56 protein-coding genes and 1 tRNA gene are annotated in these 57,671 nt (G+C 51.4%); 32 read left to right on the forward strand and 25 right to left on the reverse strand.

Annotation, left to right across the window (positions count from 1 at the left end; translation table 11 throughout):
- Nucleotides 1-19 precede the first annotated feature (19 nt).
- On the forward strand, nucleotides 20-1,036 hold the full coding sequence (galE, locus tag JSN25_RS00135) for a UDP-glucose 4-epimerase GalE (RefSeq protein ID WP_038632871.1): 1,017 nt from the start codon (nucleotides 20-22) through the stop codon (nucleotides 1,034-1,036).
- Between the two features lie 46 nt (nucleotides 1,037-1,082).
- On the opposite strand, the gene JSN25_RS00140 is transcribed toward galE, so the two are convergent.
- From JSN25_RS00140 to tctD, 13 genes are all read right to left on the reverse strand, one after another.
- Nucleotides 1,083-2,474, reverse strand: a complete 1,392-nt coding sequence (locus tag JSN25_RS00140; RefSeq protein WP_159121352.1) for a DUF4832 domain-containing protein — start codon at nucleotides 2,472-2,474, stop codon at nucleotides 1,083-1,085.
- Between the two features lie 31 nt (nucleotides 2,475-2,505).
- Nucleotides 2,506-2,913, reverse strand: coding sequence for a hypothetical protein (locus tag JSN25_RS00145; protein WP_204525360.1), 408 nt, complete (start codon nucleotides 2,911-2,913; stop codon nucleotides 2,506-2,508).
- A gap of 2 nt (nucleotides 2,914-2,915) precedes the next feature.
- Nucleotides 2,916-4,025 carry a glycosyltransferase family 4 protein gene (locus tag JSN25_RS00150; RefSeq protein ID WP_159121353.1) on the reverse strand — a complete coding sequence of 370 codons (1,110 nt, stop codon included), beginning with the start codon at nucleotides 4,023-4,025 and terminating at the stop codon, nucleotides 2,916-2,918.
- A 1-nt stretch (nucleotide 4,026) separates the two neighbouring features.
- Nucleotides 4,027-5,238, reverse strand: a complete 1,212-nt coding sequence (locus JSN25_RS00155; protein WP_069324606.1) for a glycosyltransferase family 4 protein — start codon at nucleotides 5,236-5,238, stop codon at nucleotides 4,027-4,029.
- A 14-nt stretch (nucleotides 5,239-5,252) separates the two neighbouring features.
- On the reverse strand, nucleotides 5,253-6,242 hold the full coding sequence (locus tag JSN25_RS00160) for a glycosyltransferase family 2 protein (protein ID WP_087856204.1): 990 nt from the start codon (nucleotides 6,240-6,242) through the stop codon (nucleotides 5,253-5,255).
- 4 nt (nucleotides 6,243-6,246) lie between these two features.
- The gene (locus JSN25_RS00165) at nucleotides 6,247-7,617 is read right to left on the reverse strand and encodes a capsular biosynthesis protein (RefSeq protein ID WP_204525361.1); all 1,371 of its coding nucleotides are present in this window, start codon (nucleotides 7,615-7,617) and stop codon (nucleotides 6,247-6,249) included.
- The gene (locus tag JSN25_RS00170) at nucleotides 7,614-8,825 is read right to left on the reverse strand and encodes a lipopolysaccharide biosynthesis protein (RefSeq protein WP_038632887.1); all 1,212 of its coding nucleotides are present in this window, start codon (nucleotides 8,823-8,825) and stop codon (nucleotides 7,614-7,616) included. The genes JSN25_RS00165 and JSN25_RS00170 overlap by 4 nt, the downstream gene beginning before the upstream one ends.
- Entirely contained in the window at nucleotides 8,822-10,951 is a 2,130-nt protein-coding gene (locus tag JSN25_RS00175) for a GumC family protein (protein WP_204525362.1), read from the reverse strand. Before JSN25_RS00175 ends, JSN25_RS00170 begins: the two co-directional genes overlap by 4 nt.
- A gap of 2 nt (nucleotides 10,952-10,953) precedes the next feature.
- Nucleotides 10,954-11,511 carry a polysaccharide biosynthesis/export family protein gene (locus JSN25_RS00180; RefSeq protein ID WP_204525363.1) on the reverse strand — a complete coding sequence of 186 codons (558 nt, stop codon included), beginning with the start codon at nucleotides 11,509-11,511 and terminating at the stop codon, nucleotides 10,954-10,956.
- A gap of 1 nt (nucleotide 11,512) precedes the next feature.
- A complete protein-coding gene (locus tag JSN25_RS00185) occupies nucleotides 11,513-12,799 on the reverse strand; it encodes an outer membrane beta-barrel protein (protein ID WP_137351665.1) in 1,287 nt (428 codons plus the stop codon).
- A complete protein-coding gene (locus JSN25_RS00190; protein WP_038632899.1) occupies nucleotides 12,789-14,204 on the reverse strand; it encodes an undecaprenyl-phosphate glucose phosphotransferase in 1,416 nt (471 codons plus the stop codon). The genes JSN25_RS00185 and JSN25_RS00190 overlap by 11 nt, the downstream gene beginning before the upstream one ends.
- Nucleotides 14,205-14,655: 451 nt before the next feature.
- Nucleotides 14,656-16,068, reverse strand: coding sequence for a sensor histidine kinase (locus JSN25_RS00195; RefSeq protein ID WP_085048893.1), 1,413 nt, complete (start codon nucleotides 16,066-16,068; stop codon nucleotides 14,656-14,658).
- Entirely contained in the window at nucleotides 16,055-16,729 is a 675-nt protein-coding gene (gene tctD, locus JSN25_RS00200; RefSeq protein ID WP_069324600.1) for a transcriptional regulator TctD, read from the reverse strand. Before tctD ends, JSN25_RS00195 begins: the two co-directional genes overlap by 14 nt.
- Nucleotides 16,730-16,882: 153 nt before the next feature.
- Here tctD and JSN25_RS00205 point away from each other — a divergent pair, with 153 nt between their 5' ends.
- From JSN25_RS00205 to JSN25_RS00215, 3 genes are read left to right on the forward strand one after another with little or no spacing between them, the layout of a single operon-like run.
- Complete coding sequence (locus JSN25_RS00205; protein ID WP_038632908.1) at nucleotides 16,883-17,860, forward strand: Bug family tripartite tricarboxylate transporter substrate binding protein; 978 nt, start codon at nucleotides 16,883-16,885, stop codon at nucleotides 17,858-17,860.
- A 14-nt stretch (nucleotides 17,861-17,874) separates the two neighbouring features.
- Complete coding sequence (locus tag JSN25_RS00210; RefSeq protein WP_087856208.1) at nucleotides 17,875-18,309, forward strand: tripartite tricarboxylate transporter TctB family protein; 435 nt, start codon at nucleotides 17,875-17,877, stop codon at nucleotides 18,307-18,309.
- Nucleotides 18,310-18,319: 10 nt separating this feature from the next.
- On the forward strand, nucleotides 18,320-19,834 hold the full coding sequence (locus JSN25_RS00215) for a tripartite tricarboxylate transporter permease (protein ID WP_069324599.1): 1,515 nt from the start codon (nucleotides 18,320-18,322) through the stop codon (nucleotides 19,832-19,834).
- A 34-nt stretch (nucleotides 19,835-19,868) separates the two neighbouring features.
- On the opposite strand, the gene JSN25_RS00220 is transcribed toward JSN25_RS00215, so the two are convergent.
- Entirely contained in the window at nucleotides 19,869-20,759 is an 891-nt protein-coding gene (locus tag JSN25_RS00220) for a LysR family transcriptional regulator (protein ID WP_085048892.1), read from the reverse strand.
- 83 nt (nucleotides 20,760-20,842) lie between these two features.
- Between JSN25_RS00220 and JSN25_RS00225 the strand changes: the two genes are divergently transcribed.
- Nucleotides 20,843-21,460: a short chain dehydrogenase gene (locus JSN25_RS00225; protein ID WP_267911820.1), complete on the forward strand. Its 618-nt coding sequence runs from the start codon at nucleotides 20,843-20,845 to the stop codon at nucleotides 21,458-21,460.
- Nucleotides 21,461-21,516: 56 nt separating this feature from the next.
- Here the strand turns inward: JSN25_RS00225 and JSN25_RS00230 are convergent, their stop codons facing one another.
- On the reverse strand, nucleotides 21,517-23,691 hold the full coding sequence (locus tag JSN25_RS00230; RefSeq protein WP_038632920.1) for an extracellular solute-binding protein: 2,175 nt from the start codon (nucleotides 23,689-23,691) through the stop codon (nucleotides 21,517-21,519).
- A 337-nt stretch (nucleotides 23,692-24,028) separates the two neighbouring features.
- On the opposite strand from JSN25_RS00230, the gene JSN25_RS00235 reads away from it, so the two are divergent.
- The 9 genes from JSN25_RS00235 (at nucleotide 24,029) to csiR (ending at nucleotide 34,405) form a co-directional block, all read left to right on the forward strand.
- Nucleotides 24,029-24,853: an MBL fold metallo-hydrolase gene (locus JSN25_RS00235; protein ID WP_069324595.1), complete on the forward strand. Its 825-nt coding sequence runs from the start codon at nucleotides 24,029-24,031 to the stop codon at nucleotides 24,851-24,853.
- 11 nt (nucleotides 24,854-24,864) lie between these two features.
- Nucleotides 24,865-26,100 carry an MFS transporter gene (locus JSN25_RS00240; RefSeq protein WP_038632926.1) on the forward strand — a complete coding sequence of 412 codons (1,236 nt, stop codon included), beginning with the start codon at nucleotides 24,865-24,867 and terminating at the stop codon, nucleotides 26,098-26,100.
- Between the two features lie 31 nt (nucleotides 26,101-26,131).
- Nucleotides 26,132-26,845 (forward strand): MgtC/SapB family protein, encoded by a 714-nt coding sequence (locus tag JSN25_RS00245; RefSeq protein WP_038632928.1) that lies wholly within the window; start codon nucleotides 26,132-26,134, stop codon nucleotides 26,843-26,845.
- A 240-nt stretch (nucleotides 26,846-27,085) separates the two neighbouring features.
- On the forward strand, nucleotides 27,086-28,063 hold the full coding sequence (glaH, locus tag JSN25_RS00250) for a glutarate dioxygenase GlaH (protein WP_038632931.1): 978 nt from the start codon (nucleotides 27,086-27,088) through the stop codon (nucleotides 28,061-28,063).
- A 19-nt stretch (nucleotides 28,064-28,082) separates the two neighbouring features.
- Entirely contained in the window at nucleotides 28,083-29,351 is a 1,269-nt protein-coding gene (lhgO, locus tag JSN25_RS00255; protein WP_087856212.1) for an L-2-hydroxyglutarate oxidase, read from the forward strand.
- Between the two features lie 23 nt (nucleotides 29,352-29,374).
- A complete protein-coding gene (gabD, locus tag JSN25_RS00260) occupies nucleotides 29,375-30,823 on the forward strand; it encodes an NADP-dependent succinate-semialdehyde dehydrogenase (RefSeq protein WP_204525365.1) in 1,449 nt (482 codons plus the stop codon).
- Nucleotides 30,824-30,848: 25 nt separating this feature from the next.
- Nucleotides 30,849-32,132 carry a 4-aminobutyrate--2-oxoglutarate transaminase gene (gene gabT, locus JSN25_RS00265; RefSeq protein WP_199966425.1) on the forward strand — a complete coding sequence of 428 codons (1,284 nt, stop codon included), beginning with the start codon at nucleotides 30,849-30,851 and terminating at the stop codon, nucleotides 32,130-32,132.
- 140 nt (nucleotides 32,133-32,272) lie between these two features.
- The gene (gabP, locus tag JSN25_RS00270) at nucleotides 32,273-33,673 is read left to right on the forward strand and encodes a GABA permease (protein WP_069324592.1); all 1,401 of its coding nucleotides are present in this window, start codon (nucleotides 32,273-32,275) and stop codon (nucleotides 33,671-33,673) included.
- 45 nt (nucleotides 33,674-33,718) lie between these two features.
- Entirely contained in the window at nucleotides 33,719-34,405 is a 687-nt protein-coding gene (csiR, locus tag JSN25_RS00275; RefSeq protein ID WP_038632944.1) for a DNA-binding transcriptional regulator CsiR, read from the forward strand.
- Nucleotides 34,406-34,417: 12 nt separating this feature from the next.
- On the opposite strand, the gene lysM is transcribed toward csiR, so the two are convergent.
- The gene (gene lysM, locus JSN25_RS00280) at nucleotides 34,418-34,867 is read right to left on the reverse strand and encodes a peptidoglycan-binding protein LysM (RefSeq protein ID WP_204525366.1); all 450 of its coding nucleotides are present in this window, start codon (nucleotides 34,865-34,867) and stop codon (nucleotides 34,418-34,420) included.
- Between the two features lie 98 nt (nucleotides 34,868-34,965).
- Nucleotides 34,966-35,124, reverse strand: coding sequence for a YqaE/Pmp3 family membrane protein (locus JSN25_RS00285; protein WP_038632951.1), 159 nt, complete (start codon nucleotides 35,122-35,124; stop codon nucleotides 34,966-34,968).
- A 184-nt stretch (nucleotides 35,125-35,308) separates the two neighbouring features.
- Here JSN25_RS00285 and JSN25_RS00290 point away from each other — a divergent pair, with 184 nt between their 5' ends.
- The 3 genes from JSN25_RS00290 (at nucleotide 35,309) to JSN25_RS00300 (ending at nucleotide 36,405) form a co-directional block, all read left to right on the forward strand.
- A complete protein-coding gene (locus JSN25_RS00290) occupies nucleotides 35,309-35,608 on the forward strand; it encodes an ArsR/SmtB family transcription factor (protein ID WP_006687216.1) in 300 nt (99 codons plus the stop codon).
- A gap of 9 nt (nucleotides 35,609-35,617) precedes the next feature.
- Nucleotides 35,618-36,145: a rhodanese family protein gene (locus JSN25_RS00295; protein WP_038632958.1), complete on the forward strand. Its 528-nt coding sequence runs from the start codon at nucleotides 35,618-35,620 to the stop codon at nucleotides 36,143-36,145.
- Between the two features lie 80 nt (nucleotides 36,146-36,225).
- Nucleotides 36,226-36,405 (forward strand): hypothetical protein, encoded by a 180-nt coding sequence (locus JSN25_RS00300; RefSeq protein WP_038632960.1) that lies wholly within the window; start codon nucleotides 36,226-36,228, stop codon nucleotides 36,403-36,405.
- 36 nt (nucleotides 36,406-36,441) lie between these two features.
- Here JSN25_RS00300 and stpA read toward each other — a convergent pair whose 3' ends face one another.
- Entirely contained in the window at nucleotides 36,442-36,843 is a 402-nt protein-coding gene (gene stpA, locus JSN25_RS00305; protein WP_038632963.1) for a DNA-binding protein StpA, read from the reverse strand.
- Between the two features lie 549 nt (nucleotides 36,844-37,392).
- On the opposite strand from stpA, the gene alaE reads away from it, so the two are divergent.
- Nucleotides 37,393-37,842, forward strand: a complete 450-nt coding sequence (gene alaE / locus JSN25_RS00310; protein ID WP_003037259.1) for an L-alanine exporter AlaE — start codon at nucleotides 37,393-37,395, stop codon at nucleotides 37,840-37,842.
- Nucleotides 37,843-37,878: 36 nt separating this feature from the next.
- Here alaE and JSN25_RS00315 read toward each other — a convergent pair whose 3' ends face one another.
- Complete coding sequence (locus JSN25_RS00315; protein ID WP_038632969.1) at nucleotides 37,879-38,229, reverse strand: DUF2002 family protein; 351 nt, start codon at nucleotides 38,227-38,229, stop codon at nucleotides 37,879-37,881.
- A gap of 123 nt (nucleotides 38,230-38,352) precedes the next feature.
- Nucleotides 38,353-39,687, reverse strand: a complete 1,335-nt coding sequence (gene pdxR / locus JSN25_RS00320; RefSeq protein WP_085048885.1) for a MocR-like pyridoxine biosynthesis transcription factor PdxR — start codon at nucleotides 39,685-39,687, stop codon at nucleotides 38,353-38,355.
- A gap of 90 nt (nucleotides 39,688-39,777) precedes the next feature.
- Here pdxR and JSN25_RS00325 point away from each other — a divergent pair, with 90 nt between their 5' ends.
- The 14 genes from JSN25_RS00325 to emrB all read left to right on the forward strand — a co-directional run bounded on the left by JSN25_RS00325 (nucleotide 39,778) and on the right by emrB (nucleotide 53,939).
- Nucleotides 39,778-40,209: a carboxymuconolactone decarboxylase family protein gene (locus JSN25_RS00325; protein WP_199979101.1), complete on the forward strand. Its 432-nt coding sequence runs from the start codon at nucleotides 39,778-39,780 to the stop codon at nucleotides 40,207-40,209.
- Nucleotides 40,210-40,484: 275 nt separating this feature from the next.
- Nucleotides 40,485-40,730, forward strand: coding sequence for a glutaredoxin-like protein NrdH (gene nrdH, locus JSN25_RS00330; protein WP_204525367.1), 246 nt, complete (start codon nucleotides 40,485-40,487; stop codon nucleotides 40,728-40,730).
- Nucleotides 40,727-41,137: a class Ib ribonucleoside-diphosphate reductase assembly flavoprotein NrdI gene (gene nrdI, locus JSN25_RS00335; RefSeq protein WP_038632982.1), complete on the forward strand. Its 411-nt coding sequence runs from the start codon at nucleotides 40,727-40,729 to the stop codon at nucleotides 41,135-41,137. Before nrdH ends, nrdI begins: the two co-directional genes overlap by 4 nt.
- Nucleotides 41,110-43,254, forward strand: a complete 2,145-nt coding sequence (nrdE, locus tag JSN25_RS00340; RefSeq protein ID WP_087856216.1) for a class 1b ribonucleoside-diphosphate reductase subunit alpha — start codon at nucleotides 41,110-41,112, stop codon at nucleotides 43,252-43,254. The genes nrdI and nrdE overlap by 28 nt, the downstream gene beginning before the upstream one ends.
- A gap of 10 nt (nucleotides 43,255-43,264) precedes the next feature.
- Nucleotides 43,265-44,224, forward strand: a complete 960-nt coding sequence (gene nrdF, locus JSN25_RS00345; protein ID WP_085048881.1) for a class 1b ribonucleoside-diphosphate reductase subunit beta — start codon at nucleotides 43,265-43,267, stop codon at nucleotides 44,222-44,224.
- 354 nt (nucleotides 44,225-44,578) lie between these two features.
- The gene (gene proV / locus JSN25_RS00350; protein ID WP_038632990.1) at nucleotides 44,579-45,781 is read left to right on the forward strand and encodes a glycine betaine/L-proline ABC transporter ATP-binding protein ProV; all 1,203 of its coding nucleotides are present in this window, start codon (nucleotides 44,579-44,581) and stop codon (nucleotides 45,779-45,781) included.
- Nucleotides 45,774-46,838 (forward strand): glycine betaine/L-proline ABC transporter permease ProW, encoded by a 1,065-nt coding sequence (gene proW / locus JSN25_RS00355; protein WP_038632993.1) that lies wholly within the window; start codon nucleotides 45,774-45,776, stop codon nucleotides 46,836-46,838. The genes proV and proW overlap by 8 nt, the downstream gene beginning before the upstream one ends.
- 68 nt (nucleotides 46,839-46,906) lie before the next feature.
- A complete protein-coding gene (gene proX, locus JSN25_RS00360; RefSeq protein WP_038632997.1) occupies nucleotides 46,907-47,902 on the forward strand; it encodes a glycine betaine/L-proline ABC transporter substrate-binding protein ProX in 996 nt (331 codons plus the stop codon).
- A gap of 191 nt (nucleotides 47,903-48,093) precedes the next feature.
- Nucleotides 48,094-49,278 (forward strand): MFS transporter, encoded by a 1,185-nt coding sequence (locus JSN25_RS00365; RefSeq protein WP_137347530.1) that lies wholly within the window; start codon nucleotides 48,094-48,096, stop codon nucleotides 49,276-49,278.
- A gap of 122 nt (nucleotides 49,279-49,400) precedes the next feature.
- Nucleotides 49,401-50,138 carry an AzlC family ABC transporter permease gene (locus JSN25_RS00370; RefSeq protein WP_069324583.1) on the forward strand — a complete coding sequence of 246 codons (738 nt, stop codon included), beginning with the start codon at nucleotides 49,401-49,403 and terminating at the stop codon, nucleotides 50,136-50,138.
- Complete coding sequence (gene ygaH / locus JSN25_RS00375; protein WP_042313111.1) at nucleotides 50,128-50,463, forward strand: L-valine transporter subunit YgaH; 336 nt, start codon at nucleotides 50,128-50,130, stop codon at nucleotides 50,461-50,463. The genes JSN25_RS00370 and ygaH overlap by 11 nt, the downstream gene beginning before the upstream one ends.
- Before the next feature lie 90 nt (nucleotides 50,464-50,553).
- On the forward strand, nucleotides 50,554-51,084 hold the full coding sequence (gene emrR, locus JSN25_RS00380; protein WP_042313109.1) for a multidrug efflux transporter EmrAB transcriptional repressor EmrR: 531 nt from the start codon (nucleotides 50,554-50,556) through the stop codon (nucleotides 51,082-51,084).
- A gap of 127 nt (nucleotides 51,085-51,211) precedes the next feature.
- Entirely contained in the window at nucleotides 51,212-52,384 is a 1,173-nt protein-coding gene (gene emrA, locus JSN25_RS00385; protein WP_085048879.1) for a multidrug efflux MFS transporter periplasmic adaptor subunit EmrA, read from the forward strand.
- A 16-nt stretch (nucleotides 52,385-52,400) separates the two neighbouring features.
- The gene (gene emrB / locus JSN25_RS00390; protein ID WP_069324580.1) at nucleotides 52,401-53,939 is read left to right on the forward strand and encodes a multidrug efflux MFS transporter permease subunit EmrB; all 1,539 of its coding nucleotides are present in this window, start codon (nucleotides 52,401-52,403) and stop codon (nucleotides 53,937-53,939) included.
- Between the two features lie 101 nt (nucleotides 53,940-54,040).
- Here emrB and luxS read toward each other — a convergent pair whose 3' ends face one another.
- The 5 genes from luxS to JSN25_RS00415 form a co-directional block, all read right to left on the reverse strand.
- Nucleotides 54,041-54,556, reverse strand: a complete 516-nt coding sequence (luxS, locus tag JSN25_RS00395; protein WP_006687194.1) for an S-ribosylhomocysteine lyase — start codon at nucleotides 54,554-54,556, stop codon at nucleotides 54,041-54,043.
- Nucleotides 54,557-54,705: 149 nt separating this feature from the next.
- Nucleotides 54,706-56,262 (reverse strand): glutamate--cysteine ligase, encoded by a 1,557-nt coding sequence (gene gshA / locus JSN25_RS00400; RefSeq protein WP_038633015.1) that lies wholly within the window; start codon nucleotides 56,260-56,262, stop codon nucleotides 54,706-54,708.
- A 77-nt stretch (nucleotides 56,263-56,339) separates the two neighbouring features.
- The gene (locus tag JSN25_RS00405) at nucleotides 56,340-56,768 is read right to left on the reverse strand and encodes a YqaA family protein (protein ID WP_038633018.1); all 429 of its coding nucleotides are present in this window, start codon (nucleotides 56,766-56,768) and stop codon (nucleotides 56,340-56,342) included.
- A complete protein-coding gene (gene yqaB / locus JSN25_RS00410) occupies nucleotides 56,765-57,331 on the reverse strand; it encodes a fructose-1-phosphate/6-phosphogluconate phosphatase (RefSeq protein WP_137347527.1) in 567 nt (188 codons plus the stop codon). Before yqaB ends, JSN25_RS00405 begins: the two co-directional genes overlap by 4 nt.
- A gap of 176 nt (nucleotides 57,332-57,507) precedes the next feature.
- A tRNA-Arg gene (locus tag JSN25_RS00415) sits at nucleotides 57,508-57,584 on the reverse strand.
- Between the last annotated feature and the right edge of the window lie 87 nt (nucleotides 57,585-57,671).

Consider the following 57,671-nt stretch of genomic DNA (forward strand, 5'->3'; position numbering starts at 1 on the left):
GCATAAATCTGGAGTCTGTATGGCAATTCTTGTCACTGGTGGCGCAGGTTATATTGGTTCACATACGGTTTTAACACTACTGGAAAGAGGCGATGATGTCGTTGTCATTGATAATCTGTCGAACTCTTGTCAAGTCTCGCTGGACAGAGTCGCGGAACTCGCCGGAAGGAAACCGACTGTCTATATCGCCGATATTTTGGATCGGCAGGCGTTAAAGAACATTTTCACCCGCCATAACATCACTGATGTCATTCATTTTGCGGGACTCAAATCGGTTTCGGAGTCGATAAAAGAACCCCTCGCCTACTATGAAAACAACGTCACGGGTACGCTGGTATTACTTGATGAGATGCGGGCCGCAGGCGTGAATCGTTTTATTTTTAGCTCATCGGCCACGGTATACGGTAATCCGGAAAGCGTGCCGCTAAGCGAGCAGTCGCGCACGGGCGGTACGACCAATCCGTACGGCACGTCTAAATTAATGGTCGAACAGATTCTGGCCGATTTTTCACGCGCACAGCCCGATTTTCGCATCACCTGCCTGCGCTATTTTAACCCGGCCGGTGCCCATCCATCGGGTCGAATTGGCGAAGATCCTAACGGTATTCCCAATAATCTGGTCCCGTATATCTCCCAGGTCGCGATTGGTAAACTTGAGACCGTGTCGGTATACGGTAATGACTACCCAACCTCCGACGGTACTGGCGTTCGTGATTATATACACGTCATGGATCTGGCGACCGGCCACTTAGCCGCGTTGGATTCCCAGAACAAAGGCGCCGCTTACAAGGTGATTAATCTTGGTACCGGAGTCGGGTACTCCGTACTTGACCTCATTGAGGCGTTTGAAAAAGCGGCGCAGACAAAAATTAATTATCAGTTTGTCGCCAGAAGACCCGGAGACATCGCCGAGTGTTGGTCAGACCCTTCTCTGGCGCGAAAAGAGTTAGGCTGGCAGGCTATCTATAGCCTTGATGAAATGATGCGCGACACGTGGAACTGGCAAAAAAATAACCCGAATGGTTATAACCTGTGATGTTCTCAGCCACGAGCCTGGTCGCCAGGCTCGTGGCTTTACCAGGCTAGCGTGACGTTATTGTTGATACACGATACCAGCCGTTGCTCTGCTTCCCTTCATTGGCCAGGTTGATTCTCGCGGTACCAGATTTATCCAGCATCGCAACCTCAATCGCATATTGCCCTTTCGCCAACTGCTCCGGCATAGGCAGCGCATAACTAACCTGATGAATTCCAGGGAGCCAATGTCGTATATCATCCGCCGCATTGCCCTGCGCCACCACCTTATTCGCACTGTCTACTACACGAAATGCCAGCGTATAGGACAGGTAGATCGGTGCCACTCCATCGTTATACCAGGTACTGTTCAACGTCAGAGTTTGTCCACTGTTCCACACTGACTCATGGCTCAGGGACGCTAAGCGAAATCGGTAGCCCAGTTTGGTCAGCGCATCGTCGACAATCGGTCGATAATCGCTGGGTATCGCTCTCGATTTCAGGTTGATGGTACTGGCATGCTGCTTGAGCGCCCAGTCAAAAATCCCCTGCACTTCGGCGCGCGTATAATGAAAAGAATTCTTCCAGTCCTGCATATACGAACAGATTTCCAGACTCACCGGCGCGCGTTTCCAGACATCGTTAAAGCCTGCATAACTTTGCTGCGCTGCCAGTAATCGCTGAGGATAGTCATCTTGCATATGATTCCACGAGTCTGAAAACACGCGCAGGTCGCCCCAACAGTCCGCTCGCCACCCGGCCCCACGCGCCACCGCATTTGCCAGGCTTTGCCCACCGCTTATCAGCATAATTTTGGGCGTTTTGGGAAAGGCAGAAAAGTGCATCGCAACGTAGCGATCCAACTGTCCGGTGGTGTATCGCTGCATGAGTGACTGCAGGTCGGGGAAGTTGCTGTTATGCCACTCTCCCCACGACCCCACCATGCCGATATCAACAAAAGCGAGATTCTCATTACCATCGTAGCGCTGACCCAATGCGTTGAGCAGTCGCTGGCTGTATTCGATAAACAAAGGGTCATCTAAATCCGGCACAAACGTCTTATTATCAGACGTCCAGGTCCCTTTTACGCCTTTTTTAATCAGCCAGTCGGGAATTTTAGTGCCATCCCCCGGGTCGGCAAGCGCCATAAATCGTAGCCCGACATTCATCGCGGGACGCTGCGCCGCTGCGTATTTAAAGGCATCATCCACCAGCGCAAAATTGTACTGGCCCTCAACAGGTTCCAGATCTCGCCAGTAAAATCGCTCATACTCGAACCCGGTATTGGGATAATCCGCCAGACTCAGCGTTTCACCGTATCCCTGATGAAAACTGGCAACGCCAATCCCCGGATTAGTTAACGGCCCCGTCAATGCTTTGGGGGTTACGGTCGTTAATGCGGCCATGACCGACAGCGGGAGGAACATAACCAATAGCACAGAAACCCATTTACTCTTCATCGCAGTAACGCCCCCCACTGGTTTAATCACGCTAGCGGTTTTTCAGATTTAACCACCAGTCCCAAATACCGACGTGAAAATTTTGGAATACATCAATACCTAACGCTGATTTGATCATATACAGCGTCAGCAATACGCAGCAGGTGACGAACAGCACGGCGATCAACAGCAAAAAAGTGAGCAAGATCCGCGATAAAGTCGATTCCTGGCGATGCTGGCGGCGTAAATCTCTGCCAAACAAAAAAACCAGATAAAAACGTTTACTGAAAAAAGGAAAACTCCGGCGAATATCAATCTGATGCCGTGACACCAATGTCGAGGCCAGGATCGCGTTTTCTACCCCTGCTTTTTGTTCCGGGGTCAACCCCGCCGCTATTTGCTCATCAAGGTGAGCATAGAATCGCTCGATGACGGGAGGACGATTTTGAGGACTGGTCAAAATTAACCTATATCTTTATCAATTGAGTGATAGACGTTGACTGTCTTTTTGGCGATTTCATACCAATTATAGTTTTGCAAATATACACGATAGTCCACGCGATTGGCTGTCACCCACTGGGTTAATTTCTCGGCCAGACTGTTCACATCCCCGACCTTAAAATAGGCGGCGGCAGGTAGCTGAACTTCCAGGTTCGCCGGAATATCACTGACCACGGCGGGAAGAGAAAAGGACATCGCTTCCAGCAACGCAATAGGCAGACCTTCGTGATATGAAGGCATCACAAACAGTTTCGCCTGTGAAAATACCGCCTGCAGCTCATCACCGCGTAAAAATCCGGTCATCACGACGCCTGGCGTGTCGGCGGCCTGCTTTTTGAGGCGAATGCTGTATTCAGTCGGATGATCCGCATCGCCAATTAACACCAGCGGCATGGTCAAACCGCTTTGTTGATAAGCGGCGATGGCGTCATGCATCCCTTTTTCTTCGACAAATCGTCCAACCACCACAAGATAATTTTTCGGCTGTAGCCTAAAGCGGGAGAGCGTATTTTCGATAGTCAGCTCAGATAATAACCGCGGATCGTTCACGCCATTGTGAATTAAATGCGCGTCACAGCGACCATGTTTTTTCTGGATCAGTTGATTAATCACCTCAGAAATCACAATCACCTCGTTGGCGTATCTCACCGCCCAGCGTTCACCCAGCAACAGTATTTTTTTGGCAATGAAACCCCATTTCTGACGATCGTAGTCAGGCCCATGGTGGGTAAAAACGACCTTTTTGCCTAAAACACGTAATAATGGGATCACAAGGCCTGGTCCGATAGCATGCACATGCACAATATCCGAATGGTCGAAAACTGTCCTCAATGCCGCCAAAACGGAATGAACAATCGCTTCCAGCGAACGTTTTTTGGGCGCCCACAGCGCATAGGTTTCGACTTTCTTATACGTTGACCGTTTGTAATTCACATACGGTGAGCGAGCGATAACACAAATATCAACATCGAGCTGCTGCTTTATAGCAGGATAAAGATTCTGGCAGTGAGTCTCCACGCCACCCAACACATCCGGAATACCTCGTGTGCCAAAAACCGTTATTTTTTTCATACTATGGCCTGCTCAGCAGTTCTTTATACAGCGCCAGTAAGGTATCCATATGTTTACTTAGCGCATATTTTTCACTTAACCGCGCACGACCATGTAACCCCATAACCCGCGCTTTCTCTGGTGCGTCAGCCAGCGTATCCATCGCATTCGCCAACGCTTGCGCATTGCCCGGCTCGAATAAAATCCCTTCGATACCGTCACGAATTTGTTCCGGGATCCCGCCAATGCGCGATCCAATCACCGGCTTGCCTAAAGCCATCGCTTCTAATATCGCCATGGAACAGTTTTCATAACATTCAGAAGGAAGGATCACCGCCCGCGCATGCTTAATAAGCTTATCGAGAGCCTCCCCTTGCTGCACATAACCTAAAAACTCGACATCCGGGTATTGGGCGACTAACTCGTCATGTAGCGGACCGTGGCCCACAATTTTTAACGGTGCTTTGTTCTGCATTTTCTTATGTGCCGCCAGCAGCGTTGCCACCCCTTTTTCACGGCTCAGGCGACCAAAGAACAACATATAGCCTTCATCGCTTGTCTCATCCAGAGGACGGCTGTCATCGACCCCATTAACGATCACATCAATGCGGGAATTCGGCAGCGTACGCAACAACACGCCGCGTAAAAAAACGCTCGGCGAAACAATCACATCCAGCGCCTGGTAATTTTGCGCAATGTATTGCCAGGTTGCCTCCAGAGAGAGCAATAAGCTTTTTGAAGCGGAACCTTCCTGGCAACGATACCTGAAGGCATTAAAAACCGTGCCGGTGATACAGGCATCACACACTTTGCCGTCGCGCAGCATGGAATATGCAGGACATACAATCTTATAGTCATGCGCAGTCAGTACCGTTTTGCAGCCAAAATTGCGCGCAACTTTAATTATCGCTGGCGTTAACTGGTGGTAGATATTATGAAAATGCACGATATCCGGGCGCTCTTTTTGCAATAACGCCAGCATTTTTTTGCAGGCCTGCGAATTATGAATAAAGTTAACCGCCGTTTTGAGCCCGCCCAACAAATTACTTTCTTTGTGGTAGTCCACATTGCTGACAAAATAATCCGCATAGTCCGAAGGGAAATTTTTCTCATGCTGCATCGAGAAATCAATCACCTGCACTCCGGCCTGTTTCAGCATATCGCGCTCTTGAAAATAAACTGTTTCCGCGCCGCCTTTGATGAAAAAAAACTTATTTACTAATAAAACTTTCATGGCGTCTGCCTTAGTTATTCATGAATGATTTTACTGTCAGGCGGAGTCAACGGATCGCGTAGCGGATGTGTCAGCCCTATAACAAGTCCCGCAGAAAGCACAGCTAAGTTCATCACGCTTTGCAGGCCGTTCAATAACGACCGATTCTGCACGGTTTTCAGTATGACAAAGGCAAGCAATGGCAGAAATGCGATATCGAAAAGCTCGAGATTAAAGGTCACCGCCGCAATGAACAAAGCGACCAGGTAAACAGCAAAAATCGCCTCATTTTTAACCATCTTTAACGCGTTGATGAAATAGGGTTTTCCCCAGGCGCAGCGTAAAAATTCGCCCGGCGCCTGATAGTATTTGCTTTTCCAGCGATGCTTCAGCATCTGAAAGGTCGGCATGGTATGCGAAGTGTGAATGAAATACGGAATATTCAGACGACGTAGTTTATAACCCGCGTCAAGTAAACGCAGGCCAAGTTCGGCTTCTTCATAAGCGTGCAGATTACGGTTGGTTAGATAACCAATTTTTTCAATGGCTGAGCGGCGATATAGCCCCCCGCCGCCTAAATGGTCGCTGTCCCCTACGGGATAGATTTTATTAATGCGTTGCTTACGCGATTTAAATTCATAGTTAACGGCATCGTCCATTTCGACGGTTCCCGCTACGCCTGCATATTCCGGTTCAGCCTGCAAAAACGCGACAGCCTGATCCACAAACCCTTCTTCCAGCTCCATGTCGCCATCCATCAGCAACAGATATTCCCCCTCACTATAAAGGTAACCCAACTGATGTCCGACGCCACAGCAACGATCGCCAGGATCGGTTAATGACACCACAGTCACCCCTTTATCGATCGCCAACTGCTGGGTGTTATCCGTTGACAGACTATCTGCCACAATAATTTTATGTGGATAATCAACAAGCTGTTTCCGGATACTATCAATTGTTTTCTCAATACATTCAGATTCATTGAGCGTTTTAATACTCACTGAAATAAACGGTTTATTGTCCATACAATTACCCTACGCAGCGAAGGACGGTTCGACGAATCACTAAACTTGATCCTAGTGATAAATAGAACAGGAATTGTAACATCGGTATAATCATCAGTATCTGGCTGTAAGGTAAGCTAATTAAGCAAGCAATCGCAAAAGCATTAAATGCCGGAGCAAAGCTCAACAATTGCAGATCCTGCTGGTCCAGTTGTTCAAGCATCAGTAAAGGCTTGGGCTGACATATTTTCAGGATATAAATGAATAAGCTAATGAAGAGTAACGTGCCAATCACCCCCACTTCCCACAGCAGCATACTCAGAGAAGTCGAGTCGAGGATTAAGTTATAAATAATATTCAGAAAGCCTGGCGAAACCGTACTACCACTGTTAGTGGCGTTGAGTCCATAGCCAAATAACGTTCCTGAAAGTCCCCACAGATCGTTATTTTTTAGCCAGAACAGGAAGGTCGTAAAGCGCCCTAACTCCCCGGTAGACATAATGTAGTTCGGGTCAAAAATATAGCTCAAAGAGTCGATGAAAATACTCAACGAGCTTTTCGACGGATCGCCGCCAAACGCAGTAGAATAATAATACGCAAGGATCACTATCGACAGGCTAATCAGCAGCAACATCCCCGCCACAATAACCAATAACGTCTTCAGATTAACCTTGCTAACGTCTTTAACGTAGCTCGGTGAGATCCACACCCACGCCAGGAACAGCGGCGATAGCAGGATAACGAACTTTACTTCGCCAATAATACACAGCCCGATCCCGAGAACAATGTGCAACGCCATGGATTTAAACGCGGTCAGTCCGTGCTTATACTCAGAGACCTTTAACAACATAATCAGCAGGCAAAACAGGCCCATCGCAGCAGTGTTACCGCCCCCCATCGGGTCGCCGCCAAACGTGCCCACCACGGAATCCCATTTTTCATCTTCACCACGCACCGCGACACGCTGGGGAACAACCAGTAAAACCTGATAAATCATTACCGGGGTCTGCGCGTAGAACACCCAGTACAAATAGCGAGTCACGCGATAAATCTGCGACTCCCGGCAAAATCCCAGCAGTAAACAGATCATCACCAGCGACAGTGCGATTTCATTTTTAAAGGCCACAATCGCGACGGTGATCCCGCCCTGAATCAGAGTTGAAGCCCCGGCCAGTATCAGGAATGAGAAATACAGCGCCAGCACAATCGTCTCCTGCGCATCCAGACGCAGCGAGCCATCCCGCGTCTGCATCACCAGTAATCCCACCATCAACAGGGTCAGAAAAAAGGGGATCCATAGCACCGACTGTATGCCGGTAAAGTATTGCACCAGGCCACACAGGATCAGGGTAACGAAGGTATAACCTTGTAAATAATATCCGGTATTCAGCGTCATAGTATCACCGGCCTGTCTTTCAGCAGATTAGCCCGCTTGTTCATTTTCAAATAAATAAAGGCGTAGCGAATAAATGTCAGTGAAGAAAACAAAATCACCGACGTTGCATAGTCTTTATAAAAATAGGGCGTCACGACAAAAGCGAATAGCACAATCGCCAGTTGCTCCAACTGGATGCGCAGAAAATAGCGATGTGAGCCAAAAATAAGCTCTATGACCGTCAGGGGGCTTATCGCCAGCGCCGGGAACAGGTAGGGTAGCATGTAGCGTGACGTCTCAATGGAGTTAATCCAGTCTTCGCTAAAACCAAGGCGCATCACAATCGGGTAGAAAATAAACACGCCAAGAGTACAGATAACCCCCAGCACCAACAGCAGCATCCGTACCCGGGTATATTCCTGATAATTAAAGGTGTTATTTCTAAAATCGATAGACCACTTGGAAAAAATAGTATTACGCACCGCGTTCCCGATGATCACCACCGGCGCCAGGCAGAAGCGGCTGACCACGGAAAAATAACCGGCTGTCAGCGCCGAAAACCAGAAGTTAATCAGCATAATCGGCAGATTGCTGCTGGCCATCGCCAACACCTCAGCGCTGCCAACTTTAGTGATGTGATGAATATTCTGTTTAAAAAAATGCCAATTGCTGGCGGGCCGCAAATGTTGGGCCGCCACCAAACGAATATCAAACGAATGCAAAATACAGCTGATGGTCAGTACCATCGTCGCGCAGGCCCATGACCAGTAGAACAGTTGCACATGGTGCGTAACCAGTATCGAAAGTAATACCACCACAGAAACAGAAATGCGCTGGAAGATCAGAAAACGAAAGTTAGCTGTGCGCAGCGCCAGGTTTTCCGAGATCAGAACCCACGCCGTAGCAAGCGTCAGTAAATAGAGAAACAGTATGCTCTGGTGAAACAACCACGCGGTCAGTACAGCGTAGGGTAAGGCGATAATCGTGCTTTGTATCAGGCAAAACACAACATTCTGTACCAGTTCGTCGTCCTGCTGTTTAGGAATTAACAGCTGTGATGCAAAGGTACAGACCTGAGCGCCCACCACGGCAATACTGTAGTTGAGCGCATAAAGCCCCACTTCAGCCATATCGTACTTGTGTGAGATCAACCAGATAGACAGCGCACCAATCAACTGCGAGATGACTGATGAACCGGCTATCGTGGAGGCGCTCTTCAGTAGACTCATACGCGGCCTGGCGTTGTCATCAGTTGATCGGTGCTGAAGTTCAGTGAACGCAGGCCCTCTTGTGTTTCAAGGTCCTTTTCTTCAACCGCATTCAGCACAGCGCCAATCACAACGCCATCATTTTCCTCGATCTTGTCCAGCGCGTTGGCTATATGTCCCGCCGAACCCGAGCCGGCTTTCACGATGAAAATAACGCCATCAACGGCGCGTTTGATCAATTGCACGTCCTGACTCTGATTTACCGCAGCCACATCGATAATGATGCGTTGATAGTGGGATTTCAGTTCGTGCATTAACGGCTCAAGGTGCCCGGACGACAACATCAGCAGAGAAGAGATGGTGGTCTTCCCGTGCGGAATAAAATCGAGATTATCACTGAGCTTGATCCGCGCCTGTTCAAGCTGGGTCTCCCCACGCAGCAGTTCCGCTACGCCTGCGGACGTTGCCGATGCCAACTCGGATGAGAGTCCGTCAGTATTGAAGAAATCCGCATCAATAAGCAGCGTTTTCTGATCGAAACTAAAGGAATTTGCTAACAGACTCGCCAGCAAAGAGCGCCCTTCACGGTGCTCCGTCGACGCCACGGCGAGCGTCTGTAACGGTCGATTATCCAACATAATCCGGGTACGGATACCGTGCACAATATCGGCATTCAGCGGGTTCTTCAGGATCATGTCCCGCACCTGCGCGCGCCCTGAGGTTCCGCTAAAACGACGGATTTCGCCCAGCGGAGCAACGTTCAGGCGTTTTTTCATACGACTCAACGTACCGATTGAGTTGTCCATCGCCGCTTTGACAATGAAATACATGATACTGAACACCACCACCAGCAGGACCACCATCGCCAACAAGAGGGATTTATTCGGCTTCGCTGGTTTTAGTGCGGGAACGGCAGGATCATATAACACCGCGTCGGCATTTACGCCGGACAGCGACAGTTCCTGAGTACGTTGATACAGCGATTTATACAGATCTTCCATTTTATCTAACGACAGCTTTTGGCTATTCCAGGCATCACGTTTTGAGGCCATTTTCTGGAAGATCTCTTTCTGTTGCTCCACCTGCTGCTGATAGTTCTTTTCATCCGCCAGCGCCGCCAGATATTGCTGACGTAACCCCACTTTCAGCTCACCCAGAACCCGTCCGGTTTGGCTTTGGATCGACTGGACATCCGCTTCTGCTTTTAAAATAGCGGGATTTTTCGGCCCGTATACTTTGCGCAGTTCAGACAACGTGCGCTGCGCCTGAATTAACGCGATACGTAAATCCTGAATCTGGGCGTGGTTAGAGACCGAAGGTAGTGAGATAACGCTCTCCACCGACCGCCCTCCGCTGTTCACCTCGTTATAGACAGATTCTGCGGCAACGCGACGCTGGGTCGCATCAGCCAGACGATTGGTGACAATACTTAACTGCTCGGTTTCAAAACCATCGATACCGCGAAAAGTCAGCAGCCCGGCGTTTTTCAGATAGCTGTCCATTTCCTCTTTTTGTTTCGCTATCGACTTCTGAATCTCTTCCATTTTTTCAAAATTCAGTTCGCGGGCTTTCTCTACTTTCAGGCGCTTTTGCTCAACCGTATAGTTGATGAACGCCTGCGCGACGCCGTTGGCAACGTCAGCAGCCATCAGCGGGGAGGGGGATTCATAGGTGATAGACGCCAGGTTCGTTGTACGAATACCGATGACATTCAGGTTTTTCGACAACGTTTTCAGCGCTTGCTCCATCCTCAACTGCCGACTTTCATTGCTTTCCGCTCCCTGGGTACCGGCTTTTTCCCCGGTAAATTCCGGGTTTTCATCCAGTTTCATATCGCGGACGGCTTGCTCAAGCACAATACGCGAATGCATCAACGCATATTGCGTTTCATAGTAACCACTGCGCGTTGAATCGAAACCATCAACCTGTGGGAATGGAGAAACGTTATCGGCCTGGGCTTTAATCAGTACCGTCGCCGTTGAGACATACTTTGAGGACATCATGCTGATTAATGGGTATGCCACGACCCCGGCAACGATACCGGCCAGTGCGATTTTCCAGGCGTTCTTTTTCAGCTCTTTGGCAAAGCGGGAGAATTCAACCGTACTTTCTCGTTTTTTGCCGTTTTCCACTATAGATAGTTTCATCGTCAGAAGAACCCCATGCCAATAATCACGACATCCCCAGGATGAACAGAGTGCGTTAAATCGACATTCTCAAGCAGCTGATTGCTCCCCGACAGGCGAATGTTGATATCTTTTCGGTCAGCACGATCTGTAAATCCGCCCGCCTGCGCAATTGATTTCTCGACGGTAAGACCTGGCTCCCAGGCAAATCCGTTCGGGCTTTTCACCTCGCCCGAAACATAGTATCTACGGAATTCGGCAATACTTACCGTCACCATCGGCGTGGTAAAGTAATCTCCCGTCAGCCGTTGAGTTAATTCGTTAGTCACCTGTTCGACAGTTTTATCTTTTAATTTAAGAGCGCCCACAAACGGGAAATTAATCTCCCCGCTCTTATCCAAAATAAACCGCATCGTCATATCAGGTTGACCGTGAACAGCGATATTGACAGTATCCCCCGCCCCAAGCCGGTAATCCTGCTGAACAGTAGCAGGATCATCCATTAATCTCGGGCTGGACGTTGTGCATCCGACCACCAGGATACTGAATAGCAAAAACGCGCACAGTTCTATTATTTTCATTTTAGATCTGAACCTTAGCTTTAAGCATAATCATAGAATTATCATAACCCAACGTTCTAATAACTTCCTGGTTGTCGTTGGGACCGATATAAAACGAGTCAGTATCCTTATTCGAATTCAATGTATCTAATTGATATTTAATCTCAAAATTAACCGATGGCGTATAGTCGTAGCTCATGGTTACGCTAAATACCCCATCTTTATCATGCCGATCCTTGTTCTGTTTTTTATAGTCTTCCGCAGTGTATGAATAATCCAGCAAAGTCGAAAAACGATTCCCTAACCAGAAATGCTGGTAAGAAATGCCATACTGGGTCACTAAAATGTATCCCCCAACTTCCGACGGGTCTTTAATACTTTGTGCCGAGTGGGCTGTGAAAACCGACTGTTGCAGCGGCTTCCACTCTGCTTTTATGTCCCAGTTGAGGCCATTAAAATCATGCGAATTTGTGCTGTTTTCAAATGTTTTGTACAACCATGAAATATTCATGTCGACGTTAGTTTTTCCGGTCAACTGCGACTTCATGCCGTACAGCAAATAGTACTCATTAGTATCTTTTTCTGAGTTGTTGTCATAGCGACGCTGGTTAGTAATAAAGCTATAGCGAAAACGTGTTCTGGAAGTGTATTGGTCAAAAATTTCCGCTACCAGACTATTTTCATGCCATTCCTGTTCCTGAATGTAATGGTAAAAATCTTCACTGGTATCCTGCACATCAGAAGTATTACCGAAAGTCAGTTTTTTGTATAACAACGCCAGTTCCGCTTTGCCACGCCCCTCTGGCGCGCCGTAGCTGTAGCGTAATTCACTGTTGATGAAATTTGTCGTCAACGGTGATTTAATCCCATACTGCTCGAACTGGCCCGGTAAAAAGCCCTCGGTAATGCCGCGGCCACGGGATTCATGTCCAAGCGAATCCTCCAGATTGAGGGTTAAGCCATGCTTGAGTCCATAACGCCAGGCCCCGTTAAAACGGAAAAAATGATCGGTGTAGTTATCAGCAGAATCGCTCGAGTAGTTACGGTAATCCCCAGAGTACATCAGTAAATACTTATCCTGACCGCGCTCGCCGATCATACTCAGCACTGGCGCTGCGCTCTGAAACGAGGAACCGACAGCATCGCTGTTATGTGGCTGATAAGTCACGTTATCATTATAACCATAATCCACAGCAACCTTGCCCTGGAAGTCGATCCCCGCAAAGCCTATGTGTGATTTCGGTGTTAAATCAGCCCATGCGGACTGCGTTATCACGATTCCGGTAATAACGATTAATTTAGTATGCATTCTTACCGACAAATCCTTTGAAAATGGTTTTAATGATAATTTTTATATCCAGCCATAATGACCAGTTTTGAATGTACTCAATATCGTACTGAACCCGTTTTTCCATCTTATAAAGCGCATCGATTTCCCCACGAAAACCGTTAATCTGCGCAAGTCCGGTGATGCCAGGCTTTACCTTATGGCGGATCATGTAATTTTCGACCTGTTTACGATACTGCTCATTATGCGTAACCGCATGGGGTCTGGGACCCACAATCGACATACTTCCCTGCAATACGTTAATAAATTGCGGAAGTTCATCCAGCGATGTACGGCGTAAGAAACTACCGAATTTCGTCACCCGCGGATCGTTTTTCGTGGCCTGAATTACCGTCCCGGAATTCTCCATAACGCGCATAGTGCGAAATTTCCAGACCTTAATTTTTTGCCCACTCAGGCCATACCTGTCTTGTTTAAAAAAAACCGGCCCACGAGAAGTGAGTTTGATACCAATAGCAATAACCAACATCAGCGACGAAATCATCAGCATAATGATACTGCCAAGCACCAAATCTTCCGCCCGCTTAATAAACGAACCCGCCCCTTCAAACGGTGAGCTAAAGATACCAATGGTTTGCAGGTTGTGGATAGAGCGTAGCTTGGACATATTGTTGCTGTAGGTATAAAAGTCAGGAACAATATAGGTATCTACGGTGGTATCTGACATCATAGCCAGGAAATGGCGGATGCGGTGCAGCGCCACCATCGGTAAAGCGATATATATTTCGTCAATATTTCCCAGTCGGGCTTCCTCAACCAGATTAATCACCGGGCCACGAAAGGGGCTTTTGATCTTATCAACGATGTCGCCACAGCGCGATAACGCCCGCTCATCATAAAAAGCCAGATCCAATTTGATATTGGCGTACTCATACAGTAACGCGCTTTCCGCGGCCAGACCATTGTCGGTCAAACCAATAATCGCCACGCGCATACTCTTTTTCGTTGAATATTTAAAAATAAAAAAGCGAATGTAATAAAGAAAAGGTAATGGAATGAAGTACCAGTAAATAATGGCAGAATAAAAAGGCGAAGGTAACCTGTCTAAGTAACCGAGGGACGCCGGTTCTGCCACTGTCATACTCACCAGCTCGTTAAAAAAAATAGCCAGCAGCGTACAAAAAAGTAACCGTTTTTGATTACGTAAACCAATCGTTTTAATTTTTTGCTGATAAATCTTGATATATTCAGCAAACAGCAAAAAAAAGACTGAAAACAGAATACTCAGAATAGCAATGGTGTTAAATGGCATCAACCCCAGCAGATGGGCACTAAAAATTAGCGTCACATTAATAACGATAAAATCAACCAGTTTTAAAAAGACTGGATATCCTTGACTGCTAATCTTTAGCGATTTTTTTAGCATATCTCAGCCCATTATCTATTGATATTTAATTATTTTTTTCTCATTTCATGTTGCTAATTATATCACAAGTCTAAAAAACGCAATGACCCATTGTCAGTAAATGTAAAAAATAATGTTTATTAGTGTGATACAAACCACCCATTCATTCTCATCATTATGATTTTAAAGAAAATTAATGCAACATAAGTTTTAACCACCAAATCAAAAAAGTTCATTTTTTACAACAAAATCATCATTGACAATTAACAAAACATAGTCTATGAAAAACGTTTTATGTATGACAAATTTCACTACGGCTTTGCTTGATTTATTCTGAACCCACCTTTCATTGTGGCTAAACGCTGTAATTAAATAACAACAAATACCTTATAGTGATATTTAAAAACGCAACAATAACAAAGTTAATTACTTTTAATTATATTTGAGTGCCGGGCGCCACAATAAAAACATATCAGGCAGCAACGCTTAAAAAGCGCACCCGCACGCTTAACCCACCTAATGTTTCGCTGCGTGCCAGCTGCGGATGCGTCCGGTGTAAGCGAGCAATGTCGTTAACCAGCGCCAGACCAATTCCTGCGCCAGGGACATTGCCAACGTTATCAAGTCGATGAAACGGTAGCATCGCCTGATGAACCATCTGGTCATCTATACCTGGCCCGCTATCCTCAATCATCAGCACCACGGCTTCGCCTTCACGCTGCAGTCGGGCAGTCACCACCCCATGCGCAGGGGTGTATTTCAGGGCGTTATCCAGTAGATTTCCACACAGCTCGCCCAGCAGGACTTCATCGCCCTCAATCCACACCGCGCCCTGTTCCCCCTCATAACCCAGATCGATAGCTTTACTGCGCGCCTGCGCCAGCCGGGTAAAACAGCTGCTTTGCACCACCTCATACAAATTAACCGGTGAGAAGTGCTTTTCTTCCTGCTCTTTGCGCTTAACAGCCGACAGTTGAAGCAGCCTTTCCGTCAGCTGAATAGTGTTATCCAGAGTCACGCTCATGGCCTGTAAACTCTCGAACCATTGCTGAGGCTGCGGGCTGGCGAGGGCTACCGCCGCCTGAGTTTTCAGTACCGCTAACGGCGTTTTTAGCTGATGGGATGCGTCCGCGCTGAAGCGTTCCTGACGAGAGATAAGGCCACGAAGTCGGTCCAGATAGCGGTTGAATGCCACAATCAGCAGACGGGTTTCCGACCACGGCAACAGCTCCGGCAACGGCGTCAGCAGCCCAGGCTCACGACGCACCATCAGCGATGACAACTGGCGCATCGGACGTAGCACCCGACGCAGCAGCCAGCCAACCAGCACCAGCGTGAGCATTACCAGCAGTCCTTGCGAAACCCACGAGGAGAACAGCAACTGTCGCGCCAGATACCGCCGCGATTGCAGCGTTTCAGCGACATAAATTTCCGCCATACCGGTAATGCCGCCCTCGTTGACTGGCTGAAGAAGACGTGCCACGCGGATTGCCTCGCCGCGATATTCAGTGTGATAAAACCACGCCAGCGCCGGATAAAGCCGGGTGCGCGAGGTTGCAGGCGGCATCGCAGGTAAATCGTCATAACCTGATATCACCTTCCCCGCCGGGTCGACCACTTTGTAATACAGCCTGTCATTCATATTCAGTTCAAAACTGTCCAACACTACCCACGGCACATTCACTTCCAGTCGTTTATTACGTACCACTAACCGCTCAGAGACGGTTCTGGCGGACGAGAGCAGGGTCCGATCATACGCCTGCGTCGCCGCCTGTAACGCGCTGACATAGCTGTTAAATGCCGACAGTCCCCACAGCAATAGCAGCGGTAATCCCAGAAACATCAGCAGTTGCAGATACAACGACTGGGGCTTAACCCATTTCATCGCTACGCTCCAGCACATAGCCCAGACCACGTAACGTGGCGATGCGCACATCGCTTCCCTGAAGTTTTTTACGCAGACGATGGATGTACAGTTCGATACTTTCGGGGCTGACCTCATCGCTTAGACTGAAAACCTGTTCAAACAACTGCTGGCGCGAAACCGGACGCAGGCGACGGTACATCAGCACCGTCAGCAGAGCCTGTTCACGCGGCGTAAGCGCCAACGGCTGTCCCTGTAACATAAAATAGCCTTCATCGTGAAACGCCAACTCCCCCAGTTGCTGTATGCCTTGCACCTGCCCCGCGCTGCGACGAAGCAAAGCCCGCAGGCGGGCATCAAGCTCTTCGATTTCAAACGGTTTTGCCAGATAGTCATCGGCCCCGACGTTTAACCCTTTCACCCTGTCGGCCACCGCGCTACGCGCCGTCAACAGCAGAACGGGGAGCGTCTGACCGCGCTTGCGCAGCCGTTGGACGACTTCAAGACCGTCCAGCCCCGGCATATTGATGTCCAGCACCGCCAGCGCATACGTTTCGCTATGTAAAAGATGGTCGGCCGCCAGGCCATCAAAAACGCAGTCGACGGCAAAACCGTTTTGCACCAGCGCTTTCTCCAACCAGTGAGCTAACTCACGGTTATCTTCCGCTAATAAGAGACGCATATCACATCCTGTAAAGTTTCTGCCGCATTGAAAGGGAATTGAAAGGTTAATGTTTTAACAATCACGCAACCGAACTGCTACACATCGGCTCACATAATCACAAAAATCTTCTTCCGTACCCGAAAATCCGGTTTTCCGGTGTGAGGATAAACAATGAAAAAACAATTACTTCGTACCCTTACTGCAAGCATTTTACTGATGAGTACCTCTGTTCTGGCAGAACAAGCGCCATCGCGCACCGAATGTATCGCCCCGGCGAAACCCGGCGGTGGCTTCGATCTCACCTGCAAGTTGATTCAGGTGAGCATGATGGAAACCGGCGCTATCGAAAAACCGATGCGCGTAACCTACATGCCCGGCGGCGTTGGCGCTGTGGCCTATAACGCAATCGTCGCTCAACGCCCGGCTGAAGCGGGTACCGTGGTGGCTTTCTCCGGCGGCTCCCTGTTGAACCTGTCACAAGGTAAATTTGGTCGCTATGGCGTGGATGACGTGCGCTGGTTGGCAAGCGTGGGCACGGATTACGGCATGATAGCCGTACGCCAGGACTCACCATGGAAGACGCTGAAAGATCTGCTGACGGCAATGGAAAAAGATCCTAACAGCGTAGTTATTGGCGCGGGTGCCTCAATCGGTAGTCAGGACTGGATGAAGTCGGCGCTGCTGGCGCAAAAAGCCAACGTCGATCCGCACAAGATGCGCTATGTGGCCTTTGAGGGCGGCGGCGAACCGGTTACCGCGCTGATGGGCAATCACGTGCAAGTAGTTTCCGGCGATCTCAGCGAGATGGTGCCTTATCTCAGCGGCGACAAAATCCGCGTGCTCGCGGTGTTCTCTGAAGAACGCCTGCCGGGTCAGTTAGCCAATGTGCCAACGGCCAAAGAGCAGGGTTACGACCTGGTGTGGCCGATCATTCGCGGCTTCTACGTTGGACCAAAAGTCAGCGATGCCGAATACCAGTGGTGGGTCGATGCCTTTAACAAACTCCAGCAGACTGAGGAATTTAAAAAGCAGCGCGATCTCCGCGGCCTGTTCGAGTTCAACATGAGCGGTAAGCAGCTCGACGAGTACGTGAAGAAGCAGGTCACGGATTATCGTGAGCAGGCGAAAGCCTTCGGTCTGGCGAAATAAGCGCAGAGGCAAAGATGATGAGCGATCGTATTTTTGCAGGTATCTGGCTGTTGCTCTGTATAGCCGGGCTGTTCGTGGCCTGGCAAATCACCAGCGAATACAGCTATGAGCCGGTTGGCCCGCGTCCCTTTCCGCTGGGCATTATCAGTCTGATGCTGTTATGCGCCGTGGCGCTGCTGTTGCGCCACCCGGACACCATCAGTTGGCCTCGCCGCCATGTGCTGCAAAAGCTGCTGACGATGGTGATTGTTCTGTTGATGTACGCCTGGGGTTTTGAATGGCTCGGTTTTCCCATCGCCACCGCCATTCTCACCGTGGTGATTGGCATGCTGTTCGGCGCAACCATTCCGGCTGCGGGTATTTCCGGCGCGGTACTCGGCATTCTGTTGTGGTATGCCTTCGACCGGCTGCTTGACGTCACCTTACCACTCGGCGCCTGGCTGGGTTAACGGAGAAACGATGGATACCTGGATTTATCTTTCTCAGGGTTTCGCGGTGGCGATGACGCCGGAAAACCTGGTTATCGCCTTGATTGGCTGCTTTGTCGGCACCATCGTCGGGCTGCTGCCCGGCCTCGGGCCGATTAACGGCGTGGCGATCCTGCTGCCGCTGGCTTTCGCTTTGCACCTGCCGGCTGAATCTGCGTTGATCCTGCTGGCGACGGTCTACATTGGTTGTGAATACGGCGGGCGTATCTCCTCGATCCTGCTGAACGTGCCCGGCGATGCGGCAGCGATTATGACCGCGCTGGATGGCTACCCGATGGCGCAGCAAGGGCGTGGCGGCGTTGCGCTCTCTATCTCGGCGGTCAGCTCATTCTTTGGTTCGCTTATCGCTATCGGCGGCATCATTTTGTTTGCCCCAGCGTTAGCCCAATGGTCGCTGTCCTTCGGCCCGGCCGAATACTTCGCCTTAATGGTTTTCGCCATTGCCTGCCTCGGCAGCATGATGGCGCAAAATCCGCTGAAATCATTTCTGGCAGCGCTTATCGGTCTCGGCCTCGCGACCGTCGGCGTGGACGCCAACACCGGGGTTTATCGCTTTACCTTTGACAGCGTTCATCTCTCCGACGGTGTGCAGTTTATCGTGGTGGTGATTGGGTTGTTCTCTGTCTCAGAAATACTGTTAATGCTGGAACATACCAGCAGCGGCCAGACGCTGGTGCGTAAAACAGGCCGCATGTTGTTCAACGCCAAAGAAGGCGCACAGTGCGTAGGCGCAACCCTGCGTTCATCGGTGATTGGCTTTTTCGTCGGCGTTCTGCCTGGCGCAGGTGCCACCATTGCCAGCGCTATCACCTACATGACCGAGAAAAAGCTCAGCGGCAACAGCGACAGCTTCGGCAAGGGGGATATTCGCGGTGTGGCGGCACCTGAGGCCGCAAACAATGCCTCGGCCTGTGGCTCTTTTATTCCGATGCTGACGCTCGGCGTTCCAGGCTCCGGCACCACGGCAGTGATGATGGGCGCGCTGACCCTGTACAACATCACCCCTGGCCCGGCGATGTTCACCGAGCAGCCGGATATCGTTTGGGGACTGATTGCGGCGCTGCTGATTGCCAACGTGATGCTGCTGGTGATGAACATCCCGCTGATCGGCCTGTTTACTCGTATGCTGACTATCCCGCTGTGGTTTTTGGTACCGGCTATCGCGGCAGTCTCCGCGGTTGGCGTGTACGCCGTTCACAGCACAACCTTTGATCTGGTGTTGATGGTCGCCCTTGGCGTACTGGGCTACATTCTGCGTAAGATGCACTTCCCGATGTCGCCGCTGATTTTAGGCTTCGTTCTCGGGGAAATGCTGGAGCAGAACCTGCGCCGGGCGTTGTCTATCAGTAACGGCAGCATGGATATTCTGTGGGCCAGCGGCGTAGCGAAAGTGCTGCTGGTGATGGCGGTACTGGTTATCGTTATCCCGCCGGTGCTGCGCCTGATCCGTAAGCGTAACAGCAAACCGCAGGTGGATATCGGTTAGTAATATGCCGGATGGCGCTGGCCATCCGGCATTTTCATCTTAATTCCTGAACTGCACTAAGAACGTGCTCGACAAACCGCGTCAGCTTCGGCAACGCACGCAAATCTTGCCGCCACAGCAGATGAATGGGTCGTGGCTGCGGCGTAAACGCCTCCAGCACCCGCACCAGCCTGCCAGTAGCTAACTCTTCCGCCAACAGCACCTCCGGTTGTAACAACAGCCCCGCCCCCGCCACTGCCGCCATACGCAGGCCATGACCATCGTTACAGCGCAGGATCGCATCGCGCTTCCATCTGACTTCGCCCCCCGCGCCCGGTAGCATCCATTCGTTGCGGGCCGTCCACACGGTGTGGGACAGGCACAAATGATCCACCAGATCCGCGGGCGTGAAGGGGGTGCCATGACGAGCGAGATAATCCGGTGACGCGCAAATCGCCATACGGTACGGACACAGGTATTTCGCCACTACATCAGTCTGATGGATATCGCCAATGCGGATCGCCAGGTCAACCCCTTCATTCACCAGATCGACCATCCGATTGGTCAGATCCAGTTCAATGCGCACTTCCGGCCAGGCCTGTAAAAACGAGGCGGCCAACGGCGAGATAACGCAGGCGCCAAAGGAGGTTGGCGCGCTGATGCGCAGCGTCCCCGCAGGCGCCAGCCGCAGACGCTCCACTGAGCGTTCGGCTATCGACACCTGTTCCAGCACACGCCGGGCTTCTTCAAAATAGACACGACCGGCATCGGTCAGACTCTGGCGACGTGTGTTGCGCTCCAGCAGGCGCGTACCGAGTTGAGCTTCAAGGTGGGTGATATACTTCCCCACCATCACCGCAGACATTCCCAGTCGCGTGGCCGCGGTGGTAAAGCTCCCGCTCTCCACCACCGCGATAAACGTTTCCATGCCGCGCAGTTTATCCATATTGCAAACCTCTGGTTAGTAATCATCTAACTTTTGGCCAGTTTATCCGATTTCATTTTCATTAAAGAATAGCGGCTCACACTATTGCGGAGGTGGTTATGAAAATCGTTATTGTTGGTGCCAGCGGTACGGTGGGTCGCGCAGTTACGGAAGCATTAAGCCGTAAACATGAAGTGATCCGTGTGGGCCGCACGCAGGGAGATTACCAGGTTGATATCACCTCCCAGGAGAGTGTCGGGGCATTGTTTGAAAAAGTCGGACGGGTAGATGCGATCGTTTCCGCCACCGGCAATTTGTTCTTTGGGCCGTTATCCACCATGACCGATCGGGATTTTAACCAGGGTTTACAGGATAAGCTGTTAGGCCAGATTCGTCTGGCATTAACCGGGCAGCATTTTCTCAATGATGGCGGCTCAATTACGCTCATTAGCGGCATCATCGCCCATGAACCCATCGCGCAGGGGGCGAATGCGGCAACGATCAATGCCGGTCTGGAAGGATTTGTTCGCGCGGCGGCCTGTGAGCTGGGGCGTGGGCTGCGTATCAACCTGATTAGCCCAACCGTGCTCAGTGAATCCGCCGCAGCCTACGACGATTTCTTTCCGGGTTTTGAAAGCGTCCCGGCCGCTACCGTTGCCAACGCCTATCGCCGCAGCGTGGAAGGCATCCAAACCGGGCGTACTTATCAAGTCGGTTACTGATAAAAGCATGACCTCGCCTCTTACGTCATCAGTAAGAGGCAAGCCACTGCCTATTTTCAGGCACCCGTTTCGTTTCTTATTCGCGCATTAATATATTCCACGGCCTGAGAGACATCCATAATGCCGTTAATTGCATTCGTCACACCTTGCCCGATAATAATCTCTGCCTGGCGCAGGTTGAAAGGTTCACCTTTACTTCCCTCAGACTCCCTTATTCCCGTCATGCCTTTTTCATTCAATAAATTAAACCACGGGTAGAGATTGAGAACGTTTTGATCGTGACATATTCCAGACCAGGCGCTATTTCCTCCCAGCAAAACCAGATGGCGCGCAATTTCATCGGAATAAAGCCAATGAAAGAACTGCTCAACCTGTTTTTTCTTTTTACTGTAGCGGGACATTCCAATGGAACCGCCCCCCAATTGTGGAAGTTGCCCCGGAACGGGAGCATAGCCAATAGTGGGCGCTATGGCCGTGTGCGCCACATCGTTGAACAAATTGAGATACATGATCAGCATGGCAAGATTTCCACGCTCAAACTGTTTTACCGCGTCACTCCACCACTCACCGGGCAGATTCACGGCGATAGAAAGCTGTTGTAGATATTGTTCGAGTGCAGTTGCGGCAAGTGAAGGCTCGAGTTGTACCGGCTCGCCTTCGCGCACCAAACGCCCACCGAGCGCGTAGTAACGCAGCAGATACTCGGTAGCAATAAGCCCCGAGCTTCCCAGCGTCACCGCTGTTCCCATCGGGCGCTGTCTGTTTTCTGGCTGATGTAATTGACTAAAGAAAGCCGCTATCTCATCAAATTGCGCAAAGCTCTCTGGCAGCGTTAACTCTTTTCCCGTTGCTTCATAAAACATCCGTTTAATCGTCGCGTCTTCAAACAGATCTCGTCGATAAAACAAAAGCTGCATACTGGCATCAAAGGGTATTGCCCATGCGGTCCCATTCACCATGCTGAAGTGCTGTTGAATTTGCTCAGAGAAATTTTCCAACAGCAATGGAAGCTCAGAAGAGACGGATTCCAGCGGCAAGAGTGCTTTCTCTGCAAACCACGGAAAACACGCCATATCGATTCGCAGTAAATCGTAATAAGGATGTAGATGAAGGTGGGAAAGGATTTCAAAAACTTCATCATAGGGATAAACCGCAAGATTTACCTTAATACCGGTCTGGCGATAAAAGTGGGGTAACAGTTTCTTCAACGCATCAGTCGAAGGACTCGGTAAAATTAACATATTCAGCGTCGCCTCTGTTTCAGGCGGCGGCACGTACTGTCCATTCCAGGAAAAACCGCAATTTGTCAGAATACGATGCTTTTCTTTACTTTTAGGCAGGCGAATACTGGAGGCAATAGTTGTCCCCAGGCGACCATAATCCATCTGGTAGCTGGTGATCCCGTCGAAGGATGCAGGGAGATTATCACTCAGTTGCAATATCGGCGGGCAGGACTGGGAGCTACCAAACCAGGCTGCTTGCGTCAGTGCTCGCGTTCTCTCAGAGTCCTGGACAATAAACAGATCGGGAATTGCCCCGCGAAAAAAGTCAAAAGCGACGGTGTTAGCTTCACTGGCATGTGCAGGTAAAATCGTAAGCTTCGTATGCGGACTTAATTCCCGGCAGGTTTCCTGTATCGCCTGAGTAAAGCTCGCGCTATGGGAAAATTCCAGACGTTCGCAAAAAACACCAATATGGCCCGGCTGCTGCGCCAGCGCCCTCCTCGCTATTTCTTCGCCTGCAGTCACATAGTCAAGGCTAAAATAACAAACTGCGCCGACAGGCTGGCGATATGCAAACAAAATATTTTCCGGGGAAAGCCTGAGCAAGTCGTAATAGGGCTGACTGTCATTCAGGCAACTGACCGAGACAACAGCCTGATAAGACTTTGCCGCCAGCGTTTGCAGAATCTCCAGCTCAAGATTAGGCAGATCGTTGGTCAGGTAAAGGTCGATCGGTTCGCTTAATGAAGGCTGCCAAACCTGATGCAATCCCCGATAGAGTTGAAAGTACTGTTCGGCATTGATGTCGGGCAGAATCAATGCCACTCCCTGACTTTTGCTGGCTCTTAACGATTGCGCCTGCGCATTCAACTGATAGCCAACTTCTCGGGCTGCACGTTGAACCGCTTCAATCTTCTCGACGCTTACATTCCCTCTGCCATTGAGCACATTCGAGACAGTCCCATGCGACACACCGGCAATTCTTGCTATGTCTTTGATAGTTGGCATTTTTACATCCTTCCCCTGATGCTTTGATGCTAGCACGGCGCTCATCAGGAAACTATCTTCAGCACTAAAATTTGAACGTTACAATATTAAAAAGTGCATTTTATAAGCATGTCATAATAAAAGCCTGACGCTATCGATAGACACACCTCATGCACGAAAAAACATTAACACAATGAAATATATGTATAAATTTTATAATCTTTGAAGAGGATCACTTCTGAGGCAAAAGATCGTTGTTCATATAAAATACTGGAACCATAATTGACACGTTCCAATTACGTTTTATTACATAAACGTCTAAAAAAACAACAATCACATTTGTCATTAAGAGGGAAACATGAAGATTCATTTTCTGGGTACCGCTGCATCTGAAGGGATCCCCAATCCTTTTTGCCGTTGTGAGCACTGCCAGCAAGCCCGCATTCGTAAAAGTAAAGACTTACGCACACACTCTTCAGCGATTATCGACGATGAACTGCTCATTGACGTGGCGCCTGAATTCAGCCAACAACTGCTGCGAGATGGCCTGGACGCAACAGAGATCAGATCGCTATTGTTCACACATACTCATCCCGATCATTTCAACGTCGGCGATCTTTTTAGCCGTATGGAAGGGTATGGATTTGAAATTACTCATCCGTTGCACATTTTTGGTAATGACCGTGCAATTAACGGTGCTGCGGAAGTGTTACCAGGCTACAGCGCTGAAAGATTTGCTTTTCATTGCCTGGTGCCCTTCGTGACCGTTGAAACTCGCGGATACCGCATCACTCCGCTGCTGGCTAACCATGCCAAGTGGGAGCTTTGTTATACCTGGTTTATTGAAAAAGAAGGCCAGTCAATTTTCTACGGACATGATTCAGGCTGGTTTCCTGAGCTCACATGGCAGTGGCTGAAAGGGAAAAAAATCGATCTGGCTGTCCTGGAGTGCACCTACGGTTTTAATGGTGATAATCGTACAAATAACCACATGAGTCTGGAAACCGTCTTCGCCGCCAGAGACAGGCTTGCGGAACTCGGTTGCCTTGAGAAAAATAGCCAACTTATCGTCTCGCATATATCACACAGCGGAGGTCTGCTGCACGACGATCTCGTTGCGGCATGCGACAAAGAGAACATTCTTGTCGCCTGGGACGGGCTTAACCTGAGCATCAACCAGTAAGGATATGCAATATGGACCTTAATAAAACACCACGCCTGTTGATTATGATGTTCATACAATATTTCATGCAGGGTGCCTGGAATATGACCATGGGGCTGGTATTGAGCACCTATGGTATGGCAACAATTATTGGCTCATCCTATGCTTTGCTTGGCCTGGCGACTATTCTTTCCCCGCTATTTATTGGCATGGTCGCCGACCGCTTCTTTGCGTCACAAAAAGTCATGGCGATCCTGCATTTAATTAATGCAGGTGTACTGTTGTTTGTTCCGCAATTTATTGAGGCACAAAACACAGGTATGACGTTAACCATGATTTTCCTGGTTGGTCTGCTGTTTTATCCAACAACTGCGCTGGCGAACAGTATCAGTTTCAGCCACATTAACGGAGTAAAATATTTCCCATTTATTCGTGTATTCGGCACATTTGGCTTTATGGTCATCGGCTTTATCATTGGTGAAATGGGTTATTCTGGAAATACCATCACCTGGTATATTGCGTCGGCCTCCGGTGTTGTTCTCGGCCTGTACTGTTTTACGTTGCCAAATACCCCGCCAAAAGCAAAAGGAAGCGTGTTTACGCTTCGCGATCTGTTATGTCTGGATGCTCTGGCGCTCTTCAAAGACCGCAGTTTCTCGGTTTTGATGCTCAGTATTTTTGTCCTGATGATCCCCAAAACGGCTTATTCCGCCTATATCCCGGTCTTTTTAAAAGCGCTTGGATTCGATAACGCCGCCTCAATGATGCAGGTTGGCATCGCCTGTGAAGTCATTTTCATGTTCCTGCTGTCGTTCTTCTTACTGAAAGCTGGCTTCAAAATCACGCTGATGTTAGGCGCCGTCTGCTGGATCATCCGCACACTATTATTTGCTAATGCCTCGCTGGATGCCAACATGATGTTTGTGCTGATCGGCCTGATGTTACAAGGATTCTGCTGGGACTTTTTCTTTACCGTGGGCGACATTTATGTTGACCGTAAAGCAGCGCCAGAGATTAAAGCACAAGCCCAAAGCTTGCGATTTATCGTCTCCAACGGCGTTGGTCTGCTATTTGCCTCCACCGTATGCGGGCAAATCTTTAACAACACCGTGACGGAACAAGGTCCAGAGGCGTTGCCACAATGGGAAACATTCTGGCTAGTTTCAGCAGGCGTTGCCGCAGTGGTCAGCGTATTCTTCCTGATTTTCTTCCGGGACGATATTTCGAAACGCAAAACGGACCTCACATTGAAAAAAGCAAACTCCTGATCGTTAAAGACTCTCTCATTAAGGTAATTGCATGAATAATCTGGCCGCCATCATCAATGAGCAAGGATTGTTGCCTTTAACTACGATCATCAAAATCAGTATTGCATTTATTCTGGGTGGCATTATTGGCCTGGAAAGAGAATCGAAAGGGAAACCGGTCGGCTTCAAAACCTGCGTTATTTTATCCGTAGCCAGCTGTGTATTAACTGTCGTATCAATACAATCTGCTGAATACTATGCAGAAATTTCGATGAATATCCGTAGCGATCCTATGCGCCTGGCGGCGCAGATTATCAGCGGCGTTGGTTTTCTCGGTGCGGGAGTCATTCTGCACCGACATGACGATGCTATCTCTGGCCTCACGACTGCGGCAATTGTCTGGGCATCTGCAGGGGTGGGAATCACCTGCGGAGCCGGTTTTTATTTTCATGCTGTTTTTGCCACGGCTTTATTTTTATTAGCGATCAAACTAAGCCCATTCATTATCTTCTTACAGACCAGAAACCAGTTTCCCGGAAAAGTGAAAGTGCGGGTTATTCTTGATGAACGAAACGCTGTAGAAAGTCTGATAACCCGCATTCATCAACAGAAAAACATTATCGAAAACATCACTATCAGGGATATCAAGAAGGGCAAAATTGAAGTTAATCTCAAAATCGTAATTCGTCAAAAGATGACCTTGCCCGACTTATATCACGATCTGACTCATGTGGAACACGTCTGCGCCATCGCCCTGGAACATTAATACACCTTATCTTCCTCTTTAAAATCAGGGGCTTTTGCCCCTGAAATAGCCACTCAGTATCCATCCAGCCTCTAAATCCTCACCTTTTGCAATGTTAAATAATTGTTGTTTTTGATCACAAATAAGAAACAAACAAGCTCATTGTGTGCGCGTTTTTCAAAAATGTAGATATTTTTAATTTATGGCTACGAAACGAGCTGCGCCATATCTCCCTGACAATCTACTGAGAGGATCGATTTGATGAACGCACTGACTGCCGTACAACCGAACGCTGAAGATCCAGCCCAGCACTACAGAGGTTTCACACTGAAACCATCAGTCCAGTCTCCACGTCTGCTGGAGCTGACTTTTTCTGCCGAGACCACTGAGCAATTTCTACAGGCCGTCGCGCAGTGGCCAGTGCAGGCCCTGGAATACAAATCTTTCCTGCGCTTCAAAGTGGGCAAGATCCTGGATGATTTGTGCGGCAACCAGTTGCAGCCCCTGCTGCTGAAAACGCTGCTCGATCGTGCCGAAGGCGCGCTGCTGATCAACGCCGTCGGCGTGGATGATGTGGCCCAGGCTGAAGAAATGGTCAAACTGGCGACGGCGGTCGCGCATCTGATCGGACGCTCCAATTTTGATGCGATGAGCGGTCAATACTATGCCCGTTTTGTGGTGAAAAACGTCGATAACTCAGACAGCTATCTGCGCCAGCCGCACCGTGTTATGGAGCTACATAACGACGGAACCTACCTTGAAGAAATCACCGATTACGTGCTGATGATGAAGATCGACGAGCAGAACATGACCGGCGGTAACTCGCTGCTGCTGCACCTCGACGACTGGGAACATCTGGAGCAGTACTTTACCCATCCGCTGGCGCGTCGCGCGATGCGCTTTGCCGCGCCGCCAAGCAAAAACGTCAGCAAGGATGTGTTCCATCCGGTATTTGACGTTGACCAGCAGGGCCGCCCGGTAATGCGCTACATCGACCAGTTCGTCCAGCCGAAAGACTATGAAGAAGGCGTCTGGCTGAGCGACTTGTCCGATGCGCTGGAAACCAGCAAGAACATTATTTCCGTTCCGGTTCCTGTGGGTAAATTCCTGCTGATAAACAACCTGTTCTGGCTGCACGGCCGCGATCGCTTCACCTCGCATCCTGACCTGCGCCGCGAACTGATGCGCCAGCGTGGTTATTTCGCTTACGCGAGCAACCACTACCAGACCCATCAGTAAGGGCGAAGGAAAAAAGCGGATGTATGATTTTGTGATTATTGGCGGCGGCATTATCGGCATGTCGACCGCCATGCAACTGATTGATGTCTATCCGGACGCCAGAATCGCGCTGCTGGAAAAAGAGTCCAGCCCGGCCTGTCACCAGACGGGCCATAACAGCGGCGTGATTCATGCCGGGGTTTATTACACGCCCGGCAGCCTGAAGGCGCAGTTTTGCCTGGCCGGAAATCGCGCCACCAAAGCCTTTTGCGACCAAAACGGCATCCGCTACGACGTCTGCGGAAAAATGCTGGTTGCCACCTCCGCTCTGGAAATGGAGCGTATGCGCGCGCTATGGGATCGCACCGCTGCTAACGGCCTGGAACGCGAATGGCTGAATGCGCAGGAGCTACGCGAGCGTGAACCCAACATTACCGGGCTGGGCGGCATTTTCGTCCCGTCGAGCGGGATCGTCAGCTACCGCGAAGTAACCGCCGCGATGGCGAAGATTTTCCAGGCCAAAGGCGGTGAGATTATTTACAACGCCGAGGTCAGCGCGCTGAGAGAACACGCCGCGGGCGTGATCGTCCATACCCGCCAGGGGCACGAATATGAAGGCGCAACGCTGATAAGCTGTTCCGGCCTGATGGCCGATCGACTGGTGAAAATGCTCGGCGTTGAACCCGGTTTTATTATCTGTCCGTTCCGTGGCGAATACTTCCGTCTGGCGTCAGAACATAATCAGATAGTCAATCATCTGATCTACCCGATCCCCGATCCGGCGATGCCGTTTCTCGGTGTGCATCTCACCCGCATGATTGATGGCAGCGTCACGGTGGGCCCCAACGCGGTGCTGGCATTTAAACGCGAAGGTTACCGTAAACGCGATTTCTCACTCAGCGATACGCTGGAGATCTTCGGCTCTTCCGGCATCCGCCGCGTGCTGCAAAACAACCTGCGCTCCGGGCTTGGCGAAATGAAGAATTCGCTGTGCAAAAGCGGCTATCTACGGCTGGTGCAAAAGTACTGTCCGAGTCTGACGCAGAAAGATCTGCAACCGTGGCCTGCGGGCGTGCGGGCGCAGGCGGTGTCGCCGGACGGCAAGCTGATCGACGATTTCTTGTTTGTCACAACGCCACGCTCCATTCATACCTGCAACGCCCCTTCTCCGGCAGCAACGTCAGCGCTCCCTATCGGCGCGCATATTGTCGGCAAAGTACATGCGCTGCTGGAGAGCCAGAGTAATCCCGGACGCACGCTGCGTGCGGCACGTAGCGTGGAGACATTACACGCCGCATTCACCCGTTAACATGATTAAGACAGGAAGTAATTATGCAACTAAACGATCCAACCTTATTTCGCCAACAGGCGTTGATTGACGGTAACTGGCGTGACGCCAACAACGGCGAGACCATCGCAGTAACGAATCCCGCCAATGGTCAGCAATTGGGTAGCGTACCGAAAATGGGGGCGGATGAAACCCGTGAAGCCATTAACGCCGCGAACCGCGCTCTACCCGCCTGGCGTGCGCTGACCGCCAAAGAACGGGCCAATATTCTGCGTCGCTGGTTCAACCTGATGATTGAACATCAGGACGATCTTGCTCGTCTGATGACCCTGGAACAGGGTAAGCCGCTGGCGGAAGCCAAAGGCGAAATCACCTATGCCGCCTCATTTATTGAGTGGTTTGCCGAAGAGGGCAAACGCATTTATGGCGACACGATCCCCGGCCATCAGGCAGATAAGCGTCTGCTCGTCATCAAGCAGCCGATCGGCGTTACCGCCGCGATTACGCCGTGGAACTTCCCGGCGGCGATGATCACTCGCAAAGCCGGTCCGGCACTGGCGGCGGGTTGCACCATGGTGCTTAAACCGGCCAGCCAGACCCCCTATTCCGCACTGGCGCTGGCAGAGCTGGCTAATCGCGCCGGCATCCCGGCTGGCGTATTCAGCGTGGTGACCGGTTCAGCAAGCGCGGTCGGCAACGAACTGACCGGCAACCCGCTGGTGCGCAAACTGTCATTTACCGGCTCCACCGAAATTGGCCGTCAGCTGATGGAACAGTGTGCCAAAGACATCAAGAAGGTGTCACTGGAGCTGGGTGGCAATGCGCCGTTTATCGTCTTTGACGATGCCGATCTCGACAAAGCCGTGGAAGGCGCGCTGGCGTCGAAGTTCCGTAACGCGGGGCAAACCTGCGTCTGCGCCAACCGTCTGTACGTGCAGGACGGCGTATATGACCAGTTTGCCGAAAAACTCGAGCAGGCGGTGAGCAAGCTGCGCCTCGGTGATGGTCTGCAACCAGATGTCACCACCGGGCCGCTGATCGACGAGAAAGCGGTCGCCAAAGTGCAGGAACACATCGCCGATGCCCTGGATAAAGGCGCACGCATTATCGCTGGCGGTAAACCTCATGCGCTGGGTGGGAACTTCTTTCAGCCCACCATTCTGGTCGATGTACCTGCCAACGCGAAGGTTGCCAAAGAAGAGACATTCGGCCCGCTGGCGCCGCTGTTTCGCTTTAAAGACGAAGCTGACGTCATCGCCCAGGCCAATGACACCGAGTTTGGCCTGGCAGCCTATTTCTACGCCCGTGATTTAAGCCGCGTCTTCCGCGTTGGCGAAGCGCTGGAGTACGGCATCGTCGGGATTAACACCGGCATCATCTCCAACGAAGTCGCCCCATTTGGTGGGATCAAAGCCTCCGGTCTTGGCCGTGAAGGATCGAAATACGGCATCGAAGACTACTTAGAAATCAAATATATGTGTATCGGCCTTTAATAAAACAAATACTGGAGAACACCTGATGAGCACCAACAAAGAACTCATGCAACGTCGCAGCAACGCCGTTCCCCGTGGCGTAGGACAGATCCACCCTATTTTTGCCGAGCGGGCAGAAAACTGCCGGGTCTGGGACGTTGAAGGCCGCGAATTCCTCGATTTTGCTGGCGGTATTGCGGTGCTGAATACCGGCCACCTGCACCCGCAGATTGTCTCTGCGGTAGAAGCGCAGTTGAAAAAACTGTCGCATACCTGCTTCCAGGTGCTGGCCTATGAGCCCTACCTGGAGCTGTGCGAAATCATGAACAAGAAAGTGCCGGGCGATTTCGCCAAGAAAACCCTGCTGGTGACCACCGGTTCTGAAGCCGTGGAAAACGCGGTGAAAATTGCCCGCGCCGCCACCAAACGTACAGGTACGATCGCCTTCAGCGGCGCTTATCATGGCCGTACCCACTACACCCTGTCGCTGACCGGGAAAGTCAACCCGTACTCCGCCGGAATGGGGCTGATGCCGGGCCATGTTTATCGCGCACTTTTTCCTTGCCCGCTGCATGGCATCAGTGAAGATGATGCTATCGCCAGTATTCACCGCATCTTCAAAAATGATGCCGCGCCGGAAGACGTTGCCGCCATCGTCATTGAACCCGTCCAGGGCGAAGGCGGTTTTTACGCGGCCACCCCGGCATTTATGCAGCGTCTGCGCGCCATTTGTGACGAACACGGGATCATGCTGATTGCCGATGAAGTGCAGAGCGGCGCGGGCCGCACCGGTACGCTGTTCGCCATGGAGCAGATGGGCGTTGCGCCCGATCTTACCACCTTCGCCAAATCTATCGCTGGCGGCTTCCCGCTGGCAGGGGTAACCGGTCGCGCCGACGTCATGGACGCTATCCCGCCGGGGGGCCTGGGCGGTACCTATGCCGGTAACCCGATTGCCTGTGCCGCCGCGCTGGCGGTGCTGAACATTTTCGAGCAGGAAAATCTGCTGCAAAAGGCCAACGAACTGGGGCAAACCCTGCGCGAAGGCCTGCTGGCTATCGCCGAAACGCATCGCGAAATTGGCGACGTGCGTGGGCTGGGGGCGATGATCGCCATCGAACTGTTCGAAGACGGCGACCATACGAAACCAGACGCCAAGCTAACCGCGGAAGTGGTGGCGCGCGCGCGTGATAAAGGGCTGATCCTGCTCTCCTGCGGGCCTTACTACAACGTGTTGCGCATCCTTGTCCCGCTGACCATTGAAGATGCGCAAATTCGCCAGGGGCTGGATATCATCGCCCAGTGTTTTGCTGAGGCGAAGCAGGGCTAACTATACAAAAAAGCAATCCGTAGGCCGGATAAGGCGGAGCCGCCATCCGGCACATAGGGTCAATAACAATAATACGCGTGCCCCGGCGCGGGAATGCCGGGGTGCTCTCCCAAGTGAAATACTTTCGAGAGGTTTACAAGATGGGGCAAGTGTCACAATCACATGATTTAGGGGGCGGGCTGAAATCACGCCACGTCACCATGCTGTCTATTGCCGGGGTTATCGGCGCGAGTTTATTCGTAGGTTCAAGCGTGGCGATTGCAGAAGCCGGTCCCGCGGTATTATTAGCTTATCTGTTTGCCGGACTGTTGGTGGTGATGATTATGCGCATGCTGGCCGAAATGGCCGTCGCCACCCCGGATACCGGCTCCTTCTCCACCTACGCCGATAAAGCCATTGGCCCATGGGCAGGTTATACCATCGGCTGGTTGTACTGGTGGTTCTGGGTGTTGGTTATCCCACTGGAGGCCAATATTGCCGCCATCATTCTGCATTCCTGGATCCCTGGCATACCTGTCTGGTTATTTTCTCTGGTTATCACGCTGGCATTAACCGGCAGTAATTTGCTGAGCGTCAAAAATTACGGTGAATTCGAATTCTGGCTGGCGCTGTGCAAAGTGATTGCCATTCTGGCGTTTATTGTCCTCGGCGCGGTGGCGATTAGCGGTTTCTATCCTTATGCCGAGGTTAGCGGCGTTTCACGCCTGTGGGATCAGGGCGGCTTTATGCCGAACGGTTTTGGCGCCGTACTCAGCGCGATGCTGATCACCATGTTCTCCTTTATGGGTGCAGAGATTGTTACCATCGCCGCCGCCGAGTCCGATACCCCGGATAAACACATCGTCCGCGCCACCAACTCGGTTATCTGGCGTATCTCCATCTTCTATCTGTGCTCCATTTTCGTGGTGGTGGCACTGATCCCATGGAACATGCCGGGGCTAAAAGAAGTGGGTTCTTACCGCTCGGTACTGGAGTTATTGCATATCCCACACGCGAAGTTGATCATGGACTTCGTCATTTTGTTGTCGGTGACCAGTTGCCTGAACTCCGCGCTGTATACCTCATCCCGTATGCTCTATTCCCTGAGCCGTCGTGGCGATGCCCCCGCCTTTATGGGGAAAACTAACCGCAGTAAAACGCCTTACGTGGCGGTGTTGCTGTCTACGGGGGCGGCATTCCTCACCGTGGTGGTCAACTATTACGCCCCGGCCAAAGTGTTTAAATTCCTGATCGACAGCTCCGGCGCCATCGCCCTGTTGGTTTATCTGGTGATCGCGATTTCCCAACTGCGGATGCGCAAAATTCTGCTGGCGCGAGGCGGTGAAATTAAACTGAAAATGTGGCTTTATCCGTGGCTGACCTGGCTGGTTATCGCCTTTATTATCTTTGTGCTGGTGGTTATGCTCTTTCGCCCGGCGCAACAGCTGGAGGTTATCTCTACCGGGTTGTTAGCCATAGGAATTATTTGCACGGTGCCCATTATGGCACGCTGGAAAAAACTGCTATCGTGGCAAAAAGCACCCTTGCAAAATACGCATTAAATCTGTTCCCGGCGCACGCCGGGACATTTATTCAGGAGTAAGACCATGACCGCCATTCCCCAACCGACGGCCATTGATGGATACCGCTGGCTCAAGAACGACATCATCCGCGGTATTTATCAGCCTGATGAGAAACTGCGTATGAGCCTGCTGACCTCGCGCTATGAGCTTGGCGTGGGACCGCTGCGCGAAGCGCTTTCACAGCTGGTAGCGGAGCGACTGGTCACGGTGGTTAATCAGAAAGGATATCGTGTCGCCCCGATGTCCGAGCAGGAATTGCTCGATATTTTCGATGCCCGCGCCAATATGGAGGCCATGCTGGTTGCACTGGCTATCGAACGCGGCGACGACGCCTGGGAAGCGGAGATTCTGGCACGGGCGCATATGCTCAGTAAGCTTGAAGCTGTGGACGCCAGTGAACAGATGCTTGATGAATGGGATCAGCGCCATCAGGCATTTCACTCGGCGATTGTCGCCGGCTGCGGTTCCCAATATCTGCTGCAAATGCGCGAACGATTGTTTGATTTAGCGGCACGTTACCGGTTTATCTGGCTACGTAAAACGGTGCTGTCAGTCGAAATGCTGGAAGATAAACACGATCAGCATCAAACGCTGACCGAAGCGATTCTGGCACGCGATGCCGTGCGCGCCAGCGAATTAATGCGCCAGCACCTGCTGACGCCGATTCCAATTATTCAACAGGCGATGTCCGGCAAGCTGCTGACGGAATAAGCCCGCACATCATTATTCTTCCGGAATACGTAACACCTGCCCGGGATAAATTTTATCCGGGCTTTTCAGCATCGGTTTATTCGCTTCGAATATTTTATTGTACAGGTTAGCGTTACCGTAAACCTGTTTGGCAATAGCGCTCAGGGTATCGCCCGCTTTCACGGTATAAAACTGGCTTTCACTCGCGGGTGCAGAGGTTTTAACCTGATCGTCCACGCTGGCGATACCGGAGATATTACCAATCGCAATCAGGATTTTCTCTTTCGCTTCCTGGCTTAATCCATCGCCAGAAACGGTGGCCTTGCCTTCGTTAATTTGCACGTTCACCTTATCTGCATCAGGGATGCCGGTTTTATTCAGGTGTTCCTGCACCTTCTTCGCCAGATCGGCCATGTCATGATTTCCGGTGACCGCATCCCAAAGTTTTTCACCTGCATCTTTCACAAAATTGAAGAGTCCCATATCCACCTCGGTTATTAACAAGCAACACCAGGAAGTGTAGCAGAGGAGAGAGGACGGCAAAGAAAACGGCGCAAATGCGCCGTTTATGAAAGGAAGTATTAATTACGCGTCTGTACCCAGAAGGCGTGGATCAAACCAGGAATGTAGCCCAGCAGCGTCAGAACGATATTAAGGATAAACGCCCAGCCGAATCCTTTTCCCAGCAGTACGCCAAGCGGGGGCAGAATAATAGTAAAAACGATTCTCCAGAAACCCATACACACTCCCTACAAGCAAAAAGTTAATCATTGTTTAAAAAGAGATTTTATCTCTAAGAGTAGCCATTCTACTCAAATCCGCCAGCCTTCCCCTGCTGTTTTACCCTCCTTTACGCTCTTTACGCTGGCGTACGTTGGCTTTTTATTTTAGAATTTTCTTAATTTAGATTATGCTTAAATACATATGACTGAACTTGAACAACTCCAGGCCAGCGCTGAACAGGCTGCCGCTTTGCTTAAAGCGATGAGTAACCCGAAGCGGTTGCTGATTTTGTGCATGCTCTGCGGTTCGCCCGGTACCAGCGCGGGCGAGTTAGCACGCGCTACCGGACTGAGTCCTTCCGCCACGTCCCAGCATCTGGCGCGTATGCGTGAAGAAGGTCTGATAGACAGCCAGCGCGATGCCCAGCGCATCCTTTATTCCATTAAAAATGCGGCTGTGAATTCGCTGATCGCCACATTAAAAACACTGTATTGCCCATAAGGAGCCATCATGACCATTGGGAAGATTTCCCCGCGCGAGGCGCAGACGCTGGTCGCGCAAGGCGCGAAACTGATTGATATCCGCGATGCCGACGAGTATCTGCACGAGCATATTCCTGAGGCGCATCTGGCACCGTTACCCACGCTTGAGCAGGGATCGTTGCCTGCGAATTTACGCGCCGAGCAGGTGATTTTTCACTGCCAGTCAGGCAAACGCACACAAAATGCAGCGAACAAACTCAGCGCCATTGCCGCGCCTGCGCAGGTCTGGTTGCTGGAAGGTGGAATCGATGGCTGGAAAGCCGCAGGTTTACCCGTGGCAAAAGACAGTTCACAACCACTGCCGCTGATGCGTCAGGTGCAGATAGCCGCAGGTAGCCTTGCCTTACTCGGCGTCATTCTCGGATACGCCGTCAACAGCGCCTTCTTCCTGCTGAGCGGTTTTGTGGGTGCCGGGCTGATACTCGCTGGCCTAACCGGCTTTTGCGGCATGGCGCGATTGCTGGACAAAATGCCCTGGAACCGGCGTACTCATTAAGCGGTAATACCTGAAACAGCGCTGTACCCGTCGATTGACGTGATCTATGGTGAGTTGTGCGATAAATAAAGGAGCGCAATATGTTTAAACCTGGCGATCTGGTTCAACCACGCATGGGCGGACCTAAACTGAAAGTTGTCGAAGTCAACGAAGATCAAATTGTGGCGGTACAAGCCAGTAATGAAAGCGGTGAAAAATTCACACTGAAAGCAGCTGACGTGACGCGATATACCGAAGACGGTGATTTCGGCGTTTGCTGAAAACAGGCGGTGAGGTCACCCTCACCGCATTTATAATTAGATTAAAAAGTCATCAAGAGATTTACCGGCAGCCAGCGCCTGGGCAATTGGCTTTGGTGTCCGACCTTGTCCGGTCCATGTTTTTGTTTCACCGTCGAAATCGGTAAAACGATATTTCGCCGGGCGTGGTTGACGTTTTTTGACTGCCCGCGACGTCGCTGGGGTCATACTCAGCAGCTCTTCCGGATTGATCCCATCGGCCTGCATCAGGGCCAGCAAATTATTAATTTTTTCCTGCTGTTCTGCACGTTGGCGCTGTAGCTGTTCTTCTTCATCGCGGCGTTCTTTAGTCACTACTCTGAATTTTTCGAGCATATCTTCCAGCACATCAACGGAAAATTCACGTGCCATTACACGCAGCGAGCGGATATTATTTAAGTTTTTTAACATTGAACTCATATTAACAAAACCTCTTTAACGTAAAAATGGTATCACGCTAAATATTGTATGCAACTGATTATTATTTTTCCAGTCTAATTTTTTCGCAGATTATAAAACAAATAGCCAATCCCGTTATTTAAATGGCTATCCTGAAACCTGACATCAAATATTTTATATTCCCAGGATAGTCACTGTAAATATACTCGCATGACCTCTCAGCACATCGTCTGATAAACACATCACTTTATTGCCCGAGGCCGGCACGCGCACATTCTGAACATCAGTCAACTTTCAGAAAAGGAGCGCAAAAAATTCAGAAAAACAAGTCTTCATAACCTATTGATATAAAATACTTTTAATCAGCAGAACAACGAAAACACCAAAACGAACAAAAATCAAATCAATGCAGAGCATTTTATCGACAAAAAGGCAATAAATAAAAATTTTAAGCTAGTTGCTAGTTATTATCCAGGCAGATATCCTATTGAAACGCGAAAGCAGCAAGACAAATCACTAGCAGTTAAGGTATTCAAAACCTTTTTTCCCCTTTTTACAAGGAGCATTAACATGTTCTCTCCGCAGTCACGCTTGCGTCATGCTGTAGCAGACACGTTCGCGATGGTTGTTTATTGTTCTGTCGTGAACATGTTGATCGAGATATTCCTTTCTGGAATGAGCTTTGAACAGTCACTGTACTCCAGACTGGTGGCCATCCCTGTCAATATTCTGATCGCCTGGCCATACGGCATGTACCGTGATTTGTTTATGCGCGCGGCACGTAAAGCCACGCAGGCAGGATGGGCAAAAAACCTGGCGGACGTGCTGGCTTATGTCACTTTCCAGTCGCCGGTTTACGTGATTATTCTGTTGACGGTTGGCGCGGACTGGCACCAGATTACGGCTGCGGTAAGTTCGAACATCGTGGTATCGATGTTGATGGGCGCAGTATACGGCTACTTCCTTGATTATTGCCGCCGCCTGTTTAAGGTCAGCAGCTATCACCAGGCTAAAGCCTGACACGCCTCTTCGCGACTGGCCCTGCCAGTCGCGTTATTAGTTAGCGTTAACGTCGCCAAATAACCCACTCAGATAACGCTCAAGTGCAATACGCGAACTGAAGCCGTGAGGAATACCATAATGCTCATGGGTCTCTCCGGCTAAATACAACGGGAATTGCTGGTAGTGATCGCAGGTTTTAATGTCTGTCGCAGGTTCCGCCAGTGAAGAGCTGCGCTCTTTAAGCGTGGGATGGATGACTAATGCGGTACGTCCCATACGTGCTTCCCGGTTAACGTACACATAATTTTCACCACGTCGATAGCCGTACGTTTTCGGCGTCACTACATCAACGGTAAAGCCCACTTTTTCAAGTACGCGCGCCACCTCATCAGGTCGTAAATACATATTATTTTCCTCGTTATCTTTTACTGCGGGCTTACCTTACCTGATTCAGCATTAGCAACGCTTTCAGAAAAGTCCATAAACGAGTGAAGACGGTGGGACGAATATCTTAAGAACCGTGCAGATTTATGTCAGCGCCTGCCGCAATTGATAGGCCGCCTGCTGCGCCATTTCCGCTGAGCTAATATTGGTAAATGACAATAATATTCCCCCTTGTCCGTTCGGCGTTATACGCCACTGGCTCAAGGCCTGTACGGCCAGACCTGCCCGATTCGCTTTACGTACTAACGCAACATCGTCTGCGTCTACACTCATCACCAGTTGGATCCCACCCTCTTGCGGGAGCACGCTAAAACCGTGTTCGGTCAGAGCATTTACCATCCACTGACGTCGCTGGGCATAATGTTGACGCATGCGTTTTAAGTGCCGCCAGAAGTGCCCCTCGCGCATAAAATCCGCCAGCGTTTGTTGCCATAAAACCGGAACGCTACAGGCCGCCAGCGCCACCTGCTGGCGAAAATGCTCGACCTGAGTCATGGGCACCACCAGCCATGCCGTGCGTAGCGCAGGAAACATTGATTTGCTGAACGTTCCGGCATAAATCACCCGCTGCGGCGCATCCAGGCTTTTCAACGGCGGCAACGGTTTACCGTGGTAGCGAAATTCACTGTCATAGTCATCTTCAATAATCCATGCCTGGGTGCGGGCCGCCCACTCCAGCAACTGATGGCGACGCTCCAATGAAAGGGCCACACCCAGCGGGCTTTGATGCGCGGGTGTAAGCAAAACAAAGCGCGCCTGCGGGTAATCGCGGATCCCAGCGCAGACATCCAGACCATTGGCATCAACAGGAACCGGCATCAGCGCAATTCGCTCCTGAGCCACCACCGGTCGGATCAACGGAAACCCGGGATCTTCGACCCACATCCCTTCACCGGGTTGAGACAGCGCGCGCAGAATTAACGTCATCGATGCCGCATAGCCAGAGGTGATAAAAACCTGCTCCGGCTGGCACTCAATGCTGCGTGAAACGCGCAGGTAATCAACAATCGCCTGACGCAGCACCCTTTCGCCGCAAACCTCCCCCACCGCCAGATCAAAACGCGTTTGGGTGCGTAAACGTCGGCCCATCACCCGCGCCCATACTTCACGCGGGAAGAGATCGAGTGCGGGTAGCCCCATCTGAAAAGGTTGGGGTCTGGGATTTTCTCCTGCGAAGATAGCGGGAGCCGCAGGCGCGGTCTCTGGTCGCAACTGCTCACTGACAAAAGTTCCCGCCTGCCCACGCCGAGCCAGCCAGCCCTGCGCCACCAGCTCGGCATAGGCATGTTCCACCGTCGAACGAGAAACCCCCAGTTCCTGGGACCACGTCCGGCTGGAGGGCAATCTTGCGCCTGGTTTGAGTTCACCTGTCTCAATGGCATTTTTTAACTGGCGGGCGATTTGTTGATAGCGCGGCATTTATGGTCTGCTTTTTTTGCAAAAATATGGCTCTCTGTAGCAGTCCATTATAGTGCTACATTGCGGGTTATCCAAACGAGGAGAAATACCATGACAATGTTACGCCAGCCCTATTATGAACTCAGTCCTGAAATCTATAACGCTCTGGTTCAGGCCAGCAAAGCGCTGGAAAATTGCGCACTGGAACCTACGCTGACGGAACTGGTTTACCTGCGGGTCTCGCAAATCAACGGCTGCGCATTTTGCCTGGAAATGCACAGTAAGGCGTTGCGCAAAGCAGGCGTTGCGCAGGCCAAACTCGACGCGCTGGCAGGTTGGCGAGTGAGCCACCACTTCAGTGAACAGGAACATGCGGCGCTGGCATGGGCCGAATCGGTCACTCATATCGCCAGCACCCACGCGGAAGATGATGTTTATCTGCCGCTACTCGACCATTTTAGCGCGAAAGAAATCAGCGATCTGACGTTTGCCATCAGCCTGATGAACTGCTTCAATCGCCTGGCGGTTGGTATGCGTATGTAATTCTGCCCTGCCGGATGGCGGGATAAATGCCTTCTCCGGCCTGGGATGTGTTCTCCTGTAGGCCGGATAAGACGCGTCGCCCTCAGGCAGCCCGTCATGCTACACATCCCTGCCCCCGTCACGCTCATCACCCTGCCCTTCATCAATCTAAAATTACCATATCTTGTATGGTTGAATATTTTTAAAACTACATCTAGTATCACTCCTATCAAGACACCTACAATCCGACGCTATCAATCGCGTCGATCTTTTATCTACAAATGGAAATACGAATCATGCGTATTATTATTTACACTCGTAATAACTGTGTTCAGTGCCACGCCACTAAGCGGGCAATGGAAAGCCGCGGGTTTGATTTTGAGATGGTAAATATTGATTTGCAGCCCGCTCTGGCTGACAGCCTGCGCGATCAAGGCTTTCGTCAGTTACCGGTCGTTGTCGCCGGGGAAACCAGTTGGTCCGGGTTTCGCCCGGACATGATCAACCGTCTGCGCCCACAACCCGATATGGGCAGCGCATGAGTCAGCTCGTCTACTTCTCCAGCAGCTCCGAAAATACGCACCGCTTTATCCAGCGTCTGGGGCTGCCTGCCATCCGCATTCCGCTTAATGAACGCGAGCGGATCCGGGTCGACGAACCTTACATCTTAATCGTGCCGTCCTACGGCGGCGGCGGAACGGCAGGCGCGGTTCCGAGGCAGGTGATCCGCTTTTTAAACGATCCGCACAACCGGGCGTTAATCCGTGGGGTGATTGCTTCCGGCAATCGCAATTTCGGTGAAGCCTATGGCCGCGCGGGTGAAGTCATCTCACAAAAATGCGGCGTGCCGTGGCTCTGGCGCTTTGAGCTGATGGGCACCCAAAGCGATATCGACAACGTTCGACAAGGAGTGAGTGAATTTTGGCAACGACAACCGCAGAACGCATAACCCAGCCAACGCTGGATTATCATGCCCTGAACGCCATGCTGAATCTGTACGATAAAGCTGGACGCATTCAGTTCGACAAAGACCATGAGGCGGTGGAGGCTTTCTTTGCCGCCCACGTCCGCCCCAACTCGCTGACGTTTGCCAGCCAGCAGGAGCGCCTGGAAACGCTGGTTGCTGAAGGCTACTACGACGAAAGCGTATTAAGCCGTTACGATCGCGCATTTGTAATAAAGCTCTTTGCTCACGCCCACGCCAGCGGATTCCGGTTCCAGACGTTCCTCGGCGCATGGAAGTTCTACACCAGCTATACGCTGAAAACGTTCGACGGTAAGCGCTATCTCGAAGATTTTGAGGATCGGGTCACGATGGTGGCGCTCACGCTGGCGCAAGGCGATGAAATGCTCGCCATGCAGCTTAGCGATGAAATGCTCTCCGGGCGCTTTCAGCCCGCCACGCCAACCTTCTTAAACTGCGGCAAACAGCAGCGCGGCGAGCTGGTTTCCTGCTTCCTGTTACGCATTGAAGACAACATGGAGTCCATTGGCCGGGCGGTTAACTCTGCGCTGCAACTTTCCAAGCGCGGCGGCGGCGTAGCGTTTTTGCTCTCTAACCTGCGTGAAGCAGGTGCGCCGATTAAACGCATTGAGAACCAGTCATCCGGCGTGATCCCGGTGATGAAAATGCTGGAAGATGCGTTTTCTTATGCCAATCAACTCGGCGCGCGTCAGGGCGCGGGCGCGGTGTATTTGCACGCGCATCATCCGGACATTTTGCGTTTTCTGGATACCAAACGTGAAAACGCCGACGAGAAAATCCGTATCAAAACCCTGTCGCTTGGCGTAGTGATCCCGGACATTACCTTTAAACTGGCCAAAGAGAATGCCGACATGGCGCTGTTCTCGCCCTATGACGTGGAACGCATTTACGGCAAAGCGTTCGGCGATATCGCCGTCAGTGAACGCTATGACGAACTGCTTGCCGATGGACGCGTGCGCAAAAAATACATTAACGCCCGCGATTTCTTCCAGCGGCTGGCTGAGATCCAGTTTGAGTCCGGCTACCCTTACATCATGTTTGAAGATACGGTGAATCGCGCGAATCCGATTGCTGGTCGTATTAACATGAGCAATCTGTGCTCCGAAATTTTGCAGGTTAACAGCGCCTCCACCTACGATGAAAATCTCAACTACGCGCAGACCGGACACGATATCTCCTGCAACCTCGGCTCGCTGAATATCGCCCATACCATGGATTCCCCGGATTTTGGTCGTACCGTGGAAACGGCGGTTCGCGGCTTAACCGCCGTTTCGGACATGAGTCATATTCGCAGCGTGCCCTCAATTGCAGCCGGAAACAGCGCATCGCACGCGATTGGTCTTGGTCAGATGAACCTGCATGGCTATCTGGCGCGGGAAGGCATCGCCTATGGCTCGCCGGAAGGGCTGGATTTCACCAATATCTACTTTTACACCATCACCTGGCATGCGCTGAATACGTCAATGAAGCTCGCCCGCGAACGTGGTAAAGCCTTTGCTGGATTCAGGCAGTCTCGCTACGCCAGCGGCGAGTATTTTAGCCAGTATCTGCAGGGTGACTGGCAGCCAAAAACCGACAAAGTTCGCGCGCTGTTTGCCGCCAGCGGCATTACGCTGCCGACGCGTGAGATGTGGGCGCAGTTGCGTGAAGATGTCATGCGCTACGGCATTTATAACCAGAATTTACAGGCAGTTCCGCCAACCGGCTCTATTTCCTACATCAACCATGCGACGTCAAGTATTCACCCGATCGTGTCAAAAGTGGAAATTCGCAAAGAGGGCAAAACCGGGCGCGTGTACTACCCTGCTCCTTTTATGACCAATGAGAATCTGGCCTTGTATCAGGATGCCTACGAGATTGGCCCACAAAAAATTATCGATACCTATGCTGAAGCGACGCGCCATGTCGATCAGGGACTGTCGCTGACGCTCTTTTTCCCCGATACCGCCACTACCCGCGATATTAACAAAGCGCAGATCTACGCCTGGCGTAAGGGCATTAAATCGCTGTACTACATCCGACTGCGTCAGCTGGCGCTGGAAGGGACCGAAATCGAAGGTTGCGTGTCATGCGCGCTGTAAGGAGGAGATCATGACATTATCCCGCGTGAGCGCCATCAACTGGAACAAGATTGAAGATGATAAAGACCTGGAGGTATGGAATCGCCTGACCAGTAACTTCTGGCTACCGGAAAAAGTCCCGCTTTCCAACGACGTCCCGTCCTGGCAAACGCTGAGCGCTGCCGAGCAGCAGTTAACTATCCGCGTTTTTACCGGGCTAACGCTACTCGACACCATTCAGAATGTTGCCGGTGCGCCAGCGCTAATGGCGGATTCATTAACACCACACGAAGAAGCGGTGCTGTCGAATATCAGCTTTATGGAAGCCGTTCACGCCCGCTCATACAGCTCTATTTTCTCCACGCTTTGCCAGACCAAAGATGTGGATGCCGCCTACGCCTGGAGTGAGGAAAATATCCCGCTCCAACGTAAGGCGCAGATTATTCTGGCCCATTACGCCAGCGATAATCCGTTGCACAAGAAGATTGCCAGCGTGTTTCTGGAATCATTCCTGTTCTATTCCGGCTTCTGGTTGCCGATGTATTTCTCCAGCCGCGGCAAACTGACTAATACCGCCGATCTCATTCGTCTGATCATTCGTGATGAAGCGGTCCATGGGTATTACATTGGTTATAAATTTCAAAAAAGCCTGGAGCATATTTCCGAATCCGCACGCGAGGAGTTAAAGAATTTTGCCCTCGACCTGCTCATGGAGTTGTATGATAACGAAGCGCGTTATACAGAAGAATTGTATGCAGAAACCGGTTGGGTGGATGACGTCAAAGCCTTCCTTTGTTACAACGCCAATAAGGCATTAATGAATTTGGGTTATGAGGCGTTATTCCCGTCAGAAATGGCGGAGGTTAACCCGGCAATCCTTGCCGCGCTGTCGCCCAACGCAGACGAAAACCACGATTTCTTCTCAGGTTCTGGCTCATCTTATGTGATGGGTAAAGCTATCGAAACCGAAGACGACGACTGGAATTTTTAACTCTCATTTTCACGGGAAATACCGTACATTTTTCGCGGTAATATTTTAACAGGATCACACTTTTATCGTGCAATTATAATTGTGTGATCTACACTCAATATCAGCCGCATTATTCGCCTGCATTACACCAATTCAGGCGCTTTTTCATTGGCGTTTACAAAAAATATCAGTTAACGCACATTCACGCTCAGCCCTTATATCACGGGAAATCCCGCCGACTGACCTTCGGCAATATTCATGCCACAACTAAATTCAGGGTTGTCTCAGATTCTCAGTATGTTAGGGTAGAAAAAGGTCACTATTTCCATCAGGTAACATATCGATATAAACAAATAACAGGAATCATTCTATTGCATGGCAATTAAATTAGAAGTGAAGAACCTCTATAAGATATTTGGCGAGCATCCTCAGAGAGCGTTCAAATATATTGAAAAAGGACTTACAAAAGAGCAAATTCTGGAGAAAACAGGGCTATCGCTTGGCGTTAAAGACGCCAGTCTGGCCATTGAAGAAGGCGAGATATTTGTCATCATGGGATTATCCGGCTCGGGTAAATCCACAATGGTACGCCTTCTCAATCGCCTGATTGAACCCACCCGCGGACAGGTACTGATCGACGGCGTAGATATCGCCCGGATCTCCGATGCCGAACTCCGCGAGGTGCGCAGAAAAAAGATTGCGATGGTCTTTCAGTCCTTTGCCCTGATGCCGCATATGACGGTGCTGGACAATACGGCATTCGGCATGGAATTAGCCGGCGTCGCCGCGGATGAACGTCGCGAAAAGGCGCTGGATGCGCTACGTCAGGTCGGTCTGGAGAATTACGCTCACAGCTACCCGGATGAACTTTCCGGGGGGATGCGCCAGCGTGTAGGCCTTGCCCGCGCATTAGCCATTAATCCTGACATCTTATTAATGGATGAGGCTTTCTCAGCCCTCGATCCATTAATTCGTACCGAGATGCAGGATGAACTGGTAAAACTCCAGGCGAAGCATCAACGCACCGTGGTCTTTATTTCCCATGATCTCGACGAAGCTATGCGTATTGGCGACAGAATTGCCATTATGCAAAACGGTGAAGTAGTACAGGTCGGTACACCGGATGAAATCCTGAATAATCCGGCTAATGATTATGTACGCACCTTCTTCCGCGGCGTTGATATTAGCCAGGTGTTCAGCGCGAAAGATATTTCCCGCCGTAGCCCCGAAGGTTTAATTCGTAAAACACCCGGTGTAGGCCCTCGTTCGGCGCTGCAATTATTGCAGGACAAAGATCGCGAATATGGTTACGTGATCGAACGTGGCAATAAATTCGTCGGCGTCGTCTCTATCGACTCACTAAAAACCGCGCTTAGTCAGGCGCAAGGTATTGAAGCGGCGTTGATCAATGAACCGCTGGCTGTCGATGCACAAACTCCTCTCAGCGAGTTGCTTTCTCATGTCGGCCAGGCACCGTGCGCGGTACCGGTAGTTGACGAGGAACAGCAGTATGTGGGCGTCATTTCAAAACGCATGCTGTTACAGGCTTTAGATCGTGAGGGGGCAAACAATGGCTGATCAAACTAATCCGTGGGATACCACACCAGCGGCCGATAGCGCCGCACAGACCGCCGATGCGTGGAGCACACCATCCTCCGCGCCTACTGACGGCGGTAGCGCAGACTGGCTGACCAGCGCGCCCGCGCCGGCACCAGAGCATTTTAATATTATGGATCCGTTCCATAAGACGCTGATCCCATTGGACAGTTGGGTCACCGAGGGGATCGACTGGGTGGTTACCCATTTTCGTCCGGTCTTCCAGGGCATCCGTGTACCGGTGGATTACATTCTCAACGGCTTCCAGCAAATGCTGTTAGGTATGCCAGCCCCCGTGGCGATTATCCTGTTTGCCCTGATCGCCTGGCAGATTTCCGGCGTTGGAATGGGTGTCGCGACGCTGATTTCGTTGATTGCTATCGGCGCCATTGGCGCGTGGTCGCAAGCGATGATCACGCTGGCGCTGGTGCTGACCGCGTTACTGTTCTGTGTGGTGATCGGTCTGCCGATGGGCATCTGGTTGGCGCGCAGCCCTCGGGCGGCAAAGATTGTTCGTCCGCTGCTGGATGCGATGCAAACCACCCCCGCTTTCGTGTATTTGGTGCCGATTGTCATGCTGTTCGGTATTGGTAACGTCCCGGGCGTAGTGGTGACGATTATCTTCGCCCTGCCGCCAATCGTCCGTCTGACCATTCTGGGGATTAACCAGGTGCCGGCCGACCTGATTGAAGCCTCGCGCTCGTTTGGCGCCAGCCCGCGTCAGATGCTGTTTAAAGTGCAGCTCCCGCTGGCGATGCCCACGATTATGGCCGGGGTTAACCAAACGCTGATGCTGGCGCTCTCGATGGTGGTCATCGCCTCGATGATTGCCGTTGGCGGATTGGGTCAGATGGTTCTGCGCGGAATTGGTCGTCTGGATATGGGATTAGCCACGGTTGGTGGCGTTGGGATTGTGATCCTCGCCATCATCCTGGATCGCCTGACGCAGGCCGTTGGTCGCGATTCGCGTAGCCGGGGTAACCGTCGCTGGTACACCACCGGTCCCGTTGGGCTTATCACTCGCCCTTTCACGAAGTAATACACCCGTTGCCCGGTGGCGCTGCGCTTACCGGGCCTACACGTCCCTCCAATAATTAAGGAACAACGATGCGACATACCGTACTTTTTGCCACAGCGTTTGCCACCCTTGTCTCCACCAGCGCTTTCGCTGCCGACCTGCCGGGCAAAGGCATTACCGTCCAGCCAATCCAGAGCACTATCTCTGAAGAATCCTTCCAGACGCAGCTGGTCGCCCGCGCGCTGGAGAAACTGGGTTACACCGTTAACAAAACCAGCGAAGTTGACTATAACGTCGGCTATACCTCCATTGCCTCTGGCGATGCAACTTTTACCGCCGTGAACTGGCAGCCGCTGCATGATGATATGTACGCCGCGGCGGGCGGAGACAAAAAGTTTTATCGCGAGGGGGTATTCGTTACGGGTGCCGCACAGGGTTATCTGATCGACAAAAAAACCGCTGAGCAGTACAAAATCACCAACATCGCCCAGTTAAAAGATCCCAAGATCGCCAAAATTTTTGACACCAACGGCGACGGCAAAGCCGATATGATGGGCTGTTCGCCAGGCTGGGGCTGTGAAGCGGTGATCAACCACCAGAACAAAGCCTTCGATCTGGAAAAAACGGTCGAGGTCAGCCACGGTAACTATGCGGCGATGATGGCAGACACCATCACCCGCTTTAAAGAAGGCAAACCCATTCTTTACTACACCTGGACGCCGTACTGGGTCAGCGACGTGATGAAGCCGGGCAAAGATGTGGTCTGGTTGCAGGTACCGTTCTCTTCCCTGCCGGGTGAGCAGAAAGATATCGATACCAAATTGCCAAACGGCGCTAACTACGGCTTCCCGGTGAACACCATGCACATCGTCGCCAACAAAGCCTGGGCGGAGAAAAACCCGGCGGCAGCGAAACTGTTCGCTATCATGAAATTACCGTTGGCGGATATCAACGCACAGAACGCGATGATGCATGACGGTAAAGCGTCTGAAGCCGATGTTCAGGGTCACGTAGACGGCTGGATCAAAGCCCACCAGCAGCAGTTTGACGGCTGGGTGAACGAAGCGCTGGCTGCGCAGAAATAACCCACTCGCAGGTCTGATAAGCATAGCGCCATCAGGCACCGTAACCGCACCATTGCCGGATACGCTAACGCTTATCCGGCCTGTTTCCCTCTATCCCACCTAAACCGCACAATCCATCACCCAACAAATCAGCAACAGTTAATCACTTCCGTTATGATTGTTTTCTGCAACCCATTATTCAGTTGAAAACCATGACGAAAACCACTCAGGGACTTAGCCCTTCGCTGATCCTGTTAATGTCTATCGCCACCGGCCTTGCCGTCGCCAGTAACTATTACGCACAACCGCTGCTCGACACCATCGCCCGCAACTTCTCACTGTCTGCCAGTACAGCAGGATTTATCGTCACCGCGGCCCAGCTCGGCTATGCCGCAGGTTTGCTATTCCTGGTACCGCTTGGCGATATGTTTGAGCGACGGATGTTGATTGTCTCCATGACGCTACTGGCGGCTGGCGGCATGCTGATTACCGCCAGCAGCCAGTCGTTGGGCATGCTGATCCTCGGCACCGCCCTGACCGGACTGTTCTCGGTAGTGGCGCAGATCCTGGTTCCACTGGCGGCAACGCTTGCCACCCCGGACAAGCGCGGGAAAGTCGTCGGGACGATTATGAGCGGCCTGTTGCTGGGTATTCTGCTGGCGCGTACCGTAGCAGGGTTACTGGCGAACCTTGGCGGTTGGCGCACCGTATTTTGGGTGGCATCGATACTGATGGCATTGATGGCGATTGCGCTGTGGCGCGGTCTGCCGAAGATGAAATCAGATACCCAGCTTAACTATCCGCAGCTGTTAGGTTCCGTATTCAGCCTGTTTACCCATGATAAATTGCTGCGTACCCGCGCAATGCTGGGTTGCCTGACTTTCGCCAACTTCAGCATTCTGTGGACCTCAATGGCATTTTTGCTCGCCGCGCCGCCGTTTAACTATTCTGAAGGGATGATCGGTCTATTCGGTCTGGCGGGAGCCGCGGGGGCGTTAGGCGCACGCCCGGCGGGTGGTTTTGCCGATAAAGGAAAATCACATCTCACCACTACCGTCGGCCTGTTGTTACTGTTGCTCTCGTGGCTGGCTATCTGGCTCGGACATACTTCGGTGCCAATGCTGATTATCGGTATTCTGGTTCTGGATCTCACCGTTCAGGGGGTGCATATCACTAACCAGACGGTTATCTATCGCATTCATCCGGATGCGCGTAACCGTCTGACCGCCGGCTACATGACCAGCTATTTTATTGGCGGGGCCGCTGGTTCGTTGATTTCGGCCTCCGCCTGGCAACATGCCGGTTGGGCTGGCGTTTGTCTGGCGGGTACGACCGTTGCCGTACTCAACCTGTTGGTCTGGTGGCGAGGTTTTCACCGTCAGGAAGCCGTAAATTAAGCGTATAGCGCTTGTTTACCGCTGATTGGGCTCCTCAGGGTGTTAAGGAGCCCATCAGTCTGCTAAGGTTATAACTCATTGAACCAAGTTATATTAATTTCGGTAATGAAACCTATAACCCTATGGAAAGCCCTATACCCCAGTCCGGATCCCGTTCGGCGACGTTAACGGAAGGATTCAAAGACAGTCTGCCGATAGTTATCAGCTATATTCCGGTCGCTTTTGCATTTGGTCTAAATGCTACTCGCCTTGGCTTTACGCCGGTCGAAAGCGTCTTTTTCTCCTGCATTATCTATGCGGGAGCCAGCCAGTTTGTCATTACCACCATGCTTGCCGCAGGCAGTTCTCTGTGGGTCGCCGCACTGACCGTTATGGCTATGGATATCCGCCATGTTTTATACGGTCCCTCCCTGCGCAGTCGCATCACACAGCGCCTGAACAAACCCAAAAGCGCGCTGTGGGCCTTTGGCCTCACCGATGAAGTCTTTGCCGCCGCAACGGCTAAACTGGTCCGGGATAATCGGCGCTGGAGTGAAAACTGGATGATTGGCATTGCGCTATGTTCCTGGGCTTCCTGGGTATTCGGCACAGTGATCGGCGCGTTTTCCGGTAGTGGTTTACTCAAAGATTATCCCGCGGTTGAAGCGGCACTGGGCTTCATGCTTCCGGCGCTATTTATGAGTTTCCTGCTCGCCTCTTTCCAGCGTCAACAGGCGCTCTGCGTGACTGCCGCACTGGCAGGCGCGCTGGCCGGGGTAATACTCTTTTCTATCCCTGCTGCCATCCTTTTGGGCATCATCTGTGGATGCCTGACCGCGCTGCTCCAGTCATTTTGGCAGGGAGGACCTGATGAGCTATGAAGTTTTACTGCTCGGCCTGCTGGTCGGCTGCGTGAATTATTGCTTTCGCTATTTACCGCTCCGTCTTGGGGTAGGGAATGTTCGCCCGACAAGACGCGGTGCGACGGGCATATTACTTGACACCATTGGCATTGCATCAATTTGCGCCCTGTTGGTGGTGTCTACCGCGCCAGAAGTGATGCACGATGCTCGTCGGTTCGTGCCTACGCTGGTAGGGTTTGTCATACTGGGCGCAAGCTTCTATAAGACCCGCAGCATCATCATTCCGACCTTACTGAGTGCTCTGGGCTACGGATTAGCCTGGAAAATGCTGGTTGGCTTATAGACAAAAACAATCATTTTAAATAAATAATACATTTACTTTATTTGTCACTGTCGTTACTATATCGGCTGAAATTAATGAGGTTATACCCAAATGGATAGTTCGTTTACGCCCATTGAACAAATGCTAAAATTTCGCGCCAGCCGCTACGAAGAGTTCCCTTATCAGGAAGTGCTTCTGACTCGTCTTTGCATGCACATGCAGGGCAAGCTGCTGGAAAATCGCAATAAGATGCTGAAAGCTCAAGGGATTAACGAGACATTGTTTATGGCGTTGATTACGCTGGAGTCTCAGGAAAACCACAGTATTCAGCCTTCTGAACTGAGTTGCGCGCTTGGCTCGTCACGGACTAACGCTACCCGCATTGCGGATGAGTTAGAAAAACGTGGCTGGATTGAACGTCGCGAAAGCGATAACGATCGCCGCTGTCTGCATCTGCAATTGACCGAAAAAGGCCATGCTTTTTTGCAAGAGGTGTTACCACCTCAGCACAACTGCCTGCATCAACTCTGGTCATCTCTTAGCACCACCGAAAAAGATCAGCTTGAGCAAATCACCCGTAAACTTCTGACCCGTCTTGACCAGATGGAGCAGGATGGCACGGTATTAGAAGCGCTGCGCTAACGCGCCGACTCGCTCAGAAATCCAGATTTATAAATGAAAACCGACAGGCCAGCACGCATACTGCTGGCCTTTCTGATGAACAGGTCGGCTCAGCCGATGTGAAAAAAATAAGATCGTGGAGAACAACATGAGCGCAAATGCGGAGACTCAAACCCCGCAGCAACCGGTTAAGAAGAATGGCAAACGTAAAAGTATGCTGCTCCTTCTGACCTTGCTCTTTATTATCATTGCCGTGGCATATGGGATTTATTGGTTTTTAGTACTACGTCATTACGAAGATACTGACGATGCGTACGTGGCAGGGAACCAGGTTCAAATCATGGCGCAGGTATCAGGCAGCGTGACGAAAGTCTGGGCTGATAACACTGACTTTGTTAAACAAGGCGATGTGCTGGTTACTCTCGATCAGACGGATGCTAAGCAGGCATTCGAAAAAGCCAAAACGGCATTGGCTTCCAGCGTGCGCCAGACGCACCAACTGATGATCAACAGTAAGCAGTTACAGGCTAGCATTGAAGTGCAGAGAACCGCGCTGGCGCAGGCACAAAGCGACTTTAATCGCCGCGTCCCGCTGGGCAACGCCAACCTGATTGGCCGCGAAGAGCTGCAACATGCGCGAGATGCCGTTGCCAGCGCTCAGGCGCAGCTTGATGTCGCTATCCAGCAATATAATGCTAACCAGGCAATGATTCTCGGCAGCAAGCTGGAAGATCAACCCGCCGTACAACAGGCCGCCACCGAAGTGCGCAACGCCTGGCTGGCGCTGGAACGTACCAGAATCGTCAGTCCAATGACCGGCTATGTTTCCCGTCGTGCCGTACAGCCTGGCGCGCAAATCAGCCCAACCACGCCGCTGATGGCAGTTGTTCCGGCCACCAACCTGTGGGTCGATGCTAACTTTAAAGAAACGCAGCTAGCACACATGCGTATCGGCCAGCCTGCGACGGTTATCAGTGATATTTACGGCGATGACGTGAAATACACCGGTAAAATTGTTGGCCTTGATATGGGTACGGGCAGCGCCTTCTCCCTGCTGCCTGCGCAAAACGCAACCGGTAACTGGATCAAAGTCGTCCAGCGTCTGCCGGTACGTATCGAACTGGATGCGCAGCAGCTGGCGCAACATCCGCTGCGGATCGGTTTGTCTACGCTGGTTACGGTAGATACCTCCAATCGTGACGGACAGATTCTGGCAAGCCAGGTCCGCACCACGCCGGTATCAGAAAGTAATGCACGTGAAATCAACCTTGCTCCGGTCAATAAAATGATCGAAGAGATCGTGCGGGCCAACGCGGGCTAATTCAAAGGTGCGTGTGATGCAACAGCAAAAACCGCTGGAAGGCGCGCAGCTCGTCATTATGACGATCGCGCTGTCTCTGGCGACATTCATGCAGGTGCTGGACTCCACCATTGCTAACGTGGCGATCCCTACTATCGCCGGGAACCTGGGCTCTTCGCTGAGCCAGGGAACCTGGGTGATCACCTCATTCGGGGTGGCGAACGCTATCTCAATTCCAATCACCGGTTGGTTGGCAAAGCGCTTTGGCGAAGTAAGGCTATTCATGTGGTCAACGACTGCCTTCGTCATTGCGTCATGGGCATGCGGGATGTCCACCAGCCTGAACATGTTGATTTTCTTCCGCGTGGTACAAGGGATTGTCGCCGGTCCACTAATTCCGCTTTCGCAAAGCCTGCTGCTGAATAATTATCCTCCCGCCAAGCGTTCCATTGCCCTCGCGCTGTGGTCGATGACGGTGATTGTCGCCCCAATATGCGGCCCTATTCTTGGGGGCTATATCAGCGACAACTATCACTGGGGTTGGATATTCTTCATCAACGTGCCAATCGGCGCGGCGGTGGTATTGATGACTCTGCAAACTCTACGCGGGCGAGAAACCAAAACCGAGCAGCGACGCATTGACGCCATTGGTTTGGCATTGCTGGTCATTGGTATCGGTAGCTTGCAGATTATGCTCGACCGCGGCAAGGAGCTGGACTGGTTTGCCTCACAGGAGATTATCATCCTGACGGTGGTCGCCGTTGTCGCTATCAGCTTCCTGATCGTCTGGGAGCTTACCGACGAACACCCGATTGTCGATCTCTCGCTGTTTAAGTCGCGAAACTTTACCATCGGCTGCTTGTGTATCAGTCTGGCCTATATGCTCTACTTCGGCGCAATCGTCCTGCTGCCGCAGCTATTGCAGGAAGTTTACGGATATACAGCAACCTGGGCCGGTCTGGCCTCCGCCCCGGTTGGGGTGATCCCGGTGATCCTGTCGCCGATAATCGGTCGCTTCGCGCATAAGCTGGATATGCGTCGTCTGGTCACGTTCAGTTTTATTATGTACGCCGTCTGTTTCTACTGGCGCGCATGGACGTTCGAACCGGGTATGGATTTTGGCGCATCGGCCTGGCCGCAGTTTATTCAGGGATTCGCGGTAGCCTGCTTCTTTATGCCGCTGACGACCATTACGCTGTCCGGTTTACCGCCTGAACGTCTGGCGGCGGCGTCCAGCTTGTCTAACTTTACGCGAACGCTGGCAGGTTCTATCGGAACCTCCATCACCACGACAATGTGGACTAACCGTGAGTCGCTACACCATGCGCAGTTAACGGAGTCCGTTAACCCCTACAACCCAAATGCACAGGCAATGTATAACCAACTGCAGGGATTAGGGATGAGCAAGGAGCAAGCCTCTGGCTGGCTGGCCCAACAGATAACCAATCAAGGGCTGATCATTTCCGCCAACGAAATCTTCTGGATGTCAGCGGGGATCTTCCTGGTGCTGCTTGGTCTTGTCTGGTTCGCTAAACCGCCGTTTGGCGCAGGCGGCGGCGCGGGCGGCGCACATTGATCAAAAAAGCCAGTTCATCTGAACTGGCTTTTTTATACCGGCTGGCGCCTATTATTTGTCGACCAGATGAGAAGCGTGAGCTTCACCATCCAGCATGACAACTAAATATGCAGTTCCTGCAGCTTCTCTTTCGGCAGTGCCAGCTCTTCATTGCTGTTCACACGAACATCGTGCTCAAGGATATGACGGGCAATGTCCTGCGCTTCACTGAGAGAGTGCATCTGATACGTGCCGCACTGGTAAATGTTCAGTTCTGGGATCTGGTTTTGATCCTGCACTTTCAGTACGTCAGCCATCGCCGCTTTCCACGCGTCGGCAACACGCTGCTCGTCCGGCGTGCCAATCAGGCTCATGTAGAAGCCGGTGCGGCATCCCATCGGAGAGATATCGATAATCTCAACGCCGTTACCGTTGAGGTGGTTACGCATAAAACCTGCAAACAGGTGTTCCAGCGTATGGATACCTTTCTCAGGCATCACTTCTTTGTTCGGAATGCAGAAACGCAGATCAAACACGGTGATTGCGTCGCCATGCGGGGTGTTCATCGTTTTTGCAACCCGGACCGCGGGAGCTTCCATCCGGGTGTGATCGACAGTAAAACTATCTAACAACGGCATTTAGCCACCTCCGATAAATTTTTTAAAAATAATCTGAACTCTTTGTTCCGGGGCGAGTCTGAGTATATGAAAGACGCGCATTTGTTATCATCATCCCTGTTTTCAGAGATGAAATTTTGGCCACTCCCGAGTGGCCTTTTTCTTTTGTATCAAGCGTGCTTTTCCAGCCACACGCTAAACGGCTCGGTATCAGCCGCTTCGATCTCCTGCTGACGACGCTTTGACGCTTCGGTTTCAGCAATAAACTCTTCTTCCTGCAATATTTCCAACGGCTCTTCGCGCAGCAGATTGCGGTATGCCTCACCCAACGCTTTGCCCGTACCGCCAATGCCTTCATCAATCATAGACCGTAGGATCCGGGCGGAGAATGTCAGTTCAGGATTATCAAAGCAGGCGACCAACTCGTCGCATACCTTTTGATACTCCTCTCCCCCGTGGATGCTGTCCAGCGTTTGTGCTACGCGTTTCAGGTCGCGGAACAAATCTTTACCCACTTCAGGGAGTGGGAACTGCGCTGTCTCACAGCCAATGCCTAAGGTCAGGCCAGGCTTACGCCCTTCCAGAATAACGCGATTCCAGTTAGTACGCGTACATAACAGCTCATCGCTACTCATTTCCGGCGCATCGGCCAATGCGCACCAGACCATAAACAGATCGAGGAAGCGTACCTGTTGCTCGTCTACGCCGATTGGTGAGAACGGGTTAATATCCAGTGAACGTACTTCGATGTACTCAATACCGCCACGCAGAAGCGCGTCAGAAGGCGTTTCACCACGACGAGTGACGCGTTTCGGACGGATAGGCGCATACAGTTCATTTTCAATCTGCAAAACGTTGCTGTTAATTTGCAGACGCTTACCGTCCTTCTCCAGACCGATCGCCGCGTACTCCTCGGAAGGGGTTTTAATCGCGCGCTTTAATCCTGCCACATACTCATGCAAATCGTTAAACGTAATTCCGAGATTGCTTTGCGACTTATTGGTATAGCCCAAATCGCTCAAACGCAGCGACGTCGCGTACGGCAGGTAATACATCCCACAGTCGGTTTTTTCAAACGGCAGGGTGGTCGGTTTTCCTTGCAGGAAGGAGGAACAAATGGCCGGAGAAGCGCCAAACAGATACGGGATGACCCAGCCAAAACGGTAATAGTTACGGATCAGACGGAAGTAACCCGCAGAGATCTTCTCTTTAGCATCTTCACCGTCCGTTACGCCGCATTTCGCCTGCCAGAAAGCCATCGGCAGCGAGAAGTTGTAATGTACGCCGGAGATGGTCTGCATCAACGCGCCATAACGGTTTTTGAGGCCTTCGCGATAAAGCGTTTTCAAACGACCGGTATTCGACGTACCGTACTGCGCCAGCTCAATATCCTGACCGTCGGCAATATAGCAAGGCATGCTCAACGGCCACATACGCTCGTCGCCCAGGTTTCTGGCGGTATAACGATGCAGGTCGCGCATGAACGTCAGCATTTTATGAATATCGTCGCCAGGTGGAGTAATAAACTCCAGCAGCGCTTCGGCAAAGTCCGTGGTTATCCACTTATGTGTTAGCGCTGAGCCTAACACCTCAGGATGGCCTGTCGTCGCCAATGACCCATCAGCATTGACGCGCAGCGTTTCACGCTCCAGCCCACGTTGAATCCCCTTTAACGCCTGAGGATGGTTTTCCAGCCAGGCCAGCGCCTGTGATACGTTCGGGATCAAATTGACCTCCCGCCTGTCAAAATCGTTTTAATTAGCATAATGGTATTGGTTACCCTGAAGGCTATCTCACAACACAATTAGTGCCACCACATAATGCCTTGCGTCGTAACCGCTGCGACAACAACATAGCGCAACGCCTTGCCAAGGCATAAGAAAAAGAGAACTGGGCCCCACGAGATGCGCATCCATCCAGCTAACAGGCACAGTAAATCACCCACAACCGGCATCCAGCTTAATAATAGTGTGACAGCGCCATAGCGCCGCAGCCAGCCAGTGGCTTTCTCTTGCCAGCGCGATGTTTTACGCAATGGAAAGAAACGCCCAAGGATAACGTTAGTTAACCCTCCAAGGCTATTACCCATTGTTGCTGTTAAGACTAAGACCCAGGGATGACTTACCCCAGAAATCAGCAAGGCAACCAGAACAACTTCAGAATTGCCGGGTAATAGCGTGGCGCTGAGAAAACTGCTGGCAAACAGTGACAGGAGCGATAGTCCATCACTCACAATAACCGAACATCCACGGCGTCCATCCCCGCTGCGCTCGCCGCCTGCAGTCCAAAATCGGCATCTTCAAACACGACGCAGCGCGCCGGAACAACCCCCATTCGCTCAGCACAAAGCAAGAACGTATCAGGAGCAGGCTTATGGCGTTGTACGTGATCGGCGGCCACCACAGCATCAAAATAACGACGCAGACCAAGGTGAGCGAGTAGAGCCTCTGCAATTGCGCTTTCACTCCCCGTCCCTACCGACATAGGACGGCGGCCATACCAGGCTTTCACTACTTCAACCAACGGTAAAGGCTGGACGCTATCCAGCAGCATGCTTTTTACCTTGTCCGTTTTTTCTCGTGCCAAAACATGGGGGTCAAGATCGGCATGATTCAATTCAATCACCGCCAGGGCAATACGCCACGTTGGAGAGCCGTTGAGGGCAACCATGGCTTGTTCATCAAACCGTAGCCCATAATGGCCCAATACCTCATGCCACGCCTTACGGTGCGTAGGTTCGGTATCCAGGATGGTGCCATCCATATCAAAAATCAAACCCGCATAACGTTCGTACATCGTCTTCTCACAAGCCGAATGACCAGACGTTATTTTATCGTAATTGATTGATTTTGTCGCTGACAGCGAATTGAGGGATGTTCAGGGAGTATGTGGAAATGATTCATGAGGGGGAAAGTTCTGGCGATTATCTCGCAGACCATGAAGAAACAGTTTCGCTGTTATTCAGGAGAAGATGGTGCATCCGGGAGGATTCGAACCTCCGACCGCTCGGTTCGTAGCCGAGTACTCTATCCAGCTGAGCTACGGATGCATCGGGAATTGCTGATTACTACTGATACGGCAAGAAGATGGTGCATCCGGGAGGATTACTCGGCTGCGCCTCGCCCTGCGGGCCGTT

It is taken from the genome of Citrobacter cronae (genome assembly GCF_016893685.1).
Classification (GTDB): domain Bacteria; phylum Pseudomonadota; class Gammaproteobacteria; order Enterobacterales; family Enterobacteriaceae; genus Citrobacter; species Citrobacter werkmanii.

Coding starts and splice junctions, on each gene's coding strand:
- galE (WP_038632871.1), top strand. CDS start 20: ATGGCAATTCTTGTCACTGGTGGCGCAGGTTATATTGGTTCACATACG.
- JSN25_RS00140 (WP_159121352.1), bottom strand. CDS start 2,474: ATGAAGAGTAAATGGGTTTCTGTGCTATTGGTTATGTTCCTCCCGCTG.
- JSN25_RS00150 (WP_159121353.1), bottom strand. CDS start 4,025: ATGAAAAAAATAACGGTTTTTGGCACACGAGGTATTCCGGATGTGTTG.
- JSN25_RS00155 (WP_069324606.1), bottom strand. CDS start 5,238: ATGAAAGTTTTATTAGTAAATAAGTTTTTTTTCATCAAAGGCGGCGCG.
- JSN25_RS00160 (WP_087856204.1), bottom strand. CDS start 6,242: ATGGACAATAAACCGTTTATTTCAGTGAGTATTAAAACGCTCAATGAA.
- JSN25_RS00165 (WP_204525361.1), bottom strand. CDS start 7,617: ATGACGCTGAATACCGGATATTATTTACAAGGTTATACCTTCGTTACC.
- JSN25_RS00170 (WP_038632887.1), bottom strand. CDS start 8,825: ATGAGTCTACTGAAGAGCGCCTCCACGATAGCCGGTTCATCAGTCATC.
- JSN25_RS00175 (WP_204525362.1), bottom strand. CDS start 10,951: ATGAAACTATCTATAGTGGAAAACGGCAAAAAACGAGAAAGTACGGTT.
- JSN25_RS00180 (WP_204525363.1), bottom strand. CDS start 11,511: ATGAAAATAATAGAACTGTGCGCGTTTTTGCTATTCAGTATCCTGGTG.
- JSN25_RS00185 (WP_137351665.1), bottom strand. CDS start 12,799: ATGCATACTAAATTAATCGTTATTACCGGAATCGTGATAACGCAGTCC.
- JSN25_RS00190 (WP_038632899.1), bottom strand. CDS start 14,204: ATGCTAAAAAAATCGCTAAAGATTAGCAGTCAAGGATATCCAGTCTTT.
- JSN25_RS00195 (WP_085048893.1), bottom strand. CDS start 16,068: ATGAAATGGGTTAAGCCCCAGTCGTTGTATCTGCAACTGCTGATGTTT.
- tctD (WP_069324600.1), bottom strand. CDS start 16,729: ATGCGTCTCTTATTAGCGGAAGATAACCGTGAGTTAGCTCACTGGTTG.
- JSN25_RS00205 (WP_038632908.1), top strand. CDS start 16,883: ATGAAAAAACAATTACTTCGTACCCTTACTGCAAGCATTTTACTGATG.
- JSN25_RS00210 (WP_087856208.1), top strand. CDS start 17,875: ATGATGAGCGATCGTATTTTTGCAGGTATCTGGCTGTTGCTCTGTATA.
- JSN25_RS00215 (WP_069324599.1), top strand. CDS start 18,320: ATGGATACCTGGATTTATCTTTCTCAGGGTTTCGCGGTGGCGATGACG.
- JSN25_RS00220 (WP_085048892.1), bottom strand. CDS start 20,759: ATGGATAAACTGCGCGGCATGGAAACGTTTATCGCGGTGGTGGAGAGC.
- JSN25_RS00230 (WP_038632920.1), bottom strand. CDS start 23,691: ATGCCAACTATCAAAGACATAGCAAGAATTGCCGGTGTGTCGCATGGG.
- JSN25_RS00235 (WP_069324595.1), top strand. CDS start 24,029: ATGAAGATTCATTTTCTGGGTACCGCTGCATCTGAAGGGATCCCCAAT.
- JSN25_RS00240 (WP_038632926.1), top strand. CDS start 24,865: ATGGACCTTAATAAAACACCACGCCTGTTGATTATGATGTTCATACAA.
- JSN25_RS00245 (WP_038632928.1), top strand. CDS start 26,132: ATGAATAATCTGGCCGCCATCATCAATGAGCAAGGATTGTTGCCTTTA.
- glaH (WP_038632931.1), top strand. CDS start 27,086: ATGAACGCACTGACTGCCGTACAACCGAACGCTGAAGATCCAGCCCAG.
- lhgO (WP_087856212.1), top strand. CDS start 28,083: ATGTATGATTTTGTGATTATTGGCGGCGGCATTATCGGCATGTCGACC.
- gabD (WP_204525365.1), top strand. CDS start 29,375: ATGCAACTAAACGATCCAACCTTATTTCGCCAACAGGCGTTGATTGAC.
- gabT (WP_199966425.1), top strand. CDS start 30,849: ATGAGCACCAACAAAGAACTCATGCAACGTCGCAGCAACGCCGTTCCC.
- gabP (WP_069324592.1), top strand. CDS start 32,273: ATGGGGCAAGTGTCACAATCACATGATTTAGGGGGCGGGCTGAAATCA.
- csiR (WP_038632944.1), top strand. CDS start 33,719: ATGACCGCCATTCCCCAACCGACGGCCATTGATGGATACCGCTGGCTC.
- lysM (WP_204525366.1), bottom strand. CDS start 34,867: ATGGGACTCTTCAATTTTGTGAAAGATGCAGGTGAAAAACTTTGGGAT.
- JSN25_RS00285 (WP_038632951.1), bottom strand. CDS start 35,124: ATGGGTTTCTGGAGAATCGTTTTTACTATTATTCTGCCCCCGCTTGGC.
- JSN25_RS00290 (WP_006687216.1), top strand. CDS start 35,309: ATGACTGAACTTGAACAACTCCAGGCCAGCGCTGAACAGGCTGCCGCT.
- JSN25_RS00295 (WP_038632958.1), top strand. CDS start 35,618: ATGACCATTGGGAAGATTTCCCCGCGCGAGGCGCAGACGCTGGTCGCG.
- JSN25_RS00300 (WP_038632960.1), top strand. CDS start 36,226: ATGTTTAAACCTGGCGATCTGGTTCAACCACGCATGGGCGGACCTAAA.
- stpA (WP_038632963.1), bottom strand. CDS start 36,843: ATGAGTTCAATGTTAAAAAACTTAAATAATATCCGCTCGCTGCGTGTA.
- alaE (WP_003037259.1), top strand. CDS start 37,393: ATGTTCTCTCCGCAGTCACGCTTGCGTCATGCTGTAGCAGACACGTTC.
- JSN25_RS00315 (WP_038632969.1), bottom strand. CDS start 38,229: ATGTATTTACGACCTGATGAGGTGGCGCGCGTACTTGAAAAAGTGGGC.
- pdxR (WP_085048885.1), bottom strand. CDS start 39,687: ATGCCGCGCTATCAACAAATCGCCCGCCAGTTAAAAAATGCCATTGAG.
- JSN25_RS00325 (WP_199979101.1), top strand. CDS start 39,778: ATGACAATGTTACGCCAGCCCTATTATGAACTCAGTCCTGAAATCTAT.
- nrdH (WP_204525367.1), top strand. CDS start 40,485: ATGCGTATTATTATTTACACTCGTAATAACTGTGTTCAGTGCCACGCC.
- nrdI (WP_038632982.1), top strand. CDS start 40,727: ATGAGTCAGCTCGTCTACTTCTCCAGCAGCTCCGAAAATACGCACCGC.
- nrdF (WP_085048881.1), top strand. CDS start 43,265: ATGACATTATCCCGCGTGAGCGCCATCAACTGGAACAAGATTGAAGAT.
- proV (WP_038632990.1), top strand. CDS start 44,579: ATGGCAATTAAATTAGAAGTGAAGAACCTCTATAAGATATTTGGCGAG.
- proW (WP_038632993.1), top strand. CDS start 45,774: ATGGCTGATCAAACTAATCCGTGGGATACCACACCAGCGGCCGATAGC.
- proX (WP_038632997.1), top strand. CDS start 46,907: ATGCGACATACCGTACTTTTTGCCACAGCGTTTGCCACCCTTGTCTCC.
- JSN25_RS00365 (WP_137347530.1), top strand. CDS start 48,094: ATGACGAAAACCACTCAGGGACTTAGCCCTTCGCTGATCCTGTTAATG.
- JSN25_RS00370 (WP_069324583.1), top strand. CDS start 49,401: ATGGAAAGCCCTATACCCCAGTCCGGATCCCGTTCGGCGACGTTAACG.
- ygaH (WP_042313111.1), top strand. CDS start 50,128: ATGAGCTATGAAGTTTTACTGCTCGGCCTGCTGGTCGGCTGCGTGAAT.
- emrR (WP_042313109.1), top strand. CDS start 50,554: ATGGATAGTTCGTTTACGCCCATTGAACAAATGCTAAAATTTCGCGCC.
- emrA (WP_085048879.1), top strand. CDS start 51,212: ATGAGCGCAAATGCGGAGACTCAAACCCCGCAGCAACCGGTTAAGAAG.
- emrB (WP_069324580.1), top strand. CDS start 52,401: ATGCAACAGCAAAAACCGCTGGAAGGCGCGCAGCTCGTCATTATGACG.
- luxS (WP_006687194.1), bottom strand. CDS start 54,556: ATGCCGTTGTTAGATAGTTTTACTGTCGATCACACCCGGATGGAAGCT.
- yqaB (WP_137347527.1), bottom strand. CDS start 57,331: ATGTACGAACGTTATGCGGGTTTGATTTTTGATATGGATGGCACCATC.